This is a genomic window from Pseudomonas sp. GW822-FHT03F04, from assembly GCF_058801405.1.
Map to the genome: position 1 here is coordinate 397795 of NZ_JBXANF010000007.1, position 56962 is coordinate 454756.

A 56962-nucleotide genomic window follows, 5' to 3' on the forward strand; every position below is an offset into this window, starting at 1 on the left:
TCGATACCGCCGGTCGTCTGCACATCGACGAAGAGATGATGGGCGAGATCAAGGCGCTGCACGCCGCGATCAACCCGGTCGAAACCCTGTTCGTGGTCGACGCCATGACCGGTCAGGACGCCGCCAACACGGCCAAGGCCTTCGGCGACGCTCTGCCGCTGACCGGTGTGATCCTGACCAAGGTCGACGGTGATGCCCGTGGCGGTGCCGCGCTGTCCGTTCGTGCCATCACCGGCAAACCGATCAAGTTCATCGGTATGGGCGAGAAGACCGAAGCCCTCGAGCCGTTCCACCCGGAGCGTATCGCTTCGCGGATCCTCGGCATGGGCGACGTGCTCAGCCTGATCGAACAGGCTGAAGCGACCCTCGACAAGGACAAGGCCGACAAACTGGCCAAGAAGCTGAAGAAGGGCAAGGGCTTCGACCTCGAAGACTTCCGCGATCAGCTGCAACAGATGAAGAACATGGGCGGTCTCGGCGGCCTCATGGACAAACTGCCGAGCATCGGTGGTGTGAACCTGTCGCAGATGGGCAATGCCCAGAACGCCGCAGAGAAGCAATTCAAACAGATGGAAGCCATCATCAATTCCATGACCCCGGCCGAGCGCCGCGACCCTGAGCTGATCAGCGGTTCGCGCAAGCGCCGGATCGCCATGGGTTCCGGCACTCAGGTGCAGGACATCGGTCGCTTGATCAAGCAGCACAAGCAGATGCAGAAGATGATGAAGAAATTCTCCGCCAAGGGCGGAATGGCGAAAATGATGCGCGGCATGGGCGGAATGTTGCCCGGCGGCGGCATGCCAAAGATGTAAAGACTTCGCCGGTCGTCGCACCGGCGCAGACCCTGCAAGGACGCAGGATCAACAGCAAACCCGCACTCGGCGGGAGCTGACCGGCCGTTTTAAAAGACGGCCCTATATGCAAATCTGCACGGCCTGCCATAGGCGCCGGAAAAAGTCATTTGCAAAAGTCCGGATATTCCTTAGAATATGCGGCCTTTCGGGCACCCATGCCCGCTGTGCATTTAGATTTGCAGCACCGACTACAGGAACGATGTTCACATGCTAACAATCCGTCTTGCCCTTGGCGGCTCCAAAAAGCGCCCGTTTTACCACCTGACCGTAACCGACTCCCGCAACCCGCGTGACGGTTCCCACAAAGAACAGGTTGGTTTCTTCAACCCTGTTGCCCGTGGTCAGGAAATCCGTCTGTCCGTGAACCAAGAGCGCGTTGCCTACTGGCTGAGCGTTGGTGCACAGCCTTCTGAGCGTGTTGCTCAGTTGCTGAAGGAATCGGCTAAGGCTGCGGCCTGAGCAATATGAACGCGACGCCTGCTATTGCCGATGATTTGATCGTTATTGGCAAAATTTACTCTGTTCACGGCGTTCGCGGCGAAGTGAAGGTTTATTCCTTTACTGATCCGACTGAAAACCTGTTGCAGTACAAAACCTGGACGCTCAAGCGCGAAGGCAATGTCAAACAGGTCGAGCTGGTCAGTGGACGCGGGAGCGACAAGTTCCTGGTCGCAAAGCTCAAGGGTCTTGATGATCGTGAAGAAGCTCGTCTTCTGGCCGGTTATGAGATCTGCGTGCCGCGCAACCTGTTCGCTGAATTGACCGAAGGCGAGTACTACTGGTACCAGCTGGAAGGTCTGAAGGTCATCGACACGCTTGGGCAATTGCTCGGGAAAATCGATCATCTTCTGGAAACCGGCGCCAATGATGTAATGGTAGTCAAGCCTTGCGCTGGCAGCCTGGATGATCGCGAACGCCTGTTGCCCTATACGGAGCAATGCGTGTTGGCCGTCGACCTCGCAGCGGGCGAGATGAAGGTGGATTGGGACGCGGACTTCTAAGCGTGGCTAACTTGCGCGTAGAAGTGATCAGTTTGTTTCCCGAGATGTTTTCCGCCATTGGCGACTACGGCATCACCAGTCGTGCGGTCAAACAGGGGCTCTTGCAGCTGACCTGTTGGAATCCGCGGGATTACACGACGGATCGGCATCACACTGTGGACGATCGCCCGTTTGGCGGTGGTCCGGGCATGGTGATGAAGATCAAGCCCCTGGAAGATGCTCTGGTTCAGGCCAAGGCAGCAGCCGGGGAGGCGGCGAAGGTGATTTACCTGTCCCCCCAAGGCCGTCAACTGACTCAGTCGGCGGTACGCGAACTGGCGAAATCGGATGCACTGATCCTGATTGCCGGTCGCTATGAAGGCATTGACGAGCGTTTTATTGAAGCTCATGTCGATGAAGAGTGGTCGATTGGCGACTATGTACTGTCTGGCGGCGAGCTGCCGGCCATGGTCCTGATCGATGCGGTTACACGACTGCTGCCTGGAGCTTTAGGGCATGCGGACTCCGCCGAGGAAGATTCCTTTACGGATGGTCTGCTGGATTGCCCGCACTACACCCGACCTGAGGTGTATGCGGATCAGCGTGTACCCGACGTGTTGCTGAGTGGCAACCACGCGCACATCCGGCGTTGGCGTTTACAGCAGTCCCTTGGTCGGACCTATGAACGACGCGCCGATCTTCTGGAAAGCCGCTCGCTTTCTGGAGAAGAGAAGAAGCTGCTCGAGGAATACATCCGCGAGCGGGACGATAGTTAACAACGTATCGATGGTAAATCCGACGATTTACCTTAGGAGCACAGCATGACCAACAAAATCATCCTTGCACTCGAAGCAGAGCAGATGACCAAAGAAATCCCTACCTTTGCCCCGGGCGACACCATTGTCGTTCAGGTGAAAGTGAAGGAAGGCGATCGTTCCCGTCTGCAAGCGTTCGAAGGCGTTGTAATCGCCAAGCGTAACCGCGGCGTGAACAGTGCGTTCACCGTTCGTAAAATCTCCAACGGTGTTGGCGTAGAACGTACTTTCCAGACCTACTCCCCGCAGATCGACAGCATGGCTGTTAAACGTCGCGGTGACGTACGTAAAGCCAAGCTGTACTACCTGCGCGACCTGTCGGGTAAAGCAGCTCGCATCAAGGAAAAACTGGCTTAAGTCCAGCTTCCGATGCAGAAAAAAGCAGCCTACGGGCTGCTTTTTTGTTGTCCGCAATTTATCCACAGCACTATTGCTTCAGGCCGTATCCATGACATCTCGTGAGCAAGAAATCGAACGCCGCACCGAACTCTCGGTGACCCGCGTGACCAAGGCGGTTTTCCCGCCGACCACCAACCATCACAACACCCTGTTCGGCGGCACGGCGCTGGCCTGGATGGACGAAGTGTCCTTCATCACCGCTACGCGTTTCTGTCGCTTGCCACTGGTGACCGTGTCGACCGACCGTATCGATTTCAACCACGCGATCCCGGCAGGTTCCATCGTCGAACTGGTCGGGCGGGTGATCAAGGTCGGCAACACCAGCCTCAAGGTCGAGGTGGAAGTGTTCGTTGAAAGCATGAGCTGCGACGGGCGCGAAAAAGCGATTCACGGGCAGTTCAGCTTCGTCGCGATTGACGACGACAAGCGTCCGGTACCGGTTCTGCCTGGTTTTGCCGCCTGAAGGTTCCGTGTACGGGCGGGCTATGAAAGACTGTCCGCCATCTCTGCCTTGCCTGAGCTTTTATGCCCGCCATCGACCACCCGCTGATTGACCAGTTTCTCGACGCCCTATGGTTGGAAAAAGGTCTTTCCGACAACACCCGCGACGCCTATCGCAGTGATCTCGCACTGTTCAACGGCTGGTTGCAGGAGAAAAATCTCGATCTGATCAACGCCGGTCGTGAATTGATCCTCGATCACCTGGCCTGGCGCCTGGAACAGAACTACAAACCCCGTTCTACCGCGCGATTCCTCTCGGGTGTACGTGGCTTTTATCGCTACCTGTTGCGGGAAAAACTGATCTCGGTCGATCCGACCTTGCGCGTCGACATGCCGCAACTCGGTCGGCCGTTGCCCAAATCCCTGTCAGAAGCCGACGTTGAAGCGTTGCTGAGGGCGCCAGACTTGAGCGAAGCCATCGGCCAGCGTGACCGCGCCATGCTTGAAGTCCTTTACGCCTGCGGCTTGCGGGTAACCGAGCTGATCAGTCTGACCCTGGAGCAGGTCAACCTGCGTCAGGGCGTATTGAGGGTAATGGGCAAGGGCAGTAAAGAGCGCCTTGTACCGATGGGCGAGGAAGCGATTGTCTGGGTCGAGCGTTACCTGCGCGATGGTCGCGGCGAGTTGCTGGGCGGACGCCCCAGCGATGTGCTGTTTCCCAGCCAGCGCGGCGAGCAGATGACTCGCCAGACCTTCTGGCACCGTATCAAGCATCAGGCCAAGGTCGCCGGTATCGGCAAATCGCTGTCGCCCCACACGCTGCGTCACGCTTTCGCCACGCACTTGCTCAACCATGGCGCCGACTTGCGGGTGGTGCAGATGTTGTTGGGCCACAGCGACCTGTCGACCACGCAGATCTACACTCACGTCGCCCGGGCGCGGTTGCAGGATCTGCATGCCAAGCATCACCCTCGAGGCTGAGCGCAGTTTGTCTTGCGACAGGCGCATTCGGTCACGCGAACCTTATGTGGTAGGCTTTGCCGGTTTGCACGATGGACGGTTATGACCCGGTGTTCCGGCACGGGCGTTCTGAACGTTCCATTTGTCCGCCTTCAGGAGTTCTCATGCGTCTGACCCAGATTTTCGCCGCCGCAGCCATTGCGTTGGTCAGCACCTTTGCCGTCGCCGATGATGCGGCCGACAAAGCCATCCGCCAGAGCCTGGAAAACCTCCAGCTCGACGTGCCGGTGGACACCATCACCGCCAGCCCGCTGCCGGGCCTGTACGAAGTCAAGCTCAAGGGCAGCCGCGTGCTCTACGCCAGCGCCGACGGCCAGTACATCGTTCAGGGCTACATGTTCCAGCTCAAGGACGGCAAACCGGTCAACCTGACCGAGAAGACCGAGCGCCTGGGCATTTCCAAACTGATCAATGCGATCCCGGTGGCCGAGACCGTGGTTTACCCGGCCGTGGGCGAAACCAAGTCGCACATCACCGTTTTCACCGACACCACTTGCCCGTACTGCCACAAGCTGCACGCCGAAGTGCCGGAGCTGAACAAGCGCGGCATCGAAGTGCGTTACGTGGCGTTCCCGCGCCAGGGCCTGGGTTCGCCGGGTGACGAGCAACTGCAAGCCGTGTGGTGCTCGAAAGACAAGAAAGCGGCCATGGACAAGATGGTCGATGGCAAGGAAATCAAGGCTGCCAAGTGCGAGAACCCGGTTTCCAAGCAGTTCGCCCTCGGTCAGTCGATCGGCGTGAACGGCACACCGGCCATCGTATTGGCTGACGGACAAGTCATTCCGGGCTACCAGCCTGCGCCACAAGTCGCCAAACTGGCGCTGGGCGCGAAGTAATTCGCATCGTCACGCTCAGGCGCTGACGAGCGTGGTCCGGCGGCAACATGGCCGGGCCATCAATAGAGAGCCGCGATTGCGCGGTTGTTTTCACGGCCGGCCTCGCGTCGGCCGTTTTATGGGGAGTTCACAGTGAAACCGGTCAAAGTAGGCATCTGTGGGTTAGGGACCGTCGGTGGCGGTACCTTCAACGTACTTCAGCGCAACGCCGAGGAAATTGCTCGTCGTGCCGGGCGTGGAATCGAAGTGGCACAAATTGCCATGCGCACGCCAAAGCCTCAGTTCCAGACGACCGGTATTGCGATTACCAACGATGTCTTCGAAGTGGCCACGAACCCTGAGATCGACATCGTCATAGAGCTGATGGGCGGCTACACCGTTGCCCGCGAGCTGGTACTCAAGGCCATCGAGAATGGCAAGCATGTGGTCACCGCGAACAAGGCTCTGATTGCCGTTCACGGTAATGAAATTTTCGCCAAGGCACGCGAGAAAGGCGTGATCGTGGCATTTGAAGCGGCGGTAGCCGGTGGCATTCCGGTGATCAAGGCGATCCGTGAAGGCCTGTCCGCCAACCGCATCAACTGGGTCGCCGGGATCATCAACGGCACCGGCAACTTCATCCTCACCGAAATGCGCGAGAAGGGTCGCACCTTCGAAGACGTGCTGGCCGAGGCGCAAGCGCTGGGCTACGCCGAAGCCGATCCGACGTTCGACGTCGAAGGCATCGACGCGGCGCACAAGCTGACGATCCTGGCTTCGATCGCGTTCGGTATTCCGTTGCAGTTCGACAAGGCTTACACCGAAGGCATCACCAAGCTGACCACCGCCGACGTGAACTACGCCGAAGCGCTGGGCTACCGCATCAAGCACCTGGGCGTGGCACGCAGCACCGCCGCGGGTATCGAGTTGCGCGTACACCCGACGCTGATCCCGGCCGATCGCCTGATCGCCAACGTCAACGGCGTGATGAACGCGGTGATGGTCAACGGTGACGCTGCCGGTTCGACCCTGTTCTACGGCGCTGGCGCCGGCATGGAGCCGACCGCTTCGTCGGTGATCGCGGATCTGGTGGACGTGGTTCGCGCCATGACCTCCGACCCGGAAAACCGCGTGCCGCACCTGGCCTTCCAGCCGGACTCGCTGTCGGCCCACCCGATCCTGCCGATCGAAGCCTGCGAAAGCGCCTACTACCTGCGCATTCAGGCCAAGGACCATCCGGGCGTACTCGCTCAGGTGGCGAGCATCCTGTCGGAGCGCGGCATCAACATCGAGTCGATCATGCAGAAGGAAGTCGAGGAACACGACGGCCTGGTGCCGATGATCCTGCTGACCCACCGCGTGCTGGAACAGCACATCAACGATGCGATCGCCGCCCTCGAAGCCCTGGCGGGCGTGGTCGGTCCGGTTGTGCGGATCCGCGTCGAGCACTTGAACTAAGTTGATCTCCTTCACAGGGCCCGCCTGCGGGCCCTGTGTTGCGAACACTGTCCATTGGAGTCAGTCATGCGTTACATCAGTACCCGCGGCCAGGCACCGGCCCTTAATTTCGAAGACGTCCTGCTGGCCGGTCTCGCCACCGACGGCGGTCTGTACGTCCCGGAAAACCTGCCACGTTTCACCCAGGAAGAAATCGCTTCCTGGGCCGGCCTGCCGTATCACGAGCTGGCCTTCCGGGTGATGCGCCCGTTCGTCACCGGCAGCATTCCGGACGCCGATTTCAAAAAGATCCTCGAAGAAACCTACGGTGTGTTCTCGCACAACGCCGTGGCGCCGCTGCGTCAGTTGAACGGCAACGAATGGGTGCTGGAGCTGTTCCACGGCCCGACCCTGGCGTTCAAGGACTTCGCCCTGCAACTGCTCGGTCGTTTGCTCGACTACGTGCTGGAAAAGCGCGGCGAGCGCGTGGTGATCGTCGGCGCCACCTCCGGTGACACCGGTTCGGCCGCCATCGAAGGCTGCAAGCATTGCGAAAACGTCGACATCTTCATCCTGCACCCGCACAACCGTGTGTCCGAAGTGCAGCGTCGGCAGATGACCACCATCCTCGGTGAGAACATCCACAACATCGCCATCGAAGGCAACTTCGACGACTGCCAGGAAATGGTCAAGGCCAGCTTCGCTGACCAGAGCTTCCTCAAGGGCACGCGTCTGGTGGCGGTGAATTCGATCAACTGGGCGCGGATCATGGCCCAGATCGTTTACTACTTCCACGCAGCGCTGCAATTGGGCGGCCCGGCACGTTCGGTGTCGTTCTCGGTGCCGACCGGCAACTTCGGCGACATCTTCGCCGGTTACCTGGCGCGCAACATGGGTCTGCCGATCAACCAGTTGATCGTCGCCACCAACCGCAACGACATCCTGCACCGCTTCATGAGCGGCAACCAGTACGTCAAGGAAACCCTGCACGCCACCCTGTCGCCGTCGATGGACATCATGGTCTCGTCGAACTTCGAACGCCTGCTGTTCGACCTGCACGGTCGCAACGGTGCGGCGATTGCCGGTCTGATGGATTCGTTCAAGCAGGGCGGCGGTTTCAGCGTTGAACAGGAACGCTGGACCGAGGCGCGCAAACTGTTCGACTCGCTGGCCGTGGATGATGCGCAAACCTGCGAAACCATCGCCGAAGTCTTCGAACAGACCGGTGAGGTGCTCGATCCGCACACGGCCATCGGTGTGAAAGCCGCACGCGAATGCCGTCGCAGCCTGGATATCCCGATGGTGATCCTGGGCACGGCGCATCCGGTCAAATTCCCGGATGCCGTGGAAAAAGCCGGTGTAGGAAAAGCTCTCGAGCTACCTGCACATCTTTCTGATTTGTTTGAGAGAGAAGAGCGCTGCACAGTTTTGGCAAACGAGCTGAAAGCCGTGCAGGCCTTTGTCAGCCAGCATGGCAATCGCGGCAAGCCGCTTTAAGCCCTGAAAGCTGTCACATTTTGAAGCCCGTCTCCTGACGGGCTTTCTTGTTTTTGCATGCCACACTGCTCGGGTTTCGCCCACGAAGGACGGGCGAGTCGATGACGAAGGATGTGGCAATGCGGTTTTATTCAGGATTGAGGCCAGCGCTGAGCTGGTTGTTTTTGTTGGGGCTATCGGGGTTTCTGCAATTGACCGAGGCAGCTCATCTGACGATGCATTCAGAAGGGATGGAGTTGAATATCCAGCCCATCGAGCTGGACGCGCAAGAGCGACAGTGGATTCGTGAAAACCCCAGGGTGACAGTCGCCTCGGTGCAATATCCGTTGTATCTGTTTCAGGACGAACACGGTCAGTGGAGTGGCTTGAACAACGATGTGCTCAAGCACATCAGCGCCATGACCGGTTTGCAGTTCGTGCATCAGGAATCGTTCTCCACCAACCACATGCTGGAACGCCTGGAAAGCGGCGTCGCCGACATGAGTACGACACTGGCCATGAACGAGGAGCGCAGGCAGTTCCTCGATTTCAGCCATGCCTTCGGAGGAGCGGGGTGGGTGTTCGTCGGGCGGGCAGGTTTGCCGGCGGTGCAGTCGCTTGACGAGCTGGAGAAACGGGTCCTGGTGTTGCCGGCCAGGCATGCGCTGGAGGACAGTATCCGGCGCGACCACCCGTTGATCGAAATTCGTTCGGTCAAGACCTACGCCGAGGCCCGGGCGCTGGTGGAGAGTGGCGAGGCTTACGCCACGATTGAAAACGAGATCGGTGCACAGCTGTTTCCATCAGGCTTGCTCAAGGTCGGTGGTCTGGTCGAGGGCAAGTGGGAGGCGGATCATCTGGCGGTGCGCAAAGGCCTGCCTGAGTTGCTGAGCATTCTCAACAAGGCCCTCGGTGCTTTTTCGGCCGCCGAGTTGCGGGCCATGCGCCTGAAGTGGCTGGACGGTATTTCACCTGCACCTGCACCGTCGTTCGTGGCGCGGCTGATCAAGTGGGGATGCTGGGCGATGGGGGCGCTCGGGGTATTGGGCCTGCTTTCGCTGTTTTGGAATCGTCGGCTTGCTACCGAGATAAAACAGCGCCGGGAGGCCGAAAAGGGCTTGGGCGATCAACTGGCCTTTCAGCATGCACTGATCGATGCGATGCCCGATCCCGTGTTCGTGCGTGATCTGCAGGGACGCTTGATCATGTGCAACCGCAGCTATGAAGAAGCACTGGGCGTCCGTTTCGAGCAAGTGCAAGGACGGACGCTGTATGAATTCGATGCGCTTCCGCCAGCCACCTCACTGATGCTGCATGACGAGTTCATGGTGCAACTGCGCACACGCAAGACGCGCTTCAGCAAACGACAGTTGTTGTTCAGGAGTGGCTCCCGGCACATCTATCAATGGACGGTGCCTTTTTACGGTGTCGATGGAAAACTGCGCGGTTTATTGGGTGGCTGGACGGATATCACCCAGCGGCGGACCGAGAGCGGGTGTCGTTGTCCGCAGTGAAGTTGGGAAATGTCCTATAAAGCGTGGCTACTTTTCTGATGGGAGGCTTAGGACGACTGCCCTAGAGTGACAAACCACTGCGGCGAGAAACCGCGATTGTCGTTCCAGAGGTCGTCCAATGCGCTCGCTCAAAATCCTGCTTCTCGAACCCAACCCGTTCCAGTTGATGGCGTTGCACCAGATGCTCAACGCCATCGGTATCTATGACGTGTTGACCGCGCCTTCGCTGAGCGCGGCAAAACGTTCGCTGGTGCGCCGCGGGACTGTCGATATCGCCATCTGCAATCCGCAACTCAAGGGCGGCGAGGGGGTGGCACTGATCAGGCATCTGGTGACCCGGCAAGAGGCGCGGGCGCTGATTCTGTTGGGGGTGGTGGCGCCCAGCGTACAGGCCGACCTGGAACCTTTGCTCGGCGATGAAGGGATGAAGCTCCTGGGACGCCTGCACACACCGGTTTCGGCCGTGCTGATGCGCAATCTGCTCGACAGCTATCTGTCGTCGCCCCGACGTCCGGTCACAGTCTGAAGCCATTGGTTATTTTTCTGTCATCTTCACCCTGCATGCTCCGTCAGGCAGGTGACGCTCCGGGAGAGGCCGCCGACATGCAGAACTTTCTTCTCGGGCCGGTGGTCATTTACTGTGGACACGCCCCAGGCACTGTGTTTTCGGACTATTGAGTGGAGATCGAGATGGAAAGTATCAGTCTATTGCTCGGTGAGGCTCTGAGCCCGTATCAGGTGACGCTGACCCCTCGCGGTCTGCAGGGTGAATGCCTGGTGACACTGAAGAACGGCAGTGGTGCCATCATGGTGGAACGCGAATTCAATCGGGCGCAGCTGAGCGACAAGCGCCAACTGACGGATGTGGTCGATGGCTTGCATCGCGACATCCTGATCGCCGAAGGTCGGCTGGAGCCCTGTGTGATTGCAGCGTTGCGCAACGCTGCCCGCGACAAGCACCCGGGTCTCTGAAACTGATTTGTCTTTTGTGGGAACCTTCCTGCACCCGGGTCAGTCAGACCCCATAGCAGCAGGATCAAGCATTGTGCTCCGGTGCTTGTCGCTTGCTGCTACGGGTCTTTGATAAAGACCACGTTTAACCCCGAGTCGTCTCCCCACTTCTCGGGGTTTCTTTTGTCCGGGATTTACTGCGTGGCCTGCTGCTGGAAGAAGATCCGCGCCTGCTCCAGATAGTCCTGACGCCTTTCAGGGTCCAGCCAGTCGGCGTAGAGCTGGTCGAGATGTTCGTGGGGCAGGGTACGCAACAGTTGATCGATTTCACTGATCGCCTGCCGGCCCTGAGTGGTGTCGGTGCAGCCGACGTGCCCCGAAATGTACTTGCCCGACCCGCGAATGGGGAAAAACTCCAGCTCATCTTCAGCGATCTGTGCCTGACGGGCCTGATAACGGATTTCCGGCCAGTAACCCAGCACCACCTGCAATCGCCCGAGCCGTTGCATCGACAGCAGACTGCTTAACGCGTCATTCCCGTAATGCGGTGTCAGCGCGCCGCCCGGGGCCTGTCGGAGCAGGCCGTCGATGTATTCGCCATAACTGCGCTCGGCCACCACGCCGACTTTCTTGTCGCTGTTGGCCAGGAATGCGGACAGATCGACTTCACCGTCGGAAATGAACGGCGCCAGCACTTCGCGATCTTTCTGACGCACCACCAGGCCATTGCTGACCGCTCGAAATGCCGGGATGGAGAACGCGATCCATTGCGCGCGCTCCTTGTTCCAGATCAGCGAAGGATCACAGGCGAACGGGTGTTCATGGAGCATCTGGATGCCGCGGGCGCGGTTGACCCGCATCAAGGTGTGTTCGTATTGCGGCATGCCGGCAATCAGCATCGGCATCAGTTGATCGATGACGCCCTGGCCCTTTTTCGGGCCTTCGAAAATGGTCAGCGGCGGCAGGTCGCGCAGCAGCCAGATCAGCGTCGGCTTCGCCTGCGCCCAGGCCGGAAGCATCAGCAGAAAAAGCAGGCCGAACAGCCGCCACGTCCACCAGTGGTGGGCGCGGTTGGAGGCTGAGGCCGGTCGGCGCTTCAGCTCAGACGGCTCCGTCTTCGCGCAGCCGGGCGATCTGCTTCTCGTCGTAGCCAAGATCGTGGAGTACCTGCGCATTGTGTTCACCGAGCTGCGGTCCGACCCATTCGGACGTGCCGGGTGTATCAGAGAGTTTCGGCACGATGCCCGGCATCTTGAAGGGTTTGCCGTCCGGCAGTTTGGCCTGCAGGAACATTTCCCGGGCCAGGTACTGCGGATCGTTGAACATGTCTTCGGCGCTGAAGATCCGGCTGGCCGGGACTTCGGCCTGGTTCAGCAGGTCCAGCACGGTTTGCAGCGGCAGCGAATTGACCCAACGATCGATCACCCCGTACAACTCGTCACGGCGGGTGTCGCGCCCGTCATTGCTGGCCAGCGCCGGGTCATTGGCCAGATCTTCACGGCCGATGATCAGCATGAAACGCTTGAAGATCGCATCGCCGTTGGCGCCGATCTGCACATGTTTGCCGTCGGCGCTGGTGTGGATCGACGACGGCGTGATGCCCGGCATGATGTTACCGGTGCGTTCACGAATGAACCCGAACACATCGAACTCCGGCACCATGCTTTCCATCATGGCGAAGATCGCTTCGTAGAGCGCCACATCAACGACCTGGCCAAGCCCGCCGTTGACCTCGCGATGACGCAGGGCCATCAACGCGCCGATCACACCCCACAGGGCGGCAATCGAATCGCCGATGGAAATTCCGGTACGCACCGGCGGGCGGTCTTCGAAACCGGTGATGTAGCGCAGGCCGCCCATGGATTCGCCGACCGCACCGAAACCTGGCTGATCCTTCATCGGCCCTGTCTGGCCGAAGCCTGAAAGGCGCACCATCACCAGTTTCGGGTTCAGCGCGTGCAGGGTTTCCCAGCTCAGGCCGAGTTTTTCCAGGACGCCTGGGCGGAAGTTCTCGATCAGGATATCGGCTTCACCCAGCAGTTTTTTCAGGATCGCCAGACCGTCGGGGTGTTTCAGGTTCAGCGTCAGGGACTTTTTGTTGCGTGCCTGGACGAACCACCACAACGAAGTACCTTCATACAGCTTGCGCCACTTGCGCAGCGGATCACCGCCGTCCGGCGATTCGATCTTGATCACTTCAGCACCGAACTCGCCGCAAATGCGCGAGGCAAACGGCCCGGCAATCAATGTACCCAATTCGATGACTTTCAGACCGCTGAGCGGTTTGTTGGCGAACGGCATGCGAGATCCTGTAGGACAAGGCTGAACGGATACAGCGTTTTAACATAGCCGGCTGTCAGTCGCGCAAGGTTGATCGCCATCAATTCGTGGATTGCCTACGGCATCGGTTAGACTTGCCGACTTTCCTCGTATCAAGAAGCCCGTTCATGGCCCAGCCGTCCACCACCTACAAATTCGAACTGAACCTCACCGATCTCGACCGCAGCGTCTACGAGAACGTGAAGCAGACCATCGCCCGCCACCCTTCGGAAACCGAAGAACGCATGACCGTGCGCCTGCTGGCCTACGCGCTCTGGTACAACGAGCACCTGTCGTTCGGTCGTGGTCTGTCGGACGTGGACGAACCTGCGCTGTGGGAAAAGAGCCTGGATGACCGTGTCCTGCACTGGATTGAAGTCGGCCAGCCGGATGCGGATCGCCTGACCTGGTGCTCCCGTCGCACCGAGCGCACCAGCCTGCTGGCCTACGGCAGCCTGCGCGTCTGGGAAGGCAAGGTGATCCCGGCGATCAAGAACCTGAAGAACGTCAACATCGCTGCTGTCCCGCAGGAAGTGCTGGAAACCCTGGCCAAGGACATGCCCCGCGTCATCAAGTGGGACGTGATGATCAGCGAAGGCACGATCTTCGTCACCGACGACCGTGGTCAGCACGAAGTTCAGCTCAGCTGGCTGCAAGGCGAGCGCGGCTAAGTCCGCAGCGCTCCCGAAAAATCCCACGTACCCAAGAGAAGCTCCTGTCACCCCATGCGTATCGATCCTCGCCCGTTGCCCGCCACTCTGCCGTTTCTCGGTGATCTGCCACCGTTGCTGACCCGCCTGTACGCGGCGCGGGGCGTGCAGTCCGAGGCGGAGCTGGACAAAAGCCTGGCGCGGCTGATTCCGTTCCAGCAACTCAAAGGGATCGATGCGGCGGTGGATCTGCTGGTGACGGCGCTGGAGCAGCGTCAGCGGATCCTGATCGTCGGCGACTTCGACGCCGACGGCGCGACGGCCAGCACCGTGGGCGTGCTTGGCCTGCGCCTGCTGGGCGCGGCACATGTCGATTATCTGGTGCCGAACCGCTTCGAATACGGCTACGGCCTGACCCCGGAAATCGTCGAAGTCGCGATGACCCGCGAGCCGCAACTGTTGATCACCGTCGACAACGGTATTTCCAGCGTCGAAGGTGTGGCGGCCGCGAAGCGTCACGGTTTGAAGGTCTTGATCACCGACCACCACTTGCCCGGCGATGAACTGCCGCAAGCCGATGCGCTGGTCAATCCGAACCAGCCTGGTTGCGAGTTTCCGAGCAAGGCGCTGGCCGGGGTCGGGGTGATTTTCTACGTGTTGATGGCCTTGCGTGCACGCCTGCGCAGCCTCGGCTGGTACGAGAGCAAGCCACAACCGAACATCGGCGAACTGCTGGATCTGGTGGCGCTGGGCAGCGTCGCCGACGTGGTGCCGCTGGATGCCAACAACCGGATTCTGGTGCACCAGGGCCTGGAACGAATTCGCGCCGGACGTGCGCGGCCGGGGATCAAGGCGATCCTTGAAGTAGCCAAGCGTGAAGCCTCGCGCATCACGTCGACCGACCTCGGGTTCATTGTCGGCCCGCGCCTGAACGCGGCGGGGCGTCTGGATGACATGAGCCTCGGGATTGAGTGCCTGCTGACCCAGAATGCAGAACTGGCTCGGGAAATGGCCGCACAACTGGACGGTATGAACCAGGATCGCAAATCCATCGAGCAAGGCATGCAGCGTGAAGCGCTGGCACAGCTCAAGGACTTGCCGGTCGAGTCGATGCCGTTCGGCCTTTGCCTGTTCGACCCGGAATGGCACCAGGGTGTCATCGGTATCCTCGCCTCGCGGATGAAAGAGCGTTATTTCCGCCCGACCATCGCCTTCGCCGATGCCGGCGACGGCCTGCTCAAAGGCTCGGGGCGTTCGGTTCAGGGTTTCCATATTCGCGATGCGTTGAGCGTGGTGGCGGCGCAGCATCCAGACCTGATCAGCAAGTACGGCGGTCATGCGATGGCGGCTGGCCTGACCTTGCCGCAGGAGAATTTTCCGTTGTTCGCCGAGGCATTCGACGCCGAAGTGCGCAGGCAGCTTCGCGAAGAAGATCTGACCGGGCGCCTGCTGTCGGACGGCACCCTGGCTGTTGAAGAGTTTCATCTGGAACTGGCTCGTGCCCTGCGTCATGCCGGGCCTTGGGGCCAGCATTTCCCGGAGCCGCTGTTTCATGGCGTGTTTCAGTTGGTCGAGCAGCGGGTGGTCGGCGAGCGGCACCTGAAAGTGGTGCTGAAGAGCGAATGCGGTTCGGTGAAACTCGATGGCATCGCGTTTGGCATTGACCGCGATATCTGGCCGAACCCGACAATCAAATGGGTCGAGCTGGCCTACAAGCTCGATCTCAACGAGTTTCGCGGCAATGAAACCGTGCAACTGATGATTGCTCACATCGAACCGCGCTAAGGGCTTTGCGCCCCTTTCTGAAGGGGCGCAGGTGTTTTCAATTGTGCTGTTTCATTTCTGAACCCTCCCTCATCCCCGGATGTCGACTAGGCTCTAAGCACTGCTTGATTGGCCTTGTGACGTCTTGTCGAATTTTTTGCCCGCGGGGGCGGGTGCTGCACCTTTTTCCTGTCACTCGTCGACTTTTCAAACAGAACCCTGGAGCCTGCCCACTGATTTGAGAGGTGCCCCATGAGTCTGCTGCTTGAACCCTTTACCCTTCGCCAACTGACCCTGCCCAACCGCATCGCCGTATCGCCAATGTGCCAGTACTCAAGTGTCGATGGCCTGGCCAACGACTGGCATTTGGTGCATCTCGGTAGCCGTGCAGTGGGGGGCGCGGGCCTGGTATTTACCGAAGCCACGGCGATCACGGCCGACGGGCGGATCACCGCCGAAGACCTGGGCCTGTGGAAAGACGAACAGATCGCACCGCTGCAACGCATCACCCGTTTCATCAACGCGCAGGGGGCAGTGGCCGGCATTCAACTGGCCCACGCCGGACGCAAGGCCAGCACCCATAGGCCGTGGATCGGCAAGCACGGCAGCGTCAAACCGGATGACGGCGGCTGGACGCCGGTCGGGCCTTCACCGATTGCCTTTGACCCGCAACATACCCAACCCAAACAGCTTGATGAAGGGCAGATCGCCCAGGTCATCCAGGATTTCGTGGCCGCGGCCAAGCGTGCGCTGGCAGCCGGTTTCAGCGTGGTCGAGGTGCATGCGGCGCATGGTTATCTGTTGCACCAGTTTCTCTCTCCGCTGAGCAATCAGCGCCGCGACCAGTACGGCGGTTCATTCGAAAACCGCATCCGTCTGGTGTTGCAAGTAACCGAGGCGGTACGTGCCGTCTGGCCGGAAGAACTGCCGGTGTTCGTTCGTCTGTCGGCCACCGATTGGGTGGAAGATGGCTGGAACCCCGATGAAACCGTGGAGCTGGCGCGACGCCTGAAAACCCTCGGCGCGGATCTTATCGACGTATCGTCGGGTGGCACCGCAGCGAACGCGGAGATTCCGGTGGGACCGGGTTATCAGACCCGATTCGCGGAAAGGGTGCGCAAGGAATCAGGCATCGCTACCGGCACCGTGGGCATGATTACCGAGCCTGCGCAAGCCGAGCACATCCTGCGGACCTGTCAGGCCGACATCATCTTCCTCGCCCGTGAGTTGCTGCGTGATCCGTACTGGCCGTTGCATGCGGACGACGACCTGGGCGGGCGCAAAGCAGTGTGGCCGGCGCAATATCAACGTGCGACCCATCGGGATCAGCCGATTCACGAGTCTGATCTGCGGGATTGATTCCGACCGGTCGCAAAGCCTATAAAACCCGCCATTGAACCGGCGGGTTTTTTCTTGCCTGTCGCTTGGAATTGCAAAGGAATGGACCGCAATGTTGATCGAACGAGCGTTGACCGAACTCGACTTGCCGCTGCTGGCGCAGATCGACCGCAGTGAACGGGTCGAAGCATGTTATCGCGTGGAAAACGGTGGGCTGATTCTGTATCCGGCGCATTTCGATATGCGCGGATGGCCCGAAGGCGAAGCGGAGGAGAATGCGCGGGTATTGGAGAAGTGCTGGCGCAGCGGCGGGTGGCTACACGGGATTTTTGATGAAGAGACATTGGTGGCGGCAGTGGTTGTGGATAACCGGGTTATTCACAATCAGGGCCTGAAGATGCGGCAGTTGAAGTTCCTGCACATCAGCCGCGCCTGGCGTGGGCAGGGGCTGGGCGGGCGATTGTTTGCCCTGGCCTGCGAGCATGGCCGACAGGTAGGTGCCGAAGCGTTGTACGTCTCGGCGACCGAGTCGCGTAATACCGTGGAGTTCTACCAGCGCCAGGGTTGCCGGTTGCTGGAACAACCGGATCCCGAACTGTTTGATCTGGAACCCCACGATATCCACTTGTACTGCCTGTTGGCCTGACGGCTCAAGCCATCAAGGGTACTTGCGCTTGTCCGGCGCCGGCGGGAAGTACTGGTACAACCAGGTCTCGCTCAGCGTGCGGTCGTTGGTGCGGATGAACAGCCGCAGTTCCACCGGGTCGATGCTGTCGTTGGTCGGGTACCAGTCGAACAGAATCCTGTAACCCTTGATGTCATCCAGCACCAGCACGCTGAAGTCCTGCACCTTGCCGTTGGAGCAGGTGACCACCGGTTCGATCCCGGTGCCCTGCGGCAGGCGATCCAGACCGCCACCGGTAAAGTCCACGGCAAAACGACGGGCCCAGACCGGCGGGTAATGCTCGCCTGGTGCCCAGCCTTCGACGAATCCACCCATGCCGGAACGGGTCGCATGCACCCGCGCCAGCGGTGTGCCGACTGGAGGCAAGGCGCTCCAGTAGAGCTTGTAGCCGTAGTTCAGCGAATCGCCGGCGGCCACCGGTTTTTTCGGCGTCCAGAACGCAACGATGTTGTCGAGGGTTTCACCGGTCGTAGGGATTTCCAGCAGATCGATAGAGCCTTCGCCCCATGCAGTTGTAGGCTCTACCCACAGGCTCGGGCGCTTGCTGTACCAGTCGACGGTGTCCTGGTAGTTGGCGAATTCGTGGTCGGTCTGTACCAGGCCGAAACCTTTCGGATCGGTGTCGGCGAAGGCGTTGAATTGCAGGGTCGCCGGGTTGTTCAACGGACGGCAGATCCACTCGCCGTTGCCACGCCACATGGCCAGACGATCCGAGTCATGGATTTGCGGATGGATGGTGTCGCACATCCGGCGCTCGTGGGTGCCACAACTGAACATGCTGGTCATCGGTGCGATGCCCAATTGTTCGATGGCGGTGCGGGCGTTGACGTGGGCATCGACTTCCATCACCACGCGCTCGGCCTGGCAATCGATGTCGAAGCGATAGGCACCGGTCGCGCTCGGTGAGTCGAGCAGGGCGTAGACCACAAAGCGGGTCGCGTTCTGATCCGGGGTCTCGAACCAGAATTTGGTGAAGTCAGGGAATTCTTCGCGTTTCTTGGCGTAGGTGTCGATGGCCAGGCCACGGGCGGAGAGGCCATATTGGCCAGTGGCATCCACCGCGCGGAAGTAGCTGGCGCCGAGAAACGACACCACGTCATGCCGATCCAGCTCCGGCGCCTTGAACAGCTTGAAGCCGGCAAAACCCAGATCGCCCTTGAGCTGCTGGGTGTCGACCGAGGTGTTTTCATAGTTGAACAGCTGAGGGCGGAAATGCACCTCGCGGGCCGTGCGGGTCTTGGGATCGACGCTGTACATGCGCACCGGCTGGCGGAAACCCATGCCGACGTGGAAAAACTGCACATCGAGCTGACCCTTGTTCTCCTTCCACAGCGAATGCTCGCCGTCGTAGCGGATCGCGTTGAAGTTCTGCGGGGTCATGGTCGCCAACGTCGGCGGCAGCACCTGTTTGGTGTCCTGATAGGCATTGCCGGCCAATTGCTTGGCCTGACGCTTCAGCGCTTCGAAGTCGAAGGCCTGGGCTTCACCGTCGGCGGCACCGCCAGAGGCGGCCCAGGCGCGTGCGGCAAGGAGGCCGGAGGCGGAAAGGCCGGTGTAAGCCGCAATGGCCATGGACGCTTTGAGCAAATTCCTGCGGTGCATAGATACAACCTGTCGTGGACAATCCCGCGCCGTTCCTGGCACGTACTGGATCAGAAATTACGGTTCGGACAAGCCTTCGGCCAAACGCTACGGACTAGTAACAGATGCCCGCTAGCTTAATCCGTTCGCTGATTTTGCAAAATTCATTGATAGCACGGCGACAGCCTCTCAATGAAACAAGACGTTACGGTTACTTATCCCACAGCCTTTTCTGATTTACAGGGCATAACTGCTTATTTCGACTAATTACTCTAAAAACAGCTTTTCAGCGCCGATTTAATTTCTATTCTATGGGTATGGCCGGTCTCGACCCATCCGACCGGCAGGGCTCAAATCGCTGCTTGCAGGAGCAGGGCGAGGCGGTTTCAAAAAAATGCTGAAGTAATGGAAAAGGACATCGTCCATGGCAAAGGTGCAATGCATTACCGAAATGTTGGGAATCTTTCCGTGCCTGGGAGGCAGACGCAGGAAGCGGCTCAACTCTGAAGAGCGCAAATTGGTCGAGCGCTACCGAGAACTGTCGGAAAGTGACCGGATTGCGATGCGCTATCTGGTGGATGCGATGCACAGCGTTTCACGGTTTTGAGGGTGTAATGCATAAGGGGCAGGCGTTGAGTCTGCCCCTTTTTTGTGTGTTTTTCGGTCAGGTGAGCATTGCCCCGGCGGGGAAGCCCGGTAATTTTCACATGCGGAAATGTATTGCTGGTGGACGCTCCGTTTGGCTCGCCAGCAGAATATCAAGAGTGAACTCCCGAATTGATTCAACCCCCCATGTAAAAACTCGAAAACAAATCTACTTCCCAAGGCCTTCGCGCGCCGACTTTGCGGCCCGATGACCCAAATCTGCCATCAGTTGATATTCATCCAGTTACTATTGCGCGGGCGCATCAATCAGCGAGTATCAAATGATCTGGTTTCTAGAAGGGCAATCGAGTCAGCGTGACGTCATCATCGGCGCGCGCGAGGCACTTCCGGCGGATGTAAAAATCTTCGCCTCTCATCGTCAGGATCGCCCTGAAATCACGTCGCTTGCCGACGTCAGTTTTACGGAGCCAAGTGGCAATGAAGAGCGTATCGACTGGGTCATCGCCACTGCAGTAGCGCACAACATCAAACTGATTCTGGCTGGACGCGTCGGTAATGTTTTCGAGATCGAACGGGCGCGCTTTGAACAGGCGGATCTTGAATTGGTGACTGGCGGTACGTCGATGGCGACCTTCGACATGGTCGACGACAAGAGCCGATTCACCGCCGAAGCAGAGCGTGTCGGCCTGGCTTGTGTCCCGGCGATCACAGCATTGAATGCCGAAGAAATGTTCGCTGCTTACAAAACCCTCTCCGCCAGTGGCGAAGTGTGCGTCAAGCCTGCGGTCGGTATTTATGGCCAGGGTTTCTGGCGATTCAAGGCGGATACCGATCCGTTCCGCTGTTTTGCCAACCCGGATGCGCGTGAAGCCAATTTTGAAACTTATATGCGTGCTTACTGTGAAGCCGAAGCTCCGGCACCGATGCTGATGATGCCGTACATGGCCGGCAGCGAATGTTCGGTGGACATGGTCTGCGAAGCTGGCCGTCCGGTTGCGTTCGTCAGTCGTCGAAAGGCGGGTGTGCATCAGACTTTCGAGCGTGAGGGCCCGGCTGTCGAGTTGGCACTCAAGGCTGCCGAGCATTTCGGTTGTGACGGAATCGTCAATGTGCAGACCCGCGACGACGCTGATGGCCAGCCGCATTTGCTGGAAATCAACCCGCGATACTCGGGCGGCATCGGTTACACCCGGGCGACCGGGACCAATCTGCCGGGCATTTTCGCGGCTCGACGGTTGGGCTTGCCGGAGCCTGCGACCGTCTGGAGGGCGAACGTCCGGGTCAAGGGCGTGACCGTGGCGGCTGTGGCATCCTGATATTAAAGCGACATCTATTTTTGCTACAATTTGCCGCGCTGCATGTGAAGCAGCTGGTCGTTAGCAGTCAAGGAGAGATCAGGGAATGATGGTGCTGGCGCCTGGCGCAAATGCCGTAATATCGAGCGCACAGAGTGAATGGACTCTTGAATGCGGTAAGTCCTCGGCTTTCGGGGACTATGCAGCAGTCGCTATATTGCCGGTTGACGAGAAACGCCGCCCGACAGGTGATCCCGCCCTGTTCCAGACCTCCCATGGCTGGATGGAGTGGAAAGGTGATCAGGAAAAGGTCGGCTGTGCGATGAACCTGGCAGAACTGCCGTCAGGCAGCGATCGCGTGCTGATCATCGTCTATACCTTCTCTGCTGCTGGTCCGGTCAGTGATCTGAAGACCCTGCGTTTTCAGGTTGATGGCCAGCTCGATTACAGTCTCGATCTGCGTGATAACGGCGAATCGGCGATCATCATCGGCGAGTTTTACACGCGCAATCAGCAATGGAAGTTCCGGGCTCTGGCTGAAGGTTCAGCTTATGGCCTGGCGGCTTTTGGCCGGCGAATCGGCCTCGATATCAACGATGCCCATCCCAAGGGACGCTCAAGTCCTTCCGAATCCGGACGCGGCAGTGCGACCGGCACCGGTTTTGCCGTTTCGAGAAATCACATCCTGACCTGTGCTCACGTCATCGAGGACATGCAGGAAATTCATATCTCCTCCTTCGAAGGACGTTACCGTGTCGAACCCGTTGTGGTCGATCGGCGCAACGACATCGTTTTGTTGCGAGTGCTGGATTGCCCACCGCTGAAACCGGTGGCGTTCAAGGAAGGTTTTGGCTGCGACCTCGGCGACAACGTTGTGGCGTTGGGATTCCCGCTTGCGGGGTTCGCTGGCGGCGGCGTGCAAGTGACGCAGGGTGGTGTGTCGGGTCTGTTTGGCCTGCACAATGATTCGAGCCTGCTGCAGTTCACTGCCCCGATTCAGCCCGGTTCCAGTGGCAGCCCTCTTTTTGACTCCTCGGGTGCGGTGGTCGGTCTGGTGACCTCAACTCTGCCGGATGCGCAAAACATGAATTTTGCGGTCAAGGCGCCATTGCTCCTCTCATTCCTTGACGCTTGTCGCGTCGAGGCCAGCAAGATCCCTGTCGGCAAATCTTTCACAACAGCGGAACTGGCGCGTGAAGCCCAGGCTTCAATGTGGCGTGTCGAAGCGCGAAATTTCTGACTTCTCTTGATTTGAAACATTTGGTACCGGCGCGCGGTTAATCCCCAGCGCCATTTAGGAATTTTTGCTCATGGAAAGTAACGCAGCTACACAAACGCTCAGTGCGCAACTGATGCGCGGGCGACTCGATGTCAAAGTAGATGATTCACTCATCGCTCCGAACGCTTTGTTCGGCTTTGCCGAGCGCCGTAATCCCAAGCGTGCGTTCCTGTTCGTGTCCAAAGTGCTTGGCCGCCATATCCCGGTACGCCCCTCGGCAATGAATAGCAGTTTCGCAAGCCTCGCGGCGCAGATCCCTGCGGATCTGCCCGGCCCGGTGCTGGTGATCGGCATGGCCGAGACCGCCGTTGGCCTCGGTGCTGGCGTGCATCGCGCGTTCAGCGCGACCCGGCCTGACACGGTGTACATGGTCAGCACACGGCACCCGACCGGCACCGAACTGTTCACTCGTTTCGAAGAAGAACACAGCCACGCCAGCGCCCATTTGATCCACTTGCCGGTCGATCCCGACGTGCGCGAAATGATGTTGAATGCGCGCTCGCTGGTGCTGGTAGACGATGAAGCCTCCACCGGCAAGACCTTCATCAATTTGCACCGCGCCTTGGTCGACTCGGGTCTGACCCAGGTCGAACGTGTCGTGACCTGCGTGCTGACCGACTGGTCGAGCAACGCGGTGCGCAACACCATTGGCGAGTCCGCGCATCAAGTCTCGTTACTGCAAGGCTCCTACGATTTCCATCAAGACCTCGAAGCGCCGCTGCCGGAGATGCCGGCCGTCGGCACCGTCGCCGCCGGTGAGTGGCCGTTGTCGGCACACAACGACTGGGGCCGGCTCGGTGTGCGCAAGGTCGAAGACACCTTGGCCCCCGATCTGCAAATCAAGGCTGGCGAGCGAGTGCTGGTGGTCGGCACCAGCGAGTTTGTCTGGCGTCCGTTCCTGCTCGCCGAACGTCTGGAGCGTGCCGGTGCCGACGTGCACTTCAGCTCGACCAGCCGTTCGCCGATCGCGCTGGGCCATGCCATCGGTCACGCATTGTCGTTCTCGGACAATTACGGTCTGGGCATTCCGAACTTTCTCTACAACGTGCGCCCGGGGGAGTTTGATCGCGTGCTGATCTGCTCGGAAACGCCGACGCAGGCGGTATCTGCCGAACTGGTTGCCGCCCTGAACGCCGAGGTGATTGTCGATGCTCAGTAATCGTCCGCTGGCCTTGGTTGACCTTGATGACACGCTGTTCCAGACCGCGCGCAAAATGCCTGAAGGCACGCCACGCCATCCTGCGACCTTTGACATTGAAGGCCAACCGAACGGGTACATGAACCCGGTGCAGAAAACTCTGGTGGAATGGCTGTTGTCCTCGACCGACGTCGTGCCTGTGACTGCGCGTAGTGTCGAAGCTTTCAGTCGAGTCAAACTGCCTTTCGACAAGGGCGCCGTGTGCTCGCACGGCGGGGTGATTCTCGGCGCCGACGGCAGGATCGATGAGCAATGGCGGGCGCACATGACTGTCGTCCTGGCAGACTTTCAACACCGGCTCCCCGATCTGAGCGCCGCGACCCTGGCCATTGGCAAGGCGCTGGGCATTTCGCTGCGCGGCTGGGTAGTTGAAGAAGAAAACCTGCGCCACTACGTGGTGACCAAGCACAACGAATCCAACGATGAAGTCCTGCAAACCGTGCTGGCTGAAGTCCAGGCGCGCGGCTTGCTGGAGGGAATGCACGTCCACGGCAACAGCAACAATCTGGCCTTTTTGCCCGCCGGTCTGTCGAAGCGCGTGGCCGTTGAGGAACTGTTGCGCCGTGACCGTGAAGTCAACGGTGAACGACCCGTGCTGGGCTTCGGCGACAGCATTACCGACCTCGGTTTCATGGATGCCTGCCACCTGTGGGCAACCCCGTCCGGCAGCCAGCTGGCGAGGTTTGTGGGGCATGCGCTCAATGACTGAGTCCATCGCTGACCTCAAGACTGTTGGTAGCGGCAGCTATTTGCAGGACGACGTGCACTTCCTGCTCCAGCCGGTGCAGATGGAGGTGACCGACGTCGTAGAGAAAGAGCGGCTGATTCAGACGCAGCAGAAGCACTACTCGGAGATGATCAGCTTCGAGAGCGCGCCGACACCTGTGCACAAAGCGCTGTACGAGAGAGCGCTCGCGCAGAATGGCGTGCGCATGGCCAGCGACGTTCAGGCACTGGCGCTGGCGTTGAATGGCGCTTGCACAGGCCCATCGATTGTTCTGGTGTCGTTTGTCCGCGCCGGGTTGCCGCTGGGTGTGCTGCTGCGTCGGGCGCTGATCGACATGGGCCGCGAGACACATCATTACGGCATCAGCATCGTGCGGGATCGCGGCATAGACCTCATCGGTCTTGAGGCGATCATTCAGGCCCACGGCGCGCAAAACATCGTGTTCGTCGACGGCTGGACTGGCAAAGGTGCGATCTCCGGTGAAATTCAGCGCAGCCTCAAAGGCGATGCTCGATTCCCTGAGGAGCCGCGTCTGGTGGTGCTGGCCGACCCTTGCGGGCGAGCCTGGCTGGCGGCCTCGGCGGAAGACTGGGTGATTCCGTCGGGCATCCTTGGCGCGACCGTCTCGGGTCTGGTATCGCGTTCGATCTGGCCGGCTGATGGCGGGCTGCATGGCTGCGTGGTCTACGACCACCTGACTGAACACGATGTGACGCGCGAGTTCATCGAGCACATCGAGCAGCAGCGCAAAACCCTGGGCCCGGTGCCTGCTGCGGTGCCGTGGACGGCCAACAAGCGTGCCAAGCTGCAAGCCGCCGCCACGCAAGTCGTGGAGTCGCTGGCTGCACGTTTCGATATCAGCAATCTGAACCGGGTCAAACCGGGCATCGCCGAGGCCACTCGCGCGGTTTTACGCCGGGTGCCGGATCATGTGCTGGTGCGAGATCGCAACGACAGTGACGTGCAATTACTGATGCACCTCACCGAAGGCGCTGGCGTTTGCGTCGAAGAAGTCGGCGCCGCACTCGGCCCGTACCGAGCCGTGACCATCATTCGGAGCGTGAGCTGATGAAGAAGCTTTCTCCTTACGCCTTGGGTGCCACGCTGTACATGCCGGCCACGCGCGCCGATCTGCTGGATGTGGTGTTCGCCACCAAGCTGCCGGAACTGCGTTCGCTGGTGGTATGCCTCGAAGACGCAGTTGCCGAGATCGATGTCAGCACCGCGTTGAGCAACTTGCATTGCCTGTTGTCGGCAATAGATGAGCGCGGCGGGCGGCCTGCCGAGGGGCCGGTGCTGTTCGTGCGTCCGCGTGATTCGGCGATGGCGGCGGTACTCAATGACTGGCCGTTGATGAAGCACGTCGACGGCTTCGTTGTGCCGAAACTGACGCTGCGCAACCTCGACGCTTGGGAGCGGGCGGTGACCAGTCCTGAGCTGTTCCTGATGCCGACTCTGGAAACTGTCGAGGTGTTCAGTCCGGTGGCGATGCTCGAGTTGGGTCAGGCGCTCAAGGCCAATCTGAATCACCGGATCATCGCCCTGCGTATTGGCGGTAATGATCTGATGGGCAGCCTCGGCTTGCGGCGTAACCCGGCGACCACGCTGTACAACACGCCGATGGGTTACGTGATTCCGATGTTGGCCGGGGTGATGGGGTCGCAAGGTTTTGCACTGACCGCGCCGGTGTTCGAACAACTCGCCACGCCGAATCTGCTGTGTGAAGAGCTGGAACTGGACATCGCCCACGGTCTGGTGGGCAAGACCGCGATTCACCCGAGCCAGATCAGCATCATTCAGGATGCGCTGCGAGTCAGCCTCGAAGACCTGAACAGTGCGAAGTTGATCGTCAGCGACGTGGCCCCGGCCGTGTTCAAGCACAACGATGTGATGTGTGAACCGGCGACCCATTACCAATGGGCGATGAAGATTCTTGAGCGCGCCGAATGGCATGGCGTGCGCCAAACCGATGCCGCCCACGGTGAAGCACCCATTCGACTAGCCGAGGCCATTCGATGATTCAGGCAAATACTGGCCCTGACCAGCCGGGGAAAAAGGTGCTCTGCGTCTTTGACTTCGACGGCACACTGACCCGCCATGACAGTTTTGTACCGTTCTTGAAGTTTGCCTTCGGCAAACGTGAGTTCGCCCGGCGTGTGCTGACACTCGCGCTGCCGAGCATTCGATTCCTCGCCCGACGCATGAGCCGCGACGAACTCAAGGCGCAGTTGATCAGCCGCTTTCTCAGCGGCGTGGACGCGGAGTGGGTGAGCCAGCAGGCAGCGAAGTACTGCGCAGCTTTCTGGACCAGGCTGATGCGCCCGACAGGCTTGATGGCGATTGCCAGCGAGATCGCCGCCGGTTCGCAGGTGACCCTGTGCTCGGCGTCGCCTGCGCTGGTGCTGCAACCCTTCGCGGATCGCTTGGGTATCAAGCTGATCGGCACCGAACTTGAAGTGATCGACGGCAAGTTGACCGGACGTATATCCGGCAACAACTGCCGCTGCGAGAACAAGGTGCTGCGGCTGGAGGCGGTCTATGGGCCGCTGACTGAATACCGACTCAAAGCCTGGGGCGATACCCGTGGCGATCACGAATTGCTCGCTGCGGCGCAAGACGCGCACTGGCGACACTTTCATCCGGCATGGCGTCGTGGACGTCTGCGGACAGCAAAAAGCGCGATCAGACCTGATCGCGACGTGAACACTGACGATCAACAAGGAGCGTAACGATGGCACTTACCCTGAGCAAACAGCAAAGCATTTCTCTGGAAAAAACGGCCGGCAGCGCGTTGACCCGCATCAGCCTTGGCCTGGGTTGGGACCCGGTGAAAGCAGGTTTTCTCGGCAAGCTGATGGGCAGCGGCGGAGAGATCGATCTGGACGCTTCGTGCATCCTGCTCGACGAAAGTCTGCAAGTGATCGACCTGGTCTGGTTCCGTCAGTTGAAGTCGCAGGACGGTTCGATTCAGCACTCTGGCGACAACCGTACCGGTGAAGGCGATGGTGATGACGAAACTATCCACGTTGATCTGTCGCGTCTGCCGGCCGCCGTCAAGCATCTGATCTTCACCGTGAACAGCTTCACCGGGCAGAACTTCGACAAAGTCGAAAAAGCCTACTGCCGCATCGTCAATGCCAGCAACAAATCGGAACTGGCGCGTTTCAACCTGTCCGAGAAGGGCGGTCATACCGGCATCGTGATGGCGAGCCTGTCGCGCAAAGGTTCCGATTGGGAATTCAAGGCCATCGGCGAAACCACTCGTGGGCGAACCGCTGACGACCTGGTCAATCTGGCCGTGCAGGCGCTGAGCTGATGGCCGCTCTCGTACCTGGTGGTAATGCGCCGGTTGCCTGCGGCCAGCTTCGCGTGGATATCAACTACACGCCAATTCCGGGCGTCGACATTGATGTGTCGGCTTTCGTCCTGAACGCTTCGGGTAAAGTCCGTGGCGATGGCGACATGTGCTTCTATGGCCAGAGCAGTGTGCTCGGCGGCGTGTTGCAGATGACCGAGGCGACAGCCGGGCGTGCGGTATTCACTGTCGATCTGAGTCGTCTTGAAACGGCGGTCGAGAAAGTCGCGCTGTCGGCGACGATCCATGAGAACAAGGCCAGTTTCGAGCGCGTCTCGCACTTGTCCGTGGCAGTCTCGGGCGGCATCGAGGCTCAGTTGCCAACTGCCGGGATGAAGGAAACTGCGTTGATCCTTGGCGAGTTTTATCGTCGCCAGGGTGAGTGGAAATTCCGCTGTGTCGCGCAAGGTTTCAACGGCGGTCTGGAGCCCCTGGCCAAGCATTTTGGTGTTGAAATCGCGGCTCCGTCCGCTGCACCGACGCCTGCGCCCGTTCCGCCTGCACCAGCCCCGGCACCGGTGCCTGCGCCCGCGAAATCGACGATCAGTCTGAGCAAGATCACGCTCGACAAGACTCGCTCGTCGATCAGCCTGGAGAAAACCGCCAGCGGTTTCGGCGAAATCAAGGTCAACCTGAACTGGAACAAGGGCAGCGGCGGTGGCTTCTTCAGCCGCAACAAATCCGTCGACCTTGACGTTGGCTGCCTGTACGAACTGCAGGGCGGCGAAAAGGGCGTGGTGCAGGCCTTGGGCAACTGCTTCGGCAGCCTGAGTGGCGCGCCGTACATCCAGCTCAAGGGCGATGACCGCACCGGCTCGGTTGCCGGTGGCGAGTGGATGCACATCAACGGCGCGAAGTGGGGCGAGGTCAAACGCATTCTGATCTTCGCCTTCATCTACGAAGGCGCGCCGAACTGGAAAGAGACTGACGGCATCGTGACCATCTACATCCCCGGCCAGCCGGACATCGAGGTTCGCCTCAATGAAGAAGGTGGCCGCGAAGGCATGTGTGCGATTGCCATGCTCGAGAACGTTGACGGGGCGGTGAAGGTTTCGCGCCGCGTCGACTTCCATCGTGGTCATTCGGCAGTCGACAAGGCTTATGGCTGGGGCATGAGCTGGCGCGCCGGCTCGAAATAATACGGATGGCGGGGCCTTCCGGTCCCGCCCCTTAAGGAGATTTGACATGCTCGCATGGCTTAAAGAAAACGCGACGGCGGCTCGCGACAAACTGACAACTGAAGTCGGTAAATTCAAGAACCAGAAGTTCATGGAAGCGATGACGGCCAGCTGCGCCATCGTCTCCGCAGCGGATGGCGATATCTCTTCGGCGGAAAAGCAGAAGATGATCGGCTTCATCAATATCTCGCCTGAATTGAAAGTGTTCAACACGGCAGACGTGATCAAGTCCTTCTCGGCGCATTGCGAGAAGTTCGAGTTCGACTTCCAGATCGGTCAGGCGGAAGCACTGAAAGTCATCGGCAAGATCAAGAGCGACCCGGGTGCTGCTCGCCTGTTGGTGCGTGTTGCCTGTTCCATCGGCGCATCGGACGGCACGTTCGATGAAAAGGAAAAAGCGGCGTGCCGTTTGATCTGCGCCGAGCTGGGTCTGAACCCGGCTGATTTTGATCTTTAAGGAGCGGTACCTGTGGAAACGCAAATCGGATTTCCCCCGCTGACCATGGCGGTGTTTGTAGGGCTGGCGCTTGGCGCCCTGCTGCTGGACATGGTCACGCACCGTGGAGGCAAGCCTATTTCGCTGATGAAGGCCTCGATCTGGTCGATATTCTGGATCGCGATTTCGCTGGCGTTCGCAGGTTTCCTGTACGTGCAGCACGGCCCTGAAGTGGCCAGCCTGTTCGTCACCGGTTATGCGCTGGAAAAAGTCCTGAGTGTCGACAACCTGTTTGTCTTCATGGCGATCTTCGCCTGGTTCAAGGTGCCGGATGGCCTGCGTCACCGCGTTCTGTACTGGGGCATCATCGGTGCCATCGTGTTCCGTGGCGTGTTCGTCGCGATCGGCACCGGCCTGCTGGCTTTCGGGCCGTGGGTGGAAATTGTCTTCGCGGTGATCGTTGCGTGGACGGCCGTGATGATGTTGCGCGCCGGCGGGGACGATGACGAGGAAGAAGACTACTCCAAGCACATGGCGTATCGCTTCGCGCAGAAGTTGTTCCCGGTGTGGCCAAAACTGTACGGCCACAATTTCTTCGTGACCCGCAAGGTGCTCGAAGGTGAGCTGCAGAAACCGGAAAACCAGGGCATGACCCTGGCCGCCAAAGGCACGCTGTTCGCCACGCCGCTGTTCCTGTGCCTGGTGGTCGCGGAAGTGTCCGATATCCTCTTCGCGTTCGACTCGGTGCCGGCAGTGATCGCTGTCAGCCGTGAACCGCTGATCGTCTACTCGGCGATGCTGTTCGCGATTCTTGGCCTGCGAACCATGTACTTCGTGCTCGAAGCGCTGAAACGCTACCTGGTCCATCTGGAAAAATCGGTGATTGCACTGTTGTTCTTCATCGCAGTGAAACTTGGCCTGAACGCCACCGACCACATGTTCCACCACGGCTACACCATTGACGCGAATACCAGCTTGTTGATTGTCATGGTGGTCCTGGCAATCGGCGTAGTGGCGAGCCTGATCTTGCCGGGTCAGGAAGAAACCCAAACCGAAAACAATTGAGTAGCAGCATCAACCACAAGGAGATGTACCGATGGCTTTGACACTTCAAAAAGGTGGCAACCTGTCCCTTACCAAAACCGACCCGAGCCTGACCAGGATTCTGGTTGGCCTGGGCTGGGACCCGCGCGCTACCGACGGCGCGGAATTTGACCTGGACGCCAGCGCGTTTCTGGTAGGCGCCAGCGGCAAGGTTCGCAGCGACGCAGACTTCATTTTCTACAACCAGTTGAAGAGTGCGGACGGTTCGGTTGAGCACACGGGTGACAACCGTACCGGCGCTGGCGACGGCGACGACGAAGTGCTGAAAGTTGACCTGAGCCGTGTTCCGGCCGACGTCGAAAAAGTCGTGTTTGTCGTAACCATCCATGACGCCGAAGCCCGCAAACAAAGCTTTGGCCAGGTCGGTGGATCGTTCATTCGTGTGGTCAACGAAGTATCCAGCGCCGAAGTCGTTCGCTATGACCTGGCTGAAGACGCTTCCACCGAAACCGCGATGATTTTCGCTGAGCTGTATCGCAACGGTGGCGAGTGGAAATTCCGCGCTGTTGGCCAGGGTTACGCTGGCGGCCTGAAGGCTGTTGCCAACTCTTTCGGTCTGAACTTCTAAGGTTCGGCATCTTGCCAATTGATTTGCAAGGCCCTGAATTCAGGGCCTGACTCACCACAACCAAGAGGAATTTGAACATGGCGGTATCACTGAGCAAGGGTGGCAATGTCAGCCTGTCCAAAGAGGCTCCAGGCCTGTCTGAAGTTATCGTTGGCCTGGGCTGGGACCCACGCGTCACCGACGGCACCGAATTCGACCTCGACGCTTCGATATTCATCGTTGGCGAATCCGGCAAAGTGCTCGACGACAACAGCTTCATTTTCTACAACAACAAAAAGTCTGCTGATGGCTCGGTCGAGCACATGGGCGACAACAAGTCGGGCGCAGGCGATGGCGATGACGAACAAGTCACCGTCAAACTGACCGGCCTGGCGCAAACAGTGAAGAAGCTGGTATTCGCTGTAACCATCCACGATTCGGACGCGCGCAAGCAGAGCTTCGGCCAGGTGCAAAACGCCTACATCCGCGTCGTCAACAAGGCTGACGGTAAAGAGCTGGCACGCTTCGACCTGAGCGAAGACGCTTCGACCGAAACCGCGATGATCTTCGGCGAGCTGTATCGCAACGGCGAAGAGTTCAAGTTCAAGGCCATCGGCCAGGGCTTCGCTGGCGGCCTGGCGCCGTTGGCTAAAGAGCACGGCGTAAACATCGGCTAACCCGAAAGGGTTGCGAGAGCCCCCGGCGTTTGCCGGGGGCTTTTTCTTGTCTGCAGAATTTCCACGAACCAGCAATTCGCTGGTTATTCAACTTATGTACAACCATTTCGCCAAGCGCGACTGCCTCGGATCAACGGGCAGTTCAGCAGGATGAGGCACTGATAAGGATTTTTTCAATGGGACTGCTTCGCGGGGTCATGGCGGTTGGTGTATTGGCAGCCTTGTCAGGCTGTGGCGCTTACGACGACTTCAAAGCCAATAATGCTGTTCAGGAATACCGGCAGAATTGCTTGGGCAACTACACCAACGAATGCGAAAGCAAATTGGTCGACACCAACATCATCATGCTCGAACTGGCTCGCAGAAACGTGGCGCGCGAGAAGGATACGTTGATCAAAGCCGTTGGCCAGGATGGCTATGAACGCTTTGCCAAAGCGGCCAACGAAGTGATCGACGATCTGGTCGATCGCCAGGAAAAGAAACGTCCGGGAATCTTCGCTCGCTGGGTACTGGGCGACGCTCAGCCGTTCGGCGATACGCGAAACCAGCTATTTCTCGAATCGGACATGCTGGCACTCAAGGCTGCCGTACTGAAGAAGATCAGCGATTCCAATCCGGTCGCGCAACGCCAGGCAATCACCGAACAACCTGTCGCTGCAGCTCCTGTAGAAACTCCGCCGGCAGCACCTGATGTTGCTGCTGTCACCGCGTTGCTCGAAGCTGCGATTGACCGTGAAATCGCCAGCGAAATCGCACAGGACGGCGGTGACGAGTACAAGGACGGCCGACAAATCATTTTGACCGATCTGAACGGTGACGGAACCAACGACGCGGTGGTGCTTTACACCCTTGAAGGGCAGGGGGGTGGCAATGGCTACTTCCAGTCGCTGGCGACGTTTTACGCGACACCTCAGGGCTGGATTCACCGCGCAAAACTGGTCGTGGGATCAGGTGTGCAAAGCGTTGAAGTCATCGCGCCGAAAACCCTCGCAGTGAAAATGCTCAGCGTCGGCCCGGACGATGCCAACTGCTGCCCAAGTGTCGAAAGCACGCAAAAATTCACATGGAACGGCACCACCTTCCTGCAATCACCTGGTACTTGAGGCGAGCGCATTCTCCCCCCGACTCAGGCATAGTTCAGAGACCCTTGGTCGGGCAGTACAAACAACAAGAAAGGACTCGATCATGTCTCGCTCAAGCATAAGCACCGGTATTGCTCTGGTGTTCGCATTTATTTCATTGCACTCCCATGCCACCAGTTTCGACTGCGCCAAAGCGGTGAGCTTCGCGGAAAAATCCATTTGTGCCGATACTGCACTGAGTCTTCTCGATGAACAGCTGAACTCGCAATACGTGCGTGCGCTGGATTCTGCGGCTAACCGTAATCAGGTTCGTATCGAGCAACGTGAATGGCTGCGCTTGCGCGATAACTGCGTAACCGAAAGTTGCCTGAGCACATCAATGTCGCAGCGACTCAATCAACTCTCCGGCGCGATACCGCAGTCCGCCAGACCGGCACCCACCAGCGACATCAAACGTACTGAACCGCGTGTACCTGCTGCGACTGCTCAAGTACCAGCGGTGGCAAGTCCTGTCCCGGCAAACAGTAACGCGCAGGATAATCATCGGGCCGTTCTGTATCTGAAGATCGCCCTGTTCTGCATGGCGGTGTTGTTGCTGATCTGCATCTGGCTACACCGACGTGGCTCGATGACGATCTATCAGGACTACACCGATGCGCTTTTCACCAGCATCACGCCGATTCTGGGTATCGGGTCTTATTTTGTATTTAGCGTCTGGCTGGAGATTCCGAAGAATTACGCGCTGATTGCCGCTTGCGTGCTGGCAGGCCTGATGTCGCTGCAAGTGATCATTCAAACCTACCGCAGCAATGGCGTGTCACTGTTTTTCCTGCTCTCGCTGTTTGCCAAAATCGCCTTGCTGACCTTTTATTTCCTGATGATGGCGTTGCTGCTGTGTGGCGGCGCACGTACCCGGCAAGACGCACGTCGCCGCCGGGGATGGGCGGTATTTGCAACGACGGCGTTCGTTTTCCTTTCTGGCTGGATGTGTCGTAACCGGCAGTTCTCTTCGATCGACGACTACATCGCCGGCCGAACCTGAACTGCAGAGCGCTGGCCGGGATAGATGCCCCGGCCTTTCAGGATCAAGGAGCTGTTCATGGGGTTTCGTTTCTCCAAACGCATCACGATCATTCCCGGCGTTCGCCTCAACATCAGCGGTTCGGGCGTCAGCACCTCGATTGGCCCGCGCGGCTTGAGTCTCACCATGGCGCGCAACGGCACTTTCTTGAATGCCGGTTTACCCGGTACCGGCTTGTCCTGTCGCGAGCGCATTGATCGGCCGTCGCGTGCCGCTGATCCCCAGGCTACTGGCAACGCCGGCGATTACGCTGGCCAGTTGAAGGTCAAGGTCAGCGACCAGGGTTTGCTGCTGATTACCGACATGGATGACAACGAGTTGTCCCCCGCAATCATCAAGCGTGTGAAGTCGGAGCGTGCGGACTCAATTCAGGCGTTACTGGAGAAAGCCGCGGAAAAAATCAATCGCGATCTTGAAGACTGCCTCGGTGTGCACCTGAGCACGCCGCGCCCTGGGTCGATGCCGCTGATCCCCGCGCCGTTTGCCATCGAGGCGCCGCAGCAACCAGCGCAGAAAGCCCCAGGCCTGATGGACCGAATGTTGCTGCGCAGTGGCAAGATGGCGCGTGATGCGGACGCAGCGCAGCGGCAATATGTTGAGGATCTGAATCGTTGGCAGGCGACTCGGGATGCCCACGAATTTGAGCGCGGCGAGATTGAAAAAACCTTTCGGCTCGCCGCGCGCGGCTTTAGTGCCCAGATGGAGAAGGCATTGAATTACGTGTTGAGCGGAATTGCCTGGCCGAAGGAAACTCAGGTCACTTACGCGTTCTCGCAGGACGTCACCGGCGTCGCACTTGATGTGGATCTACCGGATGAGGGGGACGTGCCACGGCGCGTTGCGGAGGCGCGGGGCAATGGCAAGCTGACATTCAAGAACCGCACAGATGCACAGGTGCGGCGTGACTTTGTTGCGCTGTGCCATGGCTCGCTGTTTCGGGTAATTGGCGAAGTGTTTGCTTTGCTACCGGGGATCGACAAGGTATTGGCGTCTGGCTACATCCAGCGTAATAACGCCGCGAACGGTGTAAGCGAAGAACATTATGTGATCTCCGCATTGGTAACACGATCGCAGTGGGACTCACTGGACTTCGATCAGTTGGAAGCAATTGACCCGGCGGCGACGCTCAACGCGTACGGCGCACGGGTCAAGCTTGATCGTTCAGCTCGTTTTACGCCGGTGTTGCCAATGGAGCTCTCGGTGCTGGACTGAGTGTGATGCCCGCGAAGCAAAGTTGCAGCGCGGGCAGCCAGAGTGGCTGGCTCAAACGTAGCGTTTCGAACCGCTGTTTTGCAGTGGCTCGCCCTTGAACACTTCGGGGCCATCCATTGTGAGCTTGAGTTTTTCGCCGTTGCGGGTCAGCCACGGCGTGGCTTCGCTGCAAGACTCGGAGGTGGCGCCGGACGGGCTGAGCACGATGTGCTCTTGGTCGATTTCGATCAGACCGATCACATAGGTGTAGATCATGTCGCTGTAGTCCTCATCCTCATCATCATGATCTTCGGGGAATTCGAAAGCGCACTCGACGACCTGGTTGCCGTATTCCATGCGCATTTTCGGTTTCAGCGAGGCCACCGACACCGCACCATTGTCGACCGCTGAGTACACGCTGCACACCAGCGCCACTTTACCGCCCATGAGCTGCGAGATCGCCGGGTTGATGTCGACGGTCTCCACCGCCGGTTCGCCGGCGCTCGCGCTCATCACATCGCCGGTGTGGAACACGTAAGGATCGAGATCGAACTCGCCACGTTTGTCCGGTGCCTGGATGATCGACATCCGCCCATCAGGGCGCAGGATACCGATGCGCAGATCGAGGTCGTCGTTGTCGCAGTCGTCACCGTTATCCACCCAAGTGGCACTGACGCGAATGACTTTTGGTGCGGACGGGCCTTTTTCCAGCGAAACCTTGTGGCTGCTGCCGACCTTGTCGAGGGTAATCAGCGACTTTTGCATGCTGACGGCTTTGGCCGGTGGCGGAGGTGGCGCTTCTTCTTCGACTTCAACACCATACAAACCACACAGCCCCGCCAACCCCGAAGCGAAACCCTGCCATACCGAACGCGCCTTGAACTGGCCATTGCGCACGTACAAATCGAGGACGATGATCCCGGTCTCTTTGGCGAAAGGCTCGGGAGCCAATTCCAGCACTTGAGCACCGGCAATCACCGTGGCTCGCAGGTCCTTGACCGCTTCAAACCCACCGGCACTGCCGTCTTGCGTCAGGGTGATGGCAACTTTCGTGATGTTGGCCGGCAGGCGCGCCAGATCGAAACTGATGCTGTGACTGATCACACTTCCCTGCACCACCGGCGCTGCAAACGTAGCTGCGCCGGACGGATGTTCAGGAACGTTGAAGAACACCATGCCGCTGTCATCCAGCACCTTGCCGGTGTCGCCAAGCAGAAACGCGGTCAGATTGACGTCCAGATTGGCGCCTGCCGCGTGCGTAACCACGACCCGCCCTTGGGCGAGGCTGAGATTGGTGTTTTCACCGGGCTTGAGTGACTGATTCAATTGAGATCCCTATTCCTTGGATAACGTGCAGTACACCGCGCTTGCGATGTGCCTGAGGTGTTGAGCGTTTCGTCGGTCAACGAATGATGTTTTTGGCTTTGGCTTCCTTGAGCCAAGAGGGGAATTCAGCCATCAACTTGTCGTACAGCTGTTCTTCGCTGATGTCGTGCAAGTCATCCAGTGCGAAGAAGCCGCAGTTGTCGACCACACGTCCACTCAGGGTGTCGAGCTTTTCCAGGACACCGTAGTTGGAGCCGCCGATGCCGACGAACTGCCAGAAAATCCCCTGCTTGGCAGCGTCTACCATCAGTTTGGTAATTTCGCGGTTTTTCGACACGCCGCCGTCACTGATGAAAATCACGAACATTGGCGTCTGCTCATCGGACTGCTGAAACGATGCCAATACTTTTTCGATGACTCGCGGTTCATCGTTGAAGCGACCGCCGACATTCCATTTCTTCCAGCCTTGGCTGTCGGTGTCGATGAAACGCTCATAGTTGCTGAGCGTGACGGGGGAGAGTTGCAGTGGTTTCTCGGCGAATGCCCAGCATTCCAGTTCGCCGTCTTCATCGAACGATACGGCCAGCGGGATGACCCGGTTGAGCACTTCCTGCACCCGGCCACGGGAATACTGGCCGTTCATCGAGCCGGTTGCGTCGAGCACCAACACCACGCGGGCTTTGGTTTCAGTGAGGTTGGCTTTCTCCAGGCTGACTTGCGCTTTCTTGGCCAGGCTGACCAATTGCGGGGCAGCATCGCCGACGCGTTTCTCCAGAGAGACCTTCGCTGATATCGGCGCCGGTGGTGCTTCTTCAGCAATTTCACCACCAAAATGTCGAACCAGCGCATCCAGACCTTCGGCATAACCTTGCAGGTTGGCCGCGATGCGCCACTCACCGTCCTTACGATACAGATCGGCGACCATGATCGCCTTCTCGCCAGTGAAATCGGCCCCCGAGAACGGGCAAGTTGCAAGCGTCTCGCCGACCGGGCTGAGCACTTCGAAGCTACTGGCGAGAATGTCCTTCATCGCGCCAGCGCCGTCGATTGAGGCTGTGAACACCAGACGCTCGATCGATGCCGGGAGCGAATCGAGGTTGATGGCGAAGCGGCCGCCATCGGTGATCCTGATGCTGGCGCAGGGCGTACTCGGCTGATTGAAAAAGACCATGTAGCGGTCATCCGAAAGCTTGCCTTGCGCATCGACGCCGAAGCAGACGAAGTCGATCACTTGCGCGGCGTCGATCCTGATCGAGAGCGTCAGTGCGCGTCCCTGAAGAATCTTTGATAACGGCAACCGTTGCCCTTGGCTGATCTGCATGTGTGACTTCCTTGAAATTTTGAATTCGGTGCCTTTCGACGCGACGGGTAATCTCGCCGAAAAGCACTGCGAAATCAAATTGACCAGGCGTCTCCCGCCGGCGCTTTGCCGTGGTCATACGGCTTGCCAATCCACATGTAAACCAGCCCCAGACCAATCACGATCGCCGTGCTCAGCACCATCGCGTAATTGATGTACCACGCCGCATCCGGCGTGCGTGGCCAGGCCATGTTGATGATTGCGCCGACGCCGTACACCAGCGCGCCGATGTTCACCGGCCAGCCCCAGGCGCCGAGGGTGAATTTGCCGCTCGGTTTCCAGCCTTTGCTGCGGGCGTACAGGGCGGCGAGGACGATCATCTGGAACGCGAGGTAGATGCCGATGGCGGCGAAGCTGACGATGGTGGCCACGGCGTCTTGCAGGAAGAAGCCGAGGGCGATGATCAGGCCGGGCAGGACGCCGGACACGAACAGCGCAGCAACCGGCACCTGGGTCGTAGGAGAAATCTTTTTCAGCAGTCGGCTGCCGATGACCATTTCATCGCGAGCGTAGGAATACAGCAGACGACTCGCCGCCGCTTGCAGGCTGATGACGCAGGAGATAAAGGAAATCATCACCACGCCCATCACCACTTTCGAGCCGACCGGGCCGAAGGCATTGTTGAGGATGGTGGTGACCGGGTCCTTGTCGGTGCCGTTGATCACCGCTTGCATGTCCGGCACGGCGAGGATCAGCGCCAGGCAAGCGAACATCGCCGCGATGCCGCCGATGTAGATGGTCATGCGCATGGCCACCGGGATTTTCTTGCTCGGGTTCGGGGTTTCTTCGGCCACGTCGCCGCAGGCCTCGAAGCCGTAGTAGAGGAACATCCCCGCCAGCGACGCGGTGAGAAACGCCGGAAGATAGGAGCCGTCGACACTGATGTCGAAAGTGTTGAACAGCACGCTGATCGGTTGGTGGCGCTCGAAAATCAGCAGGTACACGCCGACGATTACCGCACCCACCAGTTCACAGAGGAAGCCGAACATGGCAATCCGCGCCAGCACTTTGGTGCCGCTGAGGTTGACCAGTGTGGCGAACAGCGTCAGCACCAGGGCGATGACGATGTTGGTGTTGTTGCTCGGCTCAAACCCCAGCATGGCGGCGAGGTACGGGCCGGCGCCGACCGCAACAGCGGCGATGGTCACGCACAGGGCGATGGAGTAGATCCAGCCGACCATCCATGCCCATTTCTTGCCCACCAGGCGACGTGCCCAAGGATAAACGCCGCCGGAAATCGGGAACTGCGACACCACTTCGCCGAAGATCAGGCACACCAGCAATTGACCGCAGCCGACCAGCAAGTAAGCCCAGAACATCGGCGGCCCGCCAGCGGCCAGGCACAGGCCGAACAGGGTATAAACCCCTACGACCGGTGACAGATAAGTGAAGCCCAGCGCGAAGTTTTCCCACAGGCTCATGCTGCGGTTGAAGTTGGAGGTGTAGCCCAGTTGGCGCAGTTGTTCGGCATCGCTGTCGGCAACGGCGGCTGAGAGATCGGGTGATGCACTCATGTGTGTTTGCTCCGTGAAATCGGCAGATTTCGGATGGCCGAAACCGTGGCGGGGCTTGGTGAGCGCCGCCCGGATCGGTAGTTATTGTTTTGAATGCCTGGTGATGCGGATGACCGGTTTCTGCCTTGAATCCGGGGGAATGCTTTTAGTGCTTGAACATCACATGCCGAACCGTGGTGTAGTCCTCTAGCCCGTACATGGACATGTCCTTGCCGTAGCCGGACAGTTTCTGACCGCCATGAGGCATTTCGCTGACAAGCATGAAGTGCGTATTCACCCAGGTGCAGCCGTACTGCAAACGGGCGGACAGGCGATGGGCGCGCCCTACATCCGCCGTCCACACAGAGGAAGCGAGGCCGTAGTCCGAATCGTTGGCCCATTCCAGCGCCTGGGCTTCATCGGTGAATTTGGTCACCGACACCACCGGCCCGAACACTTCGCGGCGGACGATTTCGTCGTCCTGCTGCGCGTCGGCCAGCACCGTCGGTTCGAAGAAGAAACCGTTGCCGTCCACAGCCTTGCCGCCGGTGATCAGGCGGATGTGCGGTTGCGCCACGGCGCGTTCGACAAACCCGGCCACGCGGTCGCGATGTTGGGCGGTGATCAGTGGCCCGAGTTCGGTCGACGGATCATCCTGCAAGCCGTACTTGATGCTGCTGACCGCCGCGCCGAGCTTCTCGACGAACTTGTCGTAGATGCCTTGCTGGGCATAGATCCGGCACGCAGCGGTGCAGTCCTGGCCGGCGTTGTAGAAGCCGAAGGTACGGATGCCTTCAACCGCTGCATCGATGTCGGCGTCGTCGAAGATGATCACCGGGGCCTTGCCGCCCAGTTCCATGTGCATGCGTTTGACGCTGTCGGCGGTGCTGGAAATGATGTTCGAACCGGTGGCTATCGAGCCGGTCAGCGACACCATGCGCACTTTCGGATGGGTCACCAGCGGACTGCCCACGCTCGGCCCACGACCGAACACCAGATTGAGCACACCGGCCGGGAAAATATCCGACGCCAGTTCGGCCAGACGCAACGCGGTCAGCGGGGTTTGTTCCGACGGCTTGAGCACCACGGTATTACCGGCGGCGAGGGCCGGGGCGATTTTCCAGGCGACCATCATCAGCGGGTAGTTCCACGGCGCGATGGAGGCGATCACGCCCACCGGGTCGCGGCGGATCATAGAGGTGTGGCCGGGCAGGTATTCGCCGCCGGCCGAACCGCTCATGCAACGGCTGGCGCCGGCGAAGAAACGGAACACGTCGGCTATCGCCGGGATCTCGTCGTTCAGCGCAGCGCTGTAGGGTTTGCCGCAGTTGTCCGATTCCAGTTTCGCCAGTTCTTCGCGGTGGGCTTCGATGGTGTCGGCGAGTTTGAGCAGCAACAGCGAACGGTCTTTCGGCGTGGTCTGCGACCATTCGGCGAAGGCACTGTCGGCGGCGCGCACGGCGGCATCGACCTGGGCTTCGCTGGCCTCGTTGATTTCCACCAGCACTTCGCCACGCGCCGGGTTGAGCACCGGTTGCGCCGGGCCTTCGCCGTTGACCAGTTGGCCGTTGATCAAGAGTTTGGTTTGCATGTTGTTGTCCTCTTTCTACTGCAAATTCAGGGTGGGGAAGTTCAGGGAAATCATTTACCGCCGCTGCCGGCCACGCTCTCGCCACCTCGGGTCAGGTAGTAGGCGCCGAGGATCGGCAGCATGGTCACCAGCATCACCAGCATCGCCACGACGTTGGTCACCGGCACGTCCCGTGGGCGGCTCAGTTGATTGAGCAACCACAGCGGCAAGGTGCGTTCGTGGCCGGCGGTGAAGGTGGTGACGATGATTTCGTCGAACGACAGCGCAAACGCGAGCATGCCGCCGGCGAGCAACGCCGAGCCGAGGTTCGGCAGGATGATGTAGCGGAAGGTCTGCCAGCCGTCGGCACCGAGATCCATCGACGCCTCGATCAGGCTGTGGGAGGTGCGGCGCAAACGGGCGATGACGTTGTTGTAGACGATCACCACGCAGAAGGTCGCGTGGCCGACGATGATGGTGAACATCCCCGGCTCGATCCCCAGTGTCTTGAAGGTCGCCAGCAGCGCGATCCCGGTGATGATCCCCGGCAACGCAATCGGCAGGATCAGCATCAGCGAAATGCCCTGTTTGCCGAAGAAGTCCCGACGGTACAACGCCGCCGAAGCGAGGGTGCCGAGGACCATGGCAATCAGCGTGGCGATGCTCGCAATCTGCAGCGACAGCTTGATCGCTTCCAGCACGTCCGGCCGGGAAAACGCCACGCTGAACCAGTGCAGCGTGAAGCCTTTGGGTGGAAAGCTGAACGCCGCGTCTTCGGTGTTGAAGGCGTAGAGGAAGATGATGAGGATCGGGAAGTGCAAGAACACTAACCCACCCCAGGCTGCAATGCGCAAGCCTATTGAAGCCTTTTCAGAGTGCATCGAAGGCCCCCAGTCGTTTGACGATGGACAGGTAAATGGCGATCAGCACGATCGGCACCAGCGTGAACGCCGCAGCCATCGGCATGTTACCGATCGCGCCTTGCTGGGCGTAAACCATGCTGCCGACGAAGTAGCCCGGCGGGCCCACCAGTTGCGGCACGATGAAGTCGCCCAAGGTCAGCGAAAACGTGAAGATCGAACCGGCGGCAATGCCCGGCACCGACAGCGGCAGAATCACCTGCATGAAGGTCTGACGCGGTTTGGCCCCGAGGTCGGCGGAGGCTTGCAGCAGCGATGGTGGCAAGCGTTCCAGCGAAGCCTGGATCGGCAGGATCATGAACGGCAGCCAGATGTAGACGAACACCATGAACCGCCCCAGGTGCGAGGTCGACAAGGTGCTGCCGCCGACCCCGGGAATCCCCAGAATGAATTGCAGAACCGGTTCCAGCCCCAGGTGCTGAACGAACCACTGCGCGACGCCGCCCTTGGCCAGCAGTAGCGTCCAGGCGTAGGCCTTGACGATGTAACTGGCCCACATCGGCATCATCACCGCGATGTAGAAAAACGCCTTGGTCTTGCCGGTGGTGTAGCGCGCCATGTAATAGGCAATCGGGAACGCGACGATGGCGCTGGCGATCGACACCACGACGGCCATGCTCAGGGTGCGCAGGATGATGTCGAAGTTCGACGGCTGAAACAGCGCGGCGAAGTTGGCCAGGGTCAGGTCGGGCGTGACCGCCATGGTGAAGTCGTCGAAGGTGTAGAAACCTTGCCACAGCAGCACCAGCAGCGACCCCAGATAGATCGCGCCGAACCACAGCAGCGGCGGCACCAGCAGCATCGACAGATAGAGGTTCGGCTTGCGATAGAGCAGGTTGGAAAACCTGCGCAACGGCGCCGATTGAGGGAGGGCGAGGGCGGTCATGTCACACCCCGCTCGCAACGGTGTCGTGCAACGGAATCATCGCTTCCCGCGCCCAGCGTGCGCTGATGCGCTGACCGGTCTGGTGTTGCGCGCTGCTGTCGATCCACTGATTGTTGGCGTGGCTGATGCTCAGGGTCTGGCCGTTTTCCAGGGTCAGTTCATAGCGCGTGGCGCTGCCCTGATACTGGATGTCGTGGAGCAGACCGCTGACTTCGATTTCATGGCTGGCCAGCGGGCCTTCGGCGAAACGCACGTGTTCAGGGCGGATCGAAAACGGCTGCGGATGACCGCTGAGCTGGCGCGCCAGATCACCGCGAATCACGTTCGAGGTACCGACGAATTCGGCGACGAACGTCGTGGTGGGTTTCATGTACAGATTGCGCGGGGTGTCGACCTGCTCGATGCGACCCTTGTTGAACACGGCCACACGGTCGGACATCGACAGTGCTTCAGTCTGGTCGTGAGTGACGAAGATGAAGGTGATGCCGAGCTGGCGTTGCAGCTTCTTCAGTTCGCTCTGCATCTGTTCGCGCAGCTTGAGGTCGAGGGCGCCCAACGGTTCGTCGAGCAACAGCACTCGCGGACGATTGACCAACGCGCGGGCGAGGGCAACACGTTGGCGCTGACCGCCGGACAACTGCACCGGTTTGCGGGCGCCGTAGCCGCCGAGGGCGACCATGTCCAACGCTTCTTCGGCGCGCTTGTGGCGCTCGTTCTTGTTCACGCCTTTGACTTTCAAACCGTAGGCCACGTTGTCCAGCACGTTCATGTGCGGGAACAGCGCGTAATCCTGAAACACTGTGTTTACATCGCGTTGATAGGGCGGCAAACCGGCGGCTTCGGCGCCGTGAATGCGGATCGAGCCAGCGCTTGGTTGTTCGAACCCGGCGATCAGGCGCAGGCAAGTGGTCTTGCCCGAACCGGAAGGGCCGAGCATGGAAAAGAACTCGCCGTCCTGGATATCGATGGAAACCCGGTCAACGGCCTTCACCTCGCCGAACTGCCGGGAAACGTTGGTGAACTGGACTGCAAGCGTCATGGTGCGGTGCTCCAAAAAGGCGAGGGCCGTCGCAGCGGCCCTGCCTGGACTTCTGAAAAACAGTGTTCGAATTGATCGTTCCCACGCTCTGCGTGGGAATGCAGCCCGTGACGCTCTGCGTCAGCTCATGCGAATGGACGCGGAGCGTCCGGTGATGCATTCCCACGCAGACGGATCGACGCCTCGACGTGGGAACGATCGGTGTGTGGGCGATTACCTACCGCCCATAATCGCAATGTAGTCCTGCGTCCACCGGCTATAAGGCACAAACTTCCCACCCTCAGCCTGCGGTGTTTTCCAGAAGGCAATCTTCTCGAACTGATCAAACCCGTTGGTCTTGCAACCCTCGGCCCCGAGCAACTCACTGCCCTGACACGCCGCCGGAACTGCCGGCAACGAACCGAACCACGCCGCCACATCACCCTGGACTTTCGGCTGCAGCGACCAGTCCATCCACTTGTAGGCGCAGTTCGGGTGCTTGGCCTCGGCGTGCAGCATGGTGGTGTCGGCCCAGCCGGTGGCGCCTTCTTTCGGCACGGTCGAAGCGATTGGTTGCTTGTCGTTGATCAGTCCGTTGACCTGATACGGCCAGGCGCTGGACGCGACCACGCCTTCGTTCTTGAAATCGCTCATCTGCACGGTGGTGTCGTGCCAGTAGCGGTGGATCAGCTTCTGCTGGGCGCGCAACAGTTCCAGCACGGCTTTGTACTGATCTTCGGTGAGCTGGTACGGATCCTTGATCCCCAGCTCAGGCTTGGTGGATTTCAGATAGAGCGCCGCGTCGGCGATGTAGATCGGGCCGTCGTAGGCTTGCACACGGCCCTTGTTCGACTTGCCGTCAGGCAGATTCTGTTCGGCGAACACCACGTTCCAGCTGGTCGGCGCGGTCTTGAACACGTTGGTGTTGTACATCAGCACGTTCGGGCCCCACTGGTAGGGGGTGCCGTAGGTTTCCTTGTTGACCACGTACCACGGCGCGTCTTTCAGGCGTGGGTCGAGGGTTTTCCAGTTCTGGATCAACGCAGTGTTGATCGGTTGCACACGCTTGCCGACGATCAACCGCAGCGACGCATCGCCCGACGCCGTCACCAGGTCGTAACCGCCCTTGGCCATCAGGCTGACCATTTCGTCAGACGTGGCGGCGGTTTTTACATTCACCTTGCAGCCGGTTTCCTTCTCGAAACCGGTCACCCAGTCGTAGGCCTTGTCGCTCTCACCGCGTTCGATGTAACCGGGCCAGGCGACGATATCCAGCTGGCCTTCGCCGGCGCCGACGGCTTTCAGCGGTTCGGCGGCCTGCAGACTGGCGCTGGCCAGCAGGGCCGTGGTGATTGCACTGAGCAGTGCGGTCTTGTGCACGAACATGGTGAACCCTCTTCTTTAAATTATGGTCGGGGCAGTTGTGAACGCGGTGAAGCATGCCGTGGTCGGCTTGTTATTAGCGTAGTCAGAGATGCTGGCCGTGGCGTGCCATGATGTGCCGCACCACGCTGTAGTCCTGTAGCGAATCGCTGGATAAGTCTTTGCCGTAGCCGGAGCGTTTCAGCCCGCCGTGGGGCATTTCGCTGACCAGCATGAAATGACTGTTGATCCAGGTGCAGCCGTATTGCAGGCGTGCGGCGACCTGCATTGCTTTATCAAGGTTCTGCGTCCAGACCGACGAGGCGAGGCCGTATTCCGAGTCGTTGGCCCAGTCCACCGCTTGCGCCAGTTCGTCGAAGCGGGTCACGGTCACCACCGGGCCGAACACTTCACGCTGGACGATTTCATCGCTCTGTTTGCAACCCGCCAGCAGGGTTGGCTGATAGAAGAACCCGGCGCCGGAATGCACTGCCGCACCGGTCACTCGTTCGATGTGCGGCTGACCGAGGGCGCGCTCGACGAAACTGGCCACACGGTCGCGCTGACGGGTGCTGATCAGCGGGCCGATCTCGTTGTCGGCGTCGCGTTTGCCGGCGAAGCGCAGGCTGCTGACCGCCGGGCCGAGTTCGGCGACCAATTTGTCGTGAATTCCTGCCTGGGCGTAGATCCGGCAAGCCGCCGTGCAATCCTGCCCGGCGTTGTAATAGCCGTAAGTGCGAACGCCTTCGACCACGGCTTTGATGTCGGCGTCGTTGCAGACGATCACCGGGGCCTTGCCGCCGAGTTCGAGGTGCGTGCGCTTGAGGGTTTTGGCGGCGGCCTGGAGGATTTTCTGGCCGGTGACGATATCGCCGGTCAGCGACACCATGCGTACTTTCGGGTGGCCGACCAAGTGGCTGCCGACGCCTTCGCCGCCACCGCAGACGATGTTGATCACCCCGCGTGGCAGAATTTCGGCCAGCGCCGGAGCCAGCGCCAGAATCGACAACGGCGTGTGCTCGGACGGCTTGAACACCAGCGTGTTGCCGGCGGCGAGGGCCGGGGCGATCTTCCACGCGGCCATCATGATCGGGTAGTTCCACGGCGCAATCGAGGCGACGACGCCAATCGGATCGCGGCGCACCATGCTGGTGTAGCCTGGCACGTATTCGCCACTGAGCTGGCCGGTCTGGCAGCGCACGGCGCCAGCGAAAAAGCGAAACACATCGACCGTGGCGGTCAAATCATCCTGCCGCGCCAGATGCAGCGGTTTGCCGCAGTTCAGGGCTTCGAGGCGGGCGAGGTGATCGGCGTGCTTTTCGACGGCGTTGGCGATTTCCAGCAGCAAGTTGGAGCGTTGTTGCGGAGTCGTGCGTGACCACTCGGCAAAGGCGCGGTGGGCGGCGAGGATGGCGGCTTCGACTTGCTCGGTGCTGGCTTCGGCGATCTGGGTCAGGACTTCGCCGGTGGCCGGGTTGAGGATCGGTTCGACAAATCCTTGCCCGGCGACCAGTTCGCCGTCGATCAGCAACGCGGTGTGCATGTGGGTCTGCGCGCCAGCCATTTTCCGTGATCTCTTTTCTTGTATGGCCATGTTGCTCCCTGTTCCGGAAGCCGACCGTCTTATAGATGCAGCAAGACTAGTGCGCGGCTCCGGGGTCGACAAATTCTAAATACTGAAGGTGGCATTCGATTAAATAGATGGCTTGCGTCCGCCGTGGGGCTGTTCGCGGGCCACAGTCAGGAACGGGTCGACCAGCGCAGGGCGTGCGGTGCCACGGCGCCAGGCCAGACCGACGTCGAGGGTCTGGTTGAGGTCGGCAATCGGTCGGGCTTCGATGATGTCCCCTTCCAGCGACCATGGGCGGTAAGTCATGTCGGGCTGGATCGACACGCCCAGGCCGGCCGCGACCAGACTTCGCACCGCCTCTGTGGACGCGGTTCTGAGGGTGATCTTCGGTTGCAGTCCGGCACCGCGCCAAAGGCGTTGGGCATTGCGATCCATCTCGTCGACGTTCAGTTGAATCAACGGCTCCCGGGCGACGTCGGCGAGGTTGATGCTGTCGTGTTCCAGCAGCGGATGCTGGGCCGGCAGCCACAAACGGTGCGGTGAATGAGTCAGCACTTCAGTCTGCAAGGCGTGGCGGTCTTCGAGGTTGGAGAGGATCAACACCCCGACATCGATCTCGCCGCTGACCAGCAAATGCTCGATGTACGGCCGCTCGTCTTCCATCACCCGGATCTCGACGTTGGGGTACGCACGCTGGAAACGAGTGAGCAAATCCGCCAGGTAATAACCGGCCACCAGACTGGTCACGCCGACGATCAACTGCCCGGCGACCTGATCGGTGCTTTGTTGCAGGCTGCGTTTGGCGTTGTCCACGGTCGCCAGAATCAAGTGCGCCTGGCGCAGGAACTGGTGGCCCTGATGGGTAAGGGTCATGCCCTTGGCGTGGCGGTTGAACAGGCTGACGCCGATTTCTTCCTCCAGTTGCTGGATGGCCAGGGTCAGGGTCGACTGGGAAATGAACGCGGTCTGCGCGGCGGCGGAGATCGAGCCGGTCTCGGCCACGGCGATGAAATGGCGGATCTGACGCAAGGTCATCATGGAAGGTTTACCCGGTGGACGGTTTTTATAGATTGTCTCGAGTGTATATCTATTTTCACGAAGGGCTGCCGAGGGCCAGGCAACATCTGGAAGCACACTCTCACCCAAACGACGGGCACTTTCGAACTAGGCTGAGGGCCTTATTGATCCGGATAACCCCTGTTTGGAGGCGGAACATGAACACCCGTGGATTGCTCGATCAACTCCTCAAGTCCGGCCAGGATCTGCTGCAGAACAAGGCGGGCGGGGCACAGAACAAACCGGCGGCCGGTGGGCTCGGCGGTTTGTTGGGCGGGGCCACCGGTGCCAACGGCCTCGGCAGCCTGCTCTCCGGCGCCGGTGGAGGTGCCCTGGCGGCCGGCGCCATGGGCCTGCTGCTGGGCAGTAAAAAGGCCCGCAAGGTTGGCGGTAAAGTCGCCATTTACGGCGGCCTCGCCGCATTGGGCATGATCGCCTACAAAGCCTACGGCAACTGGAACGCGCAAAAAGGCACCGCCCCGCAGAACGAACCGCAAACCCTGGATCGCCTGCCACCGGCGCAAGTCGAACAACACAGCCAGGCCATCCTCAAGGCTCTGGTCGCCGCCGCCAAAGCCGACGGCCACATCGACGACCGCGAACGCCAGCTGATTGAAGGTGAATTCACCAAGCTCGACAACGATCAGGAGCTCAAACACTGGCTTCACGCCGAACTCAACAAACCCCTCGACCCCACCGACGTCGCCCGCGCGGCAAGCACGCCGGAGATGGCTGCCGAGATGTACGTGGCGAGCGTGATGATGGTGGATGAGGAGAATTTCATGGAGAAGGCGTATCTGGATGAGCTGGCGAAGCAGTTGAAGCTGGAGCCGGGGTTGAAGGTGGAGTTGGAGAGGCAGGTGCGTCAGGCAACTTTTTAGGTTGTGAATTCGACGAGGCGGTTAGGCAGGTTCCAGAACGTCATGACCGCAGCCATAAATGGTCCACCCGGCGTCATTTACCATGAGAGCACCTGGGGCATGCCGCCACTGAAATCCAGGTAAGTATAAGTGGGCAGCGGCAACGGTGCTCTCGGATCAAGGAAAAGGTGACAGATCCATTTGTTAGAAAATGGATCTGTCACCTTTCTATCTTTTATATATTTAGATAAGTAGTCGGTGTGATTATAAGTTTTTCAATAATTACCATTGCCAATTCTTTTCTGTGAATATGGCGTTGCTTGGTAGTACTGCTTTCAAAGTTCTCAAGTAACGATCGAATGTAGCCGTTTCTTGGAAGCGTGCTTCGAATCCCACTGATTGGTTGGTTCTATGGATGATTATCATGAGCCTGGACCGATCTATAGTTACAAAATTATATTCCGTCCAAGGGGAGCTGCGCGAGTTGGTTATTTTGTTTTTCCAGTCGAGAAGGGATTTTGCCGCTCCAAGAGCCATAGCTGCCGGGCCGATCATAAAGGCCAAGGACCCTGTATAAATCGCAACGCCTGAGAAAAATAATATTATAAAAATAGCGAGGCTTTTGAAAATGGTTCCGGAAGATTCTGGGTAGTGCCGATAATGTTCGACTTTTCCATGGTTCTCTGTGATGGAGTAATTGAATACTGTTTTTTGGCGTAATATAAATATGAAGTAGATGGTCAGTGCGTACGAAAATATATACGCCGACAAAAGTCCAAGCATATATTGTGGCAGGTTGTTCCAAGTGATGGCCGTTACAAAAATATTCATTAGCGTCGCGCCAGCAAAGAGCCAGAGCTGTGCTTTCATGATTTCCTTAGGTGGAGATTTTATTGTTTTTGTCGACCATTCCATAAGGACGCGTTCATGTGCACTTGGTTCTTCTTCAAAGGCTCTGCATGAAATCTGGTTGAATGAATTGTCACTGGGTTTTGTCATGTTCGTATTATTCCGCTACGGCCAGGATCATCGCGCAGGTTTCGATGTTTCGGTTTGATAGTTCACCATATCCAATCTTTTTCCGCAAAAACTGCATCTTTCGGAAGTGGTTTTTAAGTGTTGATAAGTATTCTGCAAATAAGCTTTCGGGAAGCCTGGCCTCGAAGCCGATCATGATGTCGGTGTATTGAGCTACGATTAAACGTCTTTTTTTGTCGATGATGACGAACTTGTATTCTTTCCATTCGGATGATTCTTCTATTTTCGGAGTGTTATTCCAGGTAAGAAAAAATTTAGCTGCTATCAAGGCCATCCCTGCAGGGCCTGCGAGTATTAAAGCCGATGAAGGGCTATAGATAATGGTTGCGATAATAATTATGAAAAATAGCGCCGATATGGCCTTGAATACGGTATGAGCAGACTTTGGAAAGTTTACTGAAGATTCCTCGGTTCCCACTGTTTCGGTAATAGTATAGGTATATGTCTTTTTTTGATGAACGACAAGAATCCAAAGGTAGGTGGCTACCAAAGTCGAGATTATACCAGCATGAAGATTCAGGAAAATGGAGCCATTTTCTTCTGATAAGTTGAGGGTATAAGACTCGTGGATACCATTTATTATCGCCGCTACACCGATGGCTATAATAATTGCCATGCCGATGTCCATGTTGGTTGTATTCCGGGGTTTGGCTTTTATCGTTCATTTCATCAGGATTTTTTCCTGATTTTTTAATGGTTTTTCTGAAGGGGTCGTGTCGTTTTTTAATTCCATTGTTTGTGGTTTTCTTGTCGTTTTGCTTGCATTTTTGTCAATCAGTGCTTAGCGGTACATCGACTTTGGCGGTGATGAAGGGCACGTCTTTGGATAAGTAGGGTTTAATCAGGTTGGCTACAGTTTTTTTTTGTTTGTTGCCGCAGAAAATGTTCAGGTTCCAGTTCGTTTTATGGTTGTCGCCGTCTTGAATGACGCTGTACTTTAAATCTACGACTTCTCTGTTTGTAGCGATAGCCAGTTGGGTGATGTCTTCCCATCTGTATGCGTAGTGGTGATGTTGGGTGTGCATTTCTTGGTAGTTTTTCGAGTTGATCAGCAGGAGGTAGGTCAAGCCCATGCCGCCCGGTCCTATCAGGGCACCTATCAAAAAAGCAGGATCAATAACGGCCAGCAGAATGAAAGCGATTGCTGTTATTCCGGAGAACCATTTGAGAAATGTGAAAGTATATTTGGAGAGGTTCTTCCACTTGCAATATTCTATTCCTGACCGGGTAAGACGGTAAGCGAAATTCATTTTTTGATGGGTGATTGATATTAATGAAATGCCCACTGTAATGAAAAATAGAGAAGTCAATGTTGCACTGAAAACAGGATCGTCGTCCATGCTTTGATATATAAAAAATGAAGCTGTCGTTATGGCGATTAGGCAGGCAAAAAACATTAAATTGGCAACAAAGGTGTTGTAGTTTCTTGCTCGGATTGTCCACTCCAATAATGCTGGTTCTTTTTCATGCTTCCATTGTAGCTGCGGAGGCAGTGCTGGTGGCTTTTCAAAATTTAACATGGTGGCGTTCATTGAATATCTCAAAGCGGGACCGATATTTTTAAAAGTTTGGTGTTTTTTTTGCTTAATACGATATCATCGCTCAATTCGCCATTGAAAGCATTGTTGGCTCGATCTGCTTCACTGGTGGCCCATTCCAGTGCCATTCTAAACATGTAGTTGCTTCCGTTTTCAAGTTGAAGAACTCCCGCAGGATACTTTACTTCCAGTTCTAAGATTGGGCTTTCAATTGATGTGTTAATCCATGCTTGCCACAAACGATGCTGGTCCGTTTTTTTGTAACTGTAGTCAGAAAGAGAGTGCATGTTTCCATTCTCGTTTGGTAGTGTTCCGAACAGTTTTGGGTCAATCCAGTTTCCACAAAGAAATTGTTCATAAAAATTGTTGCTTGTAGTCTGCAATTCATCTTTTGAAAAGAGGTTTTTCTTGATCATTGCTGGTTGAAGCATGATTTCTTTGCCAGTTAATGAACTGGGTATCTGTATTTGTATCCAAAAGCCGAGCCACTTTCTTGGAGTGCTGCCTCCTCCGTAGTATAAGGCCCTTCCACCTACACTTGGCCGTTGTAGAGTTTCCAGCAGAGCGCGCATTTGTTTTGAATGGCCGTCCTCGCTCAACCACTCAGGTATGGTCCCACGCCCCCAACTACAGCGGTACAACCAGAGACGCAACCCTTCTCGTTTAAAACGGTTTGCGGCCATTGATATCATTAAATATGCAACGCCGAGGACTGCAATGATTATGGTCACGGGATTGGACATAACCCAAGCGAAGCCAAACCAGTAGCCGAGCCCCGCTCCAATGGTTTGTATGCCCGCAATGGCGGACATGCCTAATACGACCACTCTTTTAGCGTTGAGTAGTTTCTTTTCCTCATCGCTAGTCGCATTACCGACGTCTTTAGATAATTGCCAAGCTTCAAGACTAGTCGCGATAGCTCCCAAAGCCGCCCAAGTGACCGTTCTTAAAATCAAGCCTTTGGAGGCAGAAGCAAATTCGCCCGCAACTGCAGAGTTAGCTCCAGATTTGGCAGCCTCTTTGGCTGCCTTCAGCCATTGCTTGTATGCGCCTTGAGTCAGCTTCAGCGTTTCAGTACCAAGTTGCATAGACATCGCTCCGGCGCGGCTCCAAGCTGGGCCTACCCACAATGCAGCGATAGCGTTGGCTGCATAGGACGCGTTTGCGCCGATATTGCGCAATTCATCAGCCGTGAAAACCCCATCGTTTTGCGCTTGTTTCGCAGTGTTGTATGCGTTCCAGATGTTCAAGCCAACAAGCAAGGCGGGCAATGCGTTGCCCAGATTTTGGCTCATCCAGGATTTAGTGCGTGTCAAATAGGCTGGCGTGCCTGCAACTTTGAGTTGTGCAATAACTTCCGACTGTCCCAAATCGGCGAGCCAGCCATTTATCTTCGGTAAATCAGAACTCAGGCGAGTGCTCCCTGAGGCTTTGGCTATGACCTTGCTGGGGCGTTCCAACATAAGCGATTTCATTTGCTCCTCAAGAGCATCTAAAGAAATGCGAGCGGAGCGTTGGTCATATGCTGGCGCGGGACGTTGTAACACTCCTTTGGTGCCGGATATCTTTTTTTGTATAGGTATGACTTTCGTCATCCAGGCCTGATAGTCACGTTGGTAGGTCGAGCTGCGGGCGAGTTGGGTTGCGCTAGAGATCTCTGTAGAAATTAATACCTGTGGCACTGCCAGTGTCAGTGCGGCCTCTTGCTTCATCGCTGGAAGAAGCATAATGCTGAGTCCGTGCCATGCATCTCTGGCCCTGTTGTTGGCGACTTTGATTAACGTGGACATTGATTGCTTTGCAGCATTGCTCATGGCTTTGTAGAGCTTGCTGTTTTTGACGGACTCCAGATCCAGTACTGCTTTGACCTCAGCCGTTCGAGTGGTGACACTCGTGGCATCTCCCGGGGAGGTCGGTGACAATGGAGCGGTGCTGCCATCACTTTCACGACCTTGGTCATCAAGGTTACCGCTAGTGGCAAAGTTGTGTGTTATCTGCTTGATGAGTGCAGCGAGTTCCGGATTGAAATTGAACAATGCAGTGCCAAACAGGGTACTTGGGCGCGCTGCCTGTTTGCATAACCATTCCTGTCCCTTTTCACTATTACCCAACAAGGTGTACACCGCGTGGGCTGTTTCCAGTAATTGGCAGGCTTGGGCTTCATTACAAGTGTCATGGTAGATCGCCTCTGCGCTTGGGCTGAGTTGGTCAATCCAGGTGATCAAGTCTTGCACACTGTGCTCGCAATGCTTTTGAAGCTTTAAGGCTTCAAGCGTGCTCGTGCTCAGATATTTCTGGACTTCATCAAACCGTACGTCTTCGCGCCAGAGTCGTTTGGCATTCCATTCCTCAAGCGCGCTTTGCCATTTTTTCTGATCTGGTAGATCTCCCCACTTGCCTTTGAATGAGGCTTGGGCGGCAGAAGTGCTGGACGCTGACCCCATTTCCACCATGCCGACTTGGTCACCAGAGACAAGGTCTTTAGCCCGCTCCGTTTCATCGTTGTTGCTTAAAAGCTTGTAGAGGTCGTCGGCATAGGCCTGCCGCTTGATTGGATCTTTTATGGATGAAGGCGTGAAAACGTCGGTATTGAAGCCACATAGATTCTCTACAGCAATTGCACTTTGCAGTTTTTGCTGATTCAAGCCTTCAAACTGACTTTGCTCCAGAAGCCGACCGGCAAGGTTCATGCTTAAGTCGCTAACCATTGCCAAGGGATCATCCAGAGCGATAAACAGGGCAGTATCCTGCTCAGGGACTTTGCCACGCACCAGCGCCTCTTCGAATGCCGGTTTGAATGCTCCGCCGTTTTCCGATGCTGTTGTGGGAAGGCAAGTGCTTGTGAATGCAGGTGCACTTTCGCCAGATGCGAGAATGTCCGAAACACTTTTACCCAACTCTGTAATCGGACCGCCATGGCCTACTTTTGCGCTCTTGCAGAAGCCCGCCAGATCGACTTTTCGCATCCATTGGGTCTGTTCCGTCTTGCTATTTCGCATCAGTTCGCACATGCGCCAAGTCCATTGGACTGGAGAATAGGCAATACGCAACTGATTACGGCGGGGATAGAGCAGGTATGAATGTGTTTCGCCAGGGTTGTTGCGCACATCCTGGTTTAGTTGGCTGTCAGTCCACTTATGACGGGTGAATTGTTCGCCTTTGACCTGGTACTCGTGGAAGGTCTTATCAACGCTGTCCCATACATACAGCCAGCCATCGCGCAGTTGGCGAAGGGTGTAGCTGCGGGTCTTGAGTTCAGCCGGTTTGTCTGACCAGTCTTTAGGTAGCGGATTCGGACCTTGGGCGCTGCCTTTTTTGGGGGACTCATCCACCGCGTAGCGCACCGGGAAAATGGCGACTTCACCAGCCATCAGTGCGCACTGTCCCGATCCCATGGTCGTGTTGGTGAAATTCTGGTTTCGGTTGGCCTGTTTCAGTTGGGCGTCAGTCGCGGGCTGAGTCATCACACTTCCTTGTTGATTTCGATGTCCAGGCAATCGTTGTCCATCTTCTGGATACGGATTTCTGGAGCGAGCCTGGAGGCCTCCGGGGTGCGGGCCAACCAGTTCTGATAAGGCTCATTCACGTGCTCAGTGAATCCTGCCCCCCATCGCAGGCTGTATTCCACCCAGATAGCGAGACTACGCTCACTTGACAGTCCCCAAGCTTGAGCTTCATCCAGTCGTTCATCAAACCACTGGGTGCGACTGCTCAATTTCAGGGTAGCGAGGTGCCGAGGATGGTATTGCTCAAAATTTTCGTGCAGTCGCTCCATGAATTGCCAGCGCGCCGCGTGTCCAAGTGCATCCAGTTGTGTTTGCCCCAATTGGGCGTAGCTGTCTTGCCACGCCAGTGGAGCAGAGGTCCGAAGAAAATTTAACCATTGAACAGCAGGGTTTGCTTCCCACGAATGTGGTCGTTCAGGTATTGACCATGATTCGATCGGGCCAAGTATCACATTCAGGTGTTCACCCTGATAACTGCCTAGCCAATATCGTGTGACTAGTGGGTCGGCGAAGCGAAGCATTCCGTTGCCACCCAACACATCGGAAGGTGCGATATACCGTCTCAAGTGGTCCGCAACAACACTCATCGGGGCAGAACTGTATAGCAGGCTGGCGTCTATTTGATGGTTAGCATTCTGATACGTCTGGCTAATCATGCTCGTTGAACTTGAGGGCTTCACCAATATTGGCCCCAGATCCATCAACTCCGCCCAACGCGTTCCCAGGTACAGCGGTTCAATTTCCAGCGGCTCGCCAAGCTGGTAAAGGCTGGCAATCGCGTTGGGGCGCAGGACCCCATCAATCAGCAAAAAATTTGCGTTAGAAAGTTTGCTCACGTGGCGGATCCCTTCGCAAATTCGGCGGCGGCCTTTTCACAAATCTCACAACGAGGGGTTCCTCGCATCAACGCCTGCCGCTGAGCCGGTACCAACAACTTCCCGGCTTTATCCGCATCCGCCTGCTTCAACGGCCCCGGCATCAACGGCGCCGCACCGGTCCCGCTCCCCGGCCCACCACCGGAGTTGATATTGATCGCCGGCCCGCTCATGGTTACGCCGCCGCCATCGATCTTGATGAAGCTGCCACCGCCGACCAACGTCAGTTCAGCCCCAGCCTCCAGCACCACCTTCATGCCGCTGCTCAGGTGAATTTCCTGCCCAGCGTCGATGAATTGCCCGGTGCCGATCTTGATGTGCTGGTTCACGCCCACGGTCAGGTGGTCGTTGGCCCGTGCTTCGACTTTGCGGTCTTCGTAAACGGTGTGGTGTTCTTCGGCCTTGAATTCCGTGTAGCTGTTCTTTTCCACGACGTCGTGGCGTTCGTTGCCGACGCGGATTTTCTGGTCGTGTTCGATGTTTTCGTCCCAGTCGCGCTGGGCGTGGAGGAAGATCTGTTCCTGGCCTTTCTTGTCTTCGATGCGCAGTTCGTTGAAGCCACCGCCGCCCATCGAGCTCAGGGTCTTGAAAGTGGTGCGCGTCTTGTTCGCCGGCAGGGCGTACGGGACGGTGTTTTCCTTGTGGTACAGGCAGCCGCTGATCAGCGGCTGGTCGGGGTCGCCTTCGAGGAAGGTGACCAGCACTTCCATGCCGATGCGCGGAATGGCGATGCCGCCGTACTGGGCGCCGGCCCAGGCGCTGGAGACGCGCAACCAGCAGCTGGTCTTGTCGTCGGCCTGGCCTTCACGATCCCAGTGGAACTGGACTTTGACGCGGCCGTATTCGTCGCAGTGGATTTCCTGGCCTTTGGGGCCGGTGACCACGGCGCTCTGGCTGCCGAGGATGCGCGGTTTCGGGTGGCGCAGGGGCGGGCGGTTCGGCACGTCCCACGGGGTGGCCTGGAAGCGGTTGCGGTAGCCCTGATGGAAATCGTCTTTCAGCGCGGTGGTGTCACTGGTGACGGATTCTTCCAGCACTTGCGGCTGTTTGCCTTCGTGCAGGACTTCGGTGAGCAGCCACAGGTCGTTCCACTTGGCCTTCGGGTGTTCTTTCAGTGCGAGGAAATGGCCGCTGACCAGCAGCGGCTGGTCGCTCTTGCCTTCGGCGAGCTGGAAGTCGCTGCGATGGCGTTCGAGGGCGCGTTTGGCCAGGTGTTTGCCACGCTCGCGGTCGACGAAACGGCCGGGGTAGTCGTAATCCTCGAGGTCGGGCAGGGCGTCGCCACGGTTTTCGCTTTCGAGGGTGATGCGCGGTTTTTCGAAGTCGTAATCGCGGCGGGTGGTTCGGCTGGTGCGGGTTTCCAGGCGCAGGTCGAAGCGCTTGATCACCGGGTCGCTGGCGACCATGCCGGAGTCCTGCTGATAGGCCACCGGTGCCAGTTTGTGGAACACCGTCTGGTCGTCGCCGAACACCAGTTTGTGCGCCGTGGCGCTGTGCTGGAAGTGGTAGTGAATGCCTTCTTCTTCGCACAGGCGCTGGATGAAATGCAGGTCCGATTCGTCGTACTGCACGCAGTAGATGCGCTCGGGGTAGATCGAACCGGTCTGGAACTCATAGGCGTTGCCCTGGATGCCATGTTCTTCGAGGACCTTGCCGATGATTTTCGGCACGCTGAGGTTCTGGAAGATCCGCTGGTTGATCCGGTGCGCCATGTACGCCAGTTGCGGGCGCAGGGTCACGGAGTAGCGCGTCAGGCGCTTGCCGGAATCGCCTTGCGCGGCGCGGTAGA

At 58.3% G+C, this 56962-nt stretch carries 54 protein-coding genes (1 of these 54 cut by a window edge); 35 read left to right on the forward strand and 19 right to left on the reverse strand.

Annotated features, from left to right (window positions below; genetic code table 11):
• From ffh to AC1RMX_RS19125, 13 genes are all read left to right on the forward strand, one after another.
• Positions 1-812: the 3' portion of a signal recognition particle protein gene (gene ffh / locus AC1RMX_RS19065; protein WP_096819246.1), read on the forward strand. The gene continues 565 nt to the left of window position 1, outside the view; only the last 812 of its 1377 coding nucleotides appear in the window; the start codon falls outside the window, past its left edge; its stop codon occupies positions 810-812.
• 249 nt (positions 813-1061) lie between these two features.
• Positions 1062-1313 (forward strand): 30S ribosomal protein S16, encoded by a 252-nt coding sequence (gene rpsP, locus AC1RMX_RS19070; RefSeq protein WP_003185073.1) that lies wholly within the window; start codon positions 1062-1064, stop codon positions 1311-1313.
• A 5-nt stretch (positions 1314-1318) separates the two neighbouring features.
• On the forward strand, positions 1319-1855 hold the full coding sequence (rimM, locus tag AC1RMX_RS19075) for a ribosome maturation factor RimM (RefSeq protein ID WP_102619530.1): 537 nt from the start codon (positions 1319-1321) through the stop codon (positions 1853-1855).
• A gap of 2 nt (positions 1856-1857) precedes the next feature.
• Positions 1858-2610, forward strand: coding sequence for a tRNA (guanosine(37)-N1)-methyltransferase TrmD (trmD, locus tag AC1RMX_RS19080; RefSeq protein ID WP_096819250.1), 753 nt, complete (start codon positions 1858-1860; stop codon positions 2608-2610).
• A 45-nt stretch (positions 2611-2655) separates the two neighbouring features.
• Complete coding sequence (gene rplS / locus AC1RMX_RS19085; protein WP_003175895.1) at positions 2656-3006, forward strand: 50S ribosomal protein L19; 351 nt, start codon at positions 2656-2658, stop codon at positions 3004-3006.
• Between the two features lie 91 nt (positions 3007-3097).
• Positions 3098-3511 (forward strand): acyl-CoA thioesterase, encoded by a 414-nt coding sequence (locus tag AC1RMX_RS19090; protein ID WP_114881518.1) that lies wholly within the window; start codon positions 3098-3100, stop codon positions 3509-3511.
• A gap of 62 nt (positions 3512-3573) precedes the next feature.
• Positions 3574-4470, forward strand: a complete 897-nt coding sequence (xerD, locus tag AC1RMX_RS19095) for a site-specific tyrosine recombinase XerD (protein ID WP_493072723.1) — start codon at positions 3574-3576, stop codon at positions 4468-4470.
• Positions 4471-4613: 143 nt separating this feature from the next.
• Entirely contained in the window at positions 4614-5345 is a 732-nt protein-coding gene (dsbC, locus tag AC1RMX_RS19100) for a bifunctional protein-disulfide isomerase/oxidoreductase DsbC (protein ID WP_007954633.1), read from the forward strand.
• 132 nt (positions 5346-5477) lie between these two features.
• Positions 5478-6782: a homoserine dehydrogenase gene (locus AC1RMX_RS19105; protein WP_018926703.1), complete on the forward strand. Its 1305-nt coding sequence runs from the start codon at positions 5478-5480 to the stop codon at positions 6780-6782.
• Between the two features lie 66 nt (positions 6783-6848).
• Positions 6849-8258: a threonine synthase gene (gene thrC, locus AC1RMX_RS19110; RefSeq protein ID WP_096819256.1), complete on the forward strand. Its 1410-nt coding sequence runs from the start codon at positions 6849-6851 to the stop codon at positions 8256-8258.
• Positions 8259-8377: 119 nt separating this feature from the next.
• Entirely contained in the window at positions 8378-9751 is a 1374-nt protein-coding gene (locus AC1RMX_RS19115; protein WP_493072724.1) for a transporter substrate-binding domain-containing protein, read from the forward strand.
• Between the two features lie 118 nt (positions 9752-9869).
• A complete protein-coding gene (locus AC1RMX_RS19120; protein ID WP_493072725.1) occupies positions 9870-10277 on the forward strand; it encodes a response regulator in 408 nt (135 codons plus the stop codon).
• Positions 10278-10441: 164 nt separating this feature from the next.
• Positions 10442-10723, forward strand: coding sequence for a DUF3509 domain-containing protein (locus tag AC1RMX_RS19125; protein ID WP_085729753.1), 282 nt, complete (start codon positions 10442-10444; stop codon positions 10721-10723).
• Between the two features lie 173 nt (positions 10724-10896).
• On the opposite strand, the gene AC1RMX_RS19130 is transcribed toward AC1RMX_RS19125, so the two are convergent.
• Together AC1RMX_RS19130 and AC1RMX_RS19135 are read right to left on the reverse strand one after the other, a co-directional pair.
• A complete protein-coding gene (locus tag AC1RMX_RS19130; protein WP_493072726.1) occupies positions 10897-11877 on the reverse strand; it encodes a TIGR02285 family protein in 981 nt (326 codons plus the stop codon).
• Positions 11804-13003 (reverse strand): CaiB/BaiF CoA transferase family protein, encoded by a 1200-nt coding sequence (locus tag AC1RMX_RS19135; protein ID WP_493072727.1) that lies wholly within the window; start codon positions 13001-13003, stop codon positions 11804-11806. The genes AC1RMX_RS19130 and AC1RMX_RS19135 overlap by 74 nt, the downstream gene beginning before the upstream one ends.
• Before the next feature lie 146 nt (positions 13004-13149).
• Between AC1RMX_RS19135 and AC1RMX_RS19140 the strand changes: the two genes are divergently transcribed.
• From AC1RMX_RS19140 to AC1RMX_RS19155, 4 genes are all read left to right on the forward strand, one after another.
• Positions 13150-13692 carry a YaeQ family protein gene (locus AC1RMX_RS19140; RefSeq protein WP_096819266.1) on the forward strand — a complete coding sequence of 181 codons (543 nt, stop codon included), beginning with the start codon at positions 13150-13152 and terminating at the stop codon, positions 13690-13692.
• A 54-nt stretch (positions 13693-13746) separates the two neighbouring features.
• The gene (recJ, locus tag AC1RMX_RS19145) at positions 13747-15456 is read left to right on the forward strand and encodes a single-stranded-DNA-specific exonuclease RecJ (RefSeq protein WP_273540214.1); all 1710 of its coding nucleotides are present in this window, start codon (positions 13747-13749) and stop codon (positions 15454-15456) included.
• Between the two features lie 231 nt (positions 15457-15687).
• The gene (locus AC1RMX_RS19150) at positions 15688-16794 is read left to right on the forward strand and encodes an NADH:flavin oxidoreductase/NADH oxidase (protein WP_096819269.1); all 1107 of its coding nucleotides are present in this window, start codon (positions 15688-15690) and stop codon (positions 16792-16794) included.
• Positions 16795-16885: 91 nt separating this feature from the next.
• Positions 16886-17419, forward strand: coding sequence for a GNAT family N-acetyltransferase (locus AC1RMX_RS19155; protein ID WP_493072728.1), 534 nt, complete (start codon positions 16886-16888; stop codon positions 17417-17419).
• Positions 17420-17431: 12 nt separating this feature from the next.
• Here the strand turns inward: AC1RMX_RS19155 and AC1RMX_RS19160 are convergent, their stop codons facing one another.
• Positions 17432-19060: a glucan biosynthesis protein D gene (locus AC1RMX_RS19160; RefSeq protein ID WP_493072729.1), complete on the reverse strand. Its 1629-nt coding sequence runs from the start codon at positions 19058-19060 to the stop codon at positions 17432-17434.
• Positions 19061-19463: 403 nt separating this feature from the next.
• Between AC1RMX_RS19160 and AC1RMX_RS19165 the strand changes: the two genes are divergently transcribed.
• From AC1RMX_RS19165 to AC1RMX_RS19245, 17 genes are all read left to right on the forward strand, one after another.
• A complete protein-coding gene (locus AC1RMX_RS19165) occupies positions 19464-19646 on the forward strand; it encodes a hypothetical protein (RefSeq protein WP_096819275.1) in 183 nt (60 codons plus the stop codon).
• 319 nt (positions 19647-19965) lie between these two features.
• Positions 19966-20961 (forward strand): ATP-grasp domain-containing protein, encoded by a 996-nt coding sequence (locus AC1RMX_RS19170; RefSeq protein ID WP_493072730.1) that lies wholly within the window; start codon positions 19966-19968, stop codon positions 20959-20961.
• A gap of 85 nt (positions 20962-21046) precedes the next feature.
• Positions 21047-22180: a trypsin-like peptidase domain-containing protein gene (locus AC1RMX_RS19175; RefSeq protein ID WP_102619541.1), complete on the forward strand. Its 1134-nt coding sequence runs from the start codon at positions 21047-21049 to the stop codon at positions 22178-22180.
• A 70-nt stretch (positions 22181-22250) separates the two neighbouring features.
• Positions 22251-23378: a phosphoribosyltransferase domain-containing protein gene (locus AC1RMX_RS19180; RefSeq protein ID WP_102619542.1), complete on the forward strand. Its 1128-nt coding sequence runs from the start codon at positions 22251-22253 to the stop codon at positions 23376-23378.
• A complete protein-coding gene (locus AC1RMX_RS19185) occupies positions 23368-24126 on the forward strand; it encodes an HAD family hydrolase (protein ID WP_493072731.1) in 759 nt (252 codons plus the stop codon). Before AC1RMX_RS19180 ends, AC1RMX_RS19185 begins: the two co-directional genes overlap by 11 nt.
• On the forward strand, positions 24119-25213 hold the full coding sequence (locus tag AC1RMX_RS19190; protein WP_096819283.1) for a cysteine protease StiP family protein: 1095 nt from the start codon (positions 24119-24121) through the stop codon (positions 25211-25213). Before AC1RMX_RS19185 ends, AC1RMX_RS19190 begins: the two co-directional genes overlap by 8 nt.
• Entirely contained in the window at positions 25213-26163 is a 951-nt protein-coding gene (locus tag AC1RMX_RS19195) for an HpcH/HpaI aldolase/citrate lyase family protein (protein WP_102619545.1), read from the forward strand. The genes AC1RMX_RS19190 and AC1RMX_RS19195 overlap by 1 nt, the downstream gene beginning before the upstream one ends.
• A complete protein-coding gene (locus AC1RMX_RS19200; RefSeq protein WP_102619546.1) occupies positions 26160-26873 on the forward strand; it encodes an HAD family hydrolase in 714 nt (237 codons plus the stop codon). The genes AC1RMX_RS19195 and AC1RMX_RS19200 overlap by 4 nt, the downstream gene beginning before the upstream one ends.
• A gap of 2 nt (positions 26874-26875) precedes the next feature.
• Positions 26876-27460, forward strand: coding sequence for a TerD family protein (locus AC1RMX_RS19205; RefSeq protein WP_096819288.1), 585 nt, complete (start codon positions 26876-26878; stop codon positions 27458-27460).
• Complete coding sequence (locus AC1RMX_RS19210; protein ID WP_493072732.1) at positions 27460-28638, forward strand: TerD family protein; 1179 nt, start codon at positions 27460-27462, stop codon at positions 28636-28638. Before AC1RMX_RS19205 ends, AC1RMX_RS19210 begins: the two co-directional genes overlap by 1 nt.
• A gap of 46 nt (positions 28639-28684) precedes the next feature.
• A complete protein-coding gene (locus tag AC1RMX_RS19215) occupies positions 28685-29134 on the forward strand; it encodes a tellurite resistance TerB family protein (RefSeq protein ID WP_096819292.1) in 450 nt (149 codons plus the stop codon).
• A gap of 45 nt (positions 29135-29179) precedes the next feature.
• A complete protein-coding gene (locus AC1RMX_RS19220) occupies positions 29180-30178 on the forward strand; it encodes a TerC/Alx family metal homeostasis membrane protein (protein WP_096819328.1) in 999 nt (332 codons plus the stop codon).
• Between the two features lie 31 nt (positions 30179-30209).
• Positions 30210-30785: a TerD family protein gene (locus AC1RMX_RS19225; RefSeq protein WP_096819294.1), complete on the forward strand. Its 576-nt coding sequence runs from the start codon at positions 30210-30212 to the stop codon at positions 30783-30785.
• A gap of 77 nt (positions 30786-30862) precedes the next feature.
• Entirely contained in the window at positions 30863-31441 is a 579-nt protein-coding gene (locus AC1RMX_RS19230; RefSeq protein WP_096819296.1) for a TerD family protein, read from the forward strand.
• A gap of 29 nt (positions 31442-31470) precedes the next feature.
• Positions 31471-32544 carry a hypothetical protein gene (locus tag AC1RMX_RS19235; RefSeq protein WP_493072733.1) on the forward strand — a complete coding sequence of 358 codons (1074 nt, stop codon included), beginning with the start codon at positions 31471-31473 and terminating at the stop codon, positions 32542-32544.
• An 82-nt stretch (positions 32545-32626) separates the two neighbouring features.
• Positions 32627-33565, forward strand: a complete 939-nt coding sequence (locus tag AC1RMX_RS19240; RefSeq protein ID WP_493072734.1) for a lysozyme inhibitor LprI family protein — start codon at positions 32627-32629, stop codon at positions 33563-33565.
• Between the two features lie 57 nt (positions 33566-33622).
• Entirely contained in the window at positions 33623-34816 is a 1194-nt protein-coding gene (locus tag AC1RMX_RS19245) for a DUF4236 domain-containing protein (RefSeq protein WP_493072735.1), read from the forward strand.
• Positions 34817-34867: 51 nt separating this feature from the next.
• Here AC1RMX_RS19245 and AC1RMX_RS19250 read toward each other — a convergent pair whose 3' ends face one another.
• The 10 genes from AC1RMX_RS19250 to AC1RMX_RS19295 form a co-directional block, all read right to left on the reverse strand.
• Positions 34868-36121, reverse strand: coding sequence for a TerD family protein (locus AC1RMX_RS19250; RefSeq protein ID WP_192559879.1), 1254 nt, complete (start codon positions 36119-36121; stop codon positions 34868-34870).
• Positions 36122-36197: 76 nt separating this feature from the next.
• The gene (locus AC1RMX_RS19255) at positions 36198-37442 is read right to left on the reverse strand and encodes a VWA domain-containing protein (RefSeq protein ID WP_096819305.1); all 1245 of its coding nucleotides are present in this window, start codon (positions 37440-37442) and stop codon (positions 36198-36200) included.
• A gap of 74 nt (positions 37443-37516) precedes the next feature.
• Entirely contained in the window at positions 37517-38995 is a 1479-nt protein-coding gene (locus AC1RMX_RS19260) for an APC family permease (RefSeq protein ID WP_493072736.1), read from the reverse strand.
• Between the two features lie 145 nt (positions 38996-39140).
• The gene (locus AC1RMX_RS19265; RefSeq protein WP_493072737.1) at positions 39141-40565 is read right to left on the reverse strand and encodes a gamma-aminobutyraldehyde dehydrogenase; all 1425 of its coding nucleotides are present in this window, start codon (positions 40563-40565) and stop codon (positions 39141-39143) included.
• A 50-nt stretch (positions 40566-40615) separates the two neighbouring features.
• Positions 40616-41425, reverse strand: a complete 810-nt coding sequence (locus tag AC1RMX_RS19270) for an ABC transporter permease (RefSeq protein WP_207866805.1) — start codon at positions 41423-41425, stop codon at positions 40616-40618.
• Positions 41415-42350, reverse strand: a complete 936-nt coding sequence (locus AC1RMX_RS19275; protein WP_007954664.1) for an ABC transporter permease — start codon at positions 42348-42350, stop codon at positions 41415-41417. The genes AC1RMX_RS19270 and AC1RMX_RS19275 overlap by 11 nt, the downstream gene beginning before the upstream one ends.
• A 1-nt stretch (position 42351) precedes the next feature.
• A complete protein-coding gene (locus tag AC1RMX_RS19280) occupies positions 42352-43389 on the reverse strand; it encodes an ABC transporter ATP-binding protein (protein ID WP_096819314.1) in 1038 nt (345 codons plus the stop codon).
• Positions 43390-43602: 213 nt separating this feature from the next.
• The gene (gene ydcS, locus AC1RMX_RS19285) at positions 43603-44754 is read right to left on the reverse strand and encodes a putative ABC transporter substrate-binding protein YdcS (RefSeq protein WP_493072738.1); all 1152 of its coding nucleotides are present in this window, start codon (positions 44752-44754) and stop codon (positions 43603-43605) included.
• 82 nt (positions 44755-44836) lie between these two features.
• Positions 44837-46324, reverse strand: coding sequence for a gamma-aminobutyraldehyde dehydrogenase (locus tag AC1RMX_RS19290; RefSeq protein WP_493072739.1), 1488 nt, complete (start codon positions 46322-46324; stop codon positions 44837-44839).
• 99 nt (positions 46325-46423) lie between these two features.
• Positions 46424-47338, reverse strand: coding sequence for a LysR family transcriptional regulator (locus AC1RMX_RS19295; RefSeq protein ID WP_007954670.1), 915 nt, complete (start codon positions 47336-47338; stop codon positions 46424-46426).
• A 176-nt stretch (positions 47339-47514) separates the two neighbouring features.
• Between AC1RMX_RS19295 and AC1RMX_RS19300 the strand changes: the two genes are divergently transcribed.
• Positions 47515-48237, forward strand: coding sequence for a tellurite resistance TerB family protein (locus tag AC1RMX_RS19300; protein WP_493072740.1), 723 nt, complete (start codon positions 47515-47517; stop codon positions 48235-48237).
• Between the two features lie 261 nt (positions 48238-48498).
• Here the strand turns inward: AC1RMX_RS19300 and AC1RMX_RS19305 are convergent, their stop codons facing one another.
• From AC1RMX_RS19305 to AC1RMX_RS19330, 6 genes are all read right to left on the reverse strand, one after another.
• Positions 48499-49215: a permease gene (locus AC1RMX_RS19305; protein WP_493072741.1), complete on the reverse strand. Its 717-nt coding sequence runs from the start codon at positions 49213-49215 to the stop codon at positions 48499-48501.
• 7 nt (positions 49216-49222) lie between these two features.
• The gene (locus AC1RMX_RS19310; protein WP_493072742.1) at positions 49223-49882 is read right to left on the reverse strand and encodes a hypothetical protein; all 660 of its coding nucleotides are present in this window, start codon (positions 49880-49882) and stop codon (positions 49223-49225) included.
• Between the two features lie 142 nt (positions 49883-50024).
• Positions 50025-50774, reverse strand: coding sequence for a hypothetical protein (locus AC1RMX_RS19315; protein ID WP_102619561.1), 750 nt, complete (start codon positions 50772-50774; stop codon positions 50025-50027).
• Positions 50775-50794: 20 nt separating this feature from the next.
• A complete protein-coding gene (locus tag AC1RMX_RS19320) occupies positions 50795-54256 on the reverse strand; it encodes a T6SS effector BTH_I2691 family protein (RefSeq protein WP_493072743.1) in 3462 nt (1153 codons plus the stop codon).
• Positions 54256-55134: a DUF4123 domain-containing protein gene (locus tag AC1RMX_RS19325; RefSeq protein WP_493072744.1), complete on the reverse strand. Its 879-nt coding sequence runs from the start codon at positions 55132-55134 to the stop codon at positions 54256-54258. The genes AC1RMX_RS19320 and AC1RMX_RS19325 overlap by 1 nt, the downstream gene beginning before the upstream one ends.
• Positions 55131-56962: type VI secretion system Vgr family protein (locus AC1RMX_RS19330; protein WP_493072745.1), on the reverse strand; the 1832-nt coding region annotated here is incomplete at its 5' end. The genes AC1RMX_RS19330 and AC1RMX_RS19325, both read right to left, overlap by 4 nt.

What these genes read in the sequence shown, in the direction of transcription:
- rpsP (WP_003185073.1), top strand. Translation starts at nt 1,062, where the DNA reads ATGCTAACAATCCGTCTTGCCCTTGGCGGCTCCAAAAAGCGCCCGTTT.
- rimM (WP_102619530.1), top strand. Translation starts at nt 1,319, where the DNA reads ATGAACGCGACGCCTGCTATTGCCGATGATTTGATCGTTATTGGCAAA.
- rplS (WP_003175895.1), top strand. Translation starts at nt 2,656, where the DNA reads ATGACCAACAAAATCATCCTTGCACTCGAAGCAGAGCAGATGACCAAA.
- AC1RMX_RS19090 (WP_114881518.1), top strand. Translation starts at nt 3,098, where the DNA reads ATGACATCTCGTGAGCAAGAAATCGAACGCCGCACCGAACTCTCGGTG.
- xerD (WP_493072723.1), top strand. Translation starts at nt 3,574, where the DNA reads ATGCCCGCCATCGACCACCCGCTGATTGACCAGTTTCTCGACGCCCTA.
- dsbC (WP_007954633.1), top strand. Translation starts at nt 4,614, where the DNA reads ATGCGTCTGACCCAGATTTTCGCCGCCGCAGCCATTGCGTTGGTCAGC.
- thrC (WP_096819256.1), top strand. Translation starts at nt 6,849, where the DNA reads ATGCGTTACATCAGTACCCGCGGCCAGGCACCGGCCCTTAATTTCGAA.
- AC1RMX_RS19115 (WP_493072724.1), top strand. Translation starts at nt 8,378, where the DNA reads ATGCGGTTTTATTCAGGATTGAGGCCAGCGCTGAGCTGGTTGTTTTTG.
- AC1RMX_RS19120 (WP_493072725.1), top strand. Translation starts at nt 9,870, where the DNA reads ATGCGCTCGCTCAAAATCCTGCTTCTCGAACCCAACCCGTTCCAGTTG.
- AC1RMX_RS19125 (WP_085729753.1), top strand. Translation starts at nt 10,442, where the DNA reads ATGGAAAGTATCAGTCTATTGCTCGGTGAGGCTCTGAGCCCGTATCAG.
- AC1RMX_RS19130 (WP_493072726.1), bottom strand. Translation starts at nt 11,877, where the DNA reads ATGCGCAGGTACTCCACGATCTTGGCTACGACGAGAAGCAGATCGCCC.
- AC1RMX_RS19135 (WP_493072727.1), bottom strand. Translation starts at nt 13,003, where the DNA reads ATGCCGTTCGCCAACAAACCGCTCAGCGGTCTGAAAGTCATCGAATTG.
- AC1RMX_RS19140 (WP_096819266.1), top strand. Translation starts at nt 13,150, where the DNA reads ATGGCCCAGCCGTCCACCACCTACAAATTCGAACTGAACCTCACCGAT.
- recJ (WP_273540214.1), top strand. Translation starts at nt 13,747, where the DNA reads ATGCGTATCGATCCTCGCCCGTTGCCCGCCACTCTGCCGTTTCTCGGT.
- AC1RMX_RS19150 (WP_096819269.1), top strand. Translation starts at nt 15,688, where the DNA reads ATGAGTCTGCTGCTTGAACCCTTTACCCTTCGCCAACTGACCCTGCCC.
- AC1RMX_RS19155 (WP_493072728.1), top strand. Translation starts at nt 16,886, where the DNA reads ATGTTGATCGAACGAGCGTTGACCGAACTCGACTTGCCGCTGCTGGCG.
- AC1RMX_RS19160 (WP_493072729.1), bottom strand. Translation starts at nt 19,060, where the DNA reads ATGCACCGCAGGAATTTGCTCAAAGCGTCCATGGCCATTGCGGCTTAC.
- AC1RMX_RS19165 (WP_096819275.1), top strand. Translation starts at nt 19,464, where the DNA reads ATGGCAAAGGTGCAATGCATTACCGAAATGTTGGGAATCTTTCCGTGC.
- AC1RMX_RS19170 (WP_493072730.1), top strand. Translation starts at nt 19,966, where the DNA reads ATGATCTGGTTTCTAGAAGGGCAATCGAGTCAGCGTGACGTCATCATC.
- AC1RMX_RS19175 (WP_102619541.1), top strand. Translation starts at nt 21,047, where the DNA reads ATGATGGTGCTGGCGCCTGGCGCAAATGCCGTAATATCGAGCGCACAG.
- AC1RMX_RS19180 (WP_102619542.1), top strand. Translation starts at nt 22,251, where the DNA reads ATGGAAAGTAACGCAGCTACACAAACGCTCAGTGCGCAACTGATGCGC.
- AC1RMX_RS19185 (WP_493072731.1), top strand. Translation starts at nt 23,368, where the DNA reads ATGCTCAGTAATCGTCCGCTGGCCTTGGTTGACCTTGATGACACGCTG.
- AC1RMX_RS19190 (WP_096819283.1), top strand. Translation starts at nt 24,119, where the DNA reads ATGACTGAGTCCATCGCTGACCTCAAGACTGTTGGTAGCGGCAGCTAT.
- AC1RMX_RS19195 (WP_102619545.1), top strand. Translation starts at nt 25,213, where the DNA reads ATGAAGAAGCTTTCTCCTTACGCCTTGGGTGCCACGCTGTACATGCCG.
- AC1RMX_RS19200 (WP_102619546.1), top strand. Translation starts at nt 26,160, where the DNA reads ATGATTCAGGCAAATACTGGCCCTGACCAGCCGGGGAAAAAGGTGCTC.
- AC1RMX_RS19205 (WP_096819288.1), top strand. Translation starts at nt 26,876, where the DNA reads ATGGCACTTACCCTGAGCAAACAGCAAAGCATTTCTCTGGAAAAAACG.
- AC1RMX_RS19210 (WP_493072732.1), top strand. Translation starts at nt 27,460, where the DNA reads ATGGCCGCTCTCGTACCTGGTGGTAATGCGCCGGTTGCCTGCGGCCAG.
- AC1RMX_RS19215 (WP_096819292.1), top strand. Translation starts at nt 28,685, where the DNA reads ATGCTCGCATGGCTTAAAGAAAACGCGACGGCGGCTCGCGACAAACTG.
- AC1RMX_RS19220 (WP_096819328.1), top strand. Translation starts at nt 29,180, where the DNA reads ATGGCGGTGTTTGTAGGGCTGGCGCTTGGCGCCCTGCTGCTGGACATG.
- AC1RMX_RS19225 (WP_096819294.1), top strand. Translation starts at nt 30,210, where the DNA reads ATGGCTTTGACACTTCAAAAAGGTGGCAACCTGTCCCTTACCAAAACC.
- AC1RMX_RS19230 (WP_096819296.1), top strand. Translation starts at nt 30,863, where the DNA reads ATGGCGGTATCACTGAGCAAGGGTGGCAATGTCAGCCTGTCCAAAGAG.
- AC1RMX_RS19240 (WP_493072734.1), top strand. Translation starts at nt 32,627, where the DNA reads ATGTCTCGCTCAAGCATAAGCACCGGTATTGCTCTGGTGTTCGCATTT.
- AC1RMX_RS19245 (WP_493072735.1), top strand. Translation starts at nt 33,623, where the DNA reads ATGGGGTTTCGTTTCTCCAAACGCATCACGATCATTCCCGGCGTTCGC.
- AC1RMX_RS19255 (WP_096819305.1), bottom strand. Translation starts at nt 37,442, where the DNA reads ATGCAGATCAGCCAAGGGCAACGGTTGCCGTTATCAAAGATTCTTCAG.
- AC1RMX_RS19260 (WP_493072736.1), bottom strand. Translation starts at nt 38,995, where the DNA reads ATGAGTGCATCACCCGATCTCTCAGCCGCCGTTGCCGACAGCGATGCC.
- AC1RMX_RS19265 (WP_493072737.1), bottom strand. Translation starts at nt 40,565, where the DNA reads ATGCAAACCAAACTCTTGATCAACGGCCAACTGGTCAACGGCGAAGGC.
- AC1RMX_RS19270 (WP_207866805.1), bottom strand. Translation starts at nt 41,425, where the DNA reads ATGCACTCTGAAAAGGCTTCAATAGGCTTGCGCATTGCAGCCTGGGGT.
- AC1RMX_RS19275 (WP_007954664.1), bottom strand. Translation starts at nt 42,350, where the DNA reads ATGACCGCCCTCGCCCTCCCTCAATCGGCGCCGTTGCGCAGGTTTTCC.
- AC1RMX_RS19280 (WP_096819314.1), bottom strand. Translation starts at nt 43,389, where the DNA reads ATGACGCTTGCAGTCCAGTTCACCAACGTTTCCCGGCAGTTCGGCGAG.
- ydcS (WP_493072738.1), bottom strand. Translation starts at nt 44,754, where the DNA reads ATGTTCGTGCACAAGACCGCACTGCTCAGTGCAATCACCACGGCCCTG.
- AC1RMX_RS19290 (WP_493072739.1), bottom strand. Translation starts at nt 46,324, where the DNA reads ATGGCCATACAAGAAAAGAGATCACGGAAAATGGCTGGCGCGCAGACC.
- AC1RMX_RS19295 (WP_007954670.1), bottom strand. Translation starts at nt 47,338, where the DNA reads ATGATGACCTTGCGTCAGATCCGCCATTTCATCGCCGTGGCCGAGACC.
- AC1RMX_RS19300 (WP_493072740.1), top strand. Translation starts at nt 47,515, where the DNA reads ATGAACACCCGTGGATTGCTCGATCAACTCCTCAAGTCCGGCCAGGAT.
- AC1RMX_RS19305 (WP_493072741.1), bottom strand. Translation starts at nt 49,215, where the DNA reads ATGACAAAACCCAGTGACAATTCATTCAACCAGATTTCATGCAGAGCC.
- AC1RMX_RS19310 (WP_493072742.1), bottom strand. Translation starts at nt 49,882, where the DNA reads ATGGACATCGGCATGGCAATTATTATAGCCATCGGTGTAGCGGCGATA.
- AC1RMX_RS19315 (WP_102619561.1), bottom strand. Translation starts at nt 50,774, where the DNA reads ATGTTAAATTTTGAAAAGCCACCAGCACTGCCTCCGCAGCTACAATGG.
- AC1RMX_RS19320 (WP_493072743.1), bottom strand. Translation starts at nt 54,256, where the DNA reads ATGACTCAGCCCGCGACTGACGCCCAACTGAAACAGGCCAACCGAAAC.